Raw genomic sequence first — 57,671 nt, forward strand, 5'->3', positions numbered from 1 at the left:
CTGAGCCATGATCAAACTCTTCAATTAAAAGTTTTTTGTCTTTCGACAGCTCAATGAATTCTGAATTTATTTAATATCTTTCGATATTGAATTGACTGTGCCGAAGCAACTTATAAATAAGTTACTTCTGTTGGTCACTCAGTTTCAATTGAGACTCTAAATTTTTTGCCTTGCTTAGCTATCTAAAAGAAAGTTAAGCTCGGCTGTTAGAACTCAATCTGTACGAGTGCCCACACAGATGATTGCTTTATATTGTTAAAGAACGTTGCGACATTGTCGCTAGGGATGCGTATAATACATCCTTTATTTTTCGAGTCAACACTTAGTTTTAAACTTTCTTGCGAACATTTAAAACCGAAGTTTTATTTAACTCTCTGAGTTGTTCGTGCCTCGCTATGCGTTGGCGTTTCCCGTCTCAGTGGGGTCGCATTATAGGGAGATCCAAAAACAGATCAACACTTTTTTTGATCTTTTTTGATTTAATTGACTGTTCGAACAAATTTAGTGCATAAAGGTGGTTTTTAATACAATAAAAGGGCTTTTACAGCCCTTTTGTTACTTAACAATAAACTTCCAACCAGCTTTTGCTTGCTGTTTAGACTCTTGTTGGAGCTCACTTGCCATTAGCGGGTGCGCTTTTAGCCAATCATTTTCAAATATTAGTGTTAGAGCGTCATTATTAACAGTTAATACTAATTTTGGTAATACATCATCTTGGCGACGCATTGATAAGATCACTGCGATCCTAAGCAACCGTGTTACATACTGAGTAAGCTGAGCATGGCAGCCTAAATACTCAAAAACATTCTTTTGCAGATCTGAACGATGTGCATTCGCTACAGCCGCAATAATTTTATGCTCCGATTGTGAAAAGCCTGGCATATCGGTGTTTTCTAAAATATAAGCGGTGTGCTTTTGATATTGCTTATACTCAATTAACAAACCAATCTCATGCAATTGCGCAATCGCTTTTAGTAAAGGCAGGCCACTATTGTTGAATAGTGGCCACTGCTCGCTGACTTGAGCTGCGAGGTGACTGGCGAGTTCTGCAACTCGGTTCGCTTGTTTTTGATCGACATGATAACGGCTCATCAGGCCATCAACTGTGCGCTTTCGAATATCATGATTATGAAACTCAGGGAGCATGCTATAAAGCACACCTTCACGAAGTGCGCCTCCTGCTAATCCCATCTTATCAATTTCAAGCGCTTCGAATAAAGCAATTAAAATAGCGAGCCCTGACACAAAAACTAAACGTCTTTCTTCACTAAGCCCAGGTAAATCTAGCTCAGCGATGGTCTCATAGGCGATCGATTGCTTTTTAATTTTATTGAGTTTATCTAAACTCAGTGTTTCATCGAGTGATTGTGCCACCATAATTTCTTGGATAGCTTGTACAGTACCCGATGCACCTGATGCAATCTCCCAACCCGCCACTTTATAACTTGGCGCTATATCATCAATAACTACTCGTGCGGCTTTAATAGCAGCATTGAAATTAGCGTCATTGAGTTTACAGTCTTTAAAGTAACGTTCTAGGTAGGTAACACAGCCCATGTTTAGGCTTTTATAATGTAGTGCGTCGAATCCCTTACCTATAACTACCTCAGTACTGGCACCGCCAATATCTATTACTAGTTGGCGACCACTACATGAAGATGTATGCGCAACGCCTTTATAAATAGTGCGCGCTTCTAGTTCACCACTAATGACATTAATTTTATGCGCAAGGATTTGCTCGGCTTTGATTTTAAATTCATCAGCATTCGTTGCTAAGCGCAAAGTAGCGGTGGCAACAATAGTAATGTTGTTTTTAGGGATATCTTGAAGACGCTCTGCAAATAGTGCGAGACATTCCCAGCCTCGTTGCATTGCTTCTGTGCTCAGTAAATTATCATCATTTAGCCCAGCGGCTAATCTGACTTTGCGTTTAACTCGGCCTATTGTTTGTAAGCCGCCAGCAATTGACTTAGCGATCAACATGTGAAAACTGTTAGATCCTAAATCAATTACTGCATAAACATTTTTTTGCGGTTTAAGTTGCCCCACCGTTCAAAAACCTCTAGTTACTACTACGACTATAACGACGGTCGCAATTACGACCGTGCTTTTTGGTAACTATTGTTTGGTCTACGTCCGCTGTTGTTACTACGACTACGTGGGCCTGTTGAATAATTACGCTTTCTTTGAATAGTAGGCTTAGTTAAATCATCAAGCAATGCACTTTTATCATAATGTGATAAAGGAATGCTGTGCTCTATGTATTCTTCAATTTCATGAAGATTATATGCGTACTGCTCACATGCAAAACTAATTGCCTTACCTGATGCCCCAGCGCGTGCTGTACGGCCAATACGATGAACATAATCTTCACAATCATCTGGTAAGTCGAAGTTAAATACATGACTCACTTCAGGGATATGTAAGCCACGAGCAGCAACATCTGTTGCCACAAGGAAGTCTAAATCACCTTTAGAGAATTGCGCTAAAATTGATTGGCGTTTTTTCTGATTTACGTCACCAGTGAGCATTCCCACCCGGTGTCCATCAGACTTTAACCATGCATAAACCGTTTCACAGCTATGTTTAGTATTTGCAAACACAATGGCTTTCTCAGGCCATTCTTCTTCAATCAAAGTTAATAACAGCTTAACTTTATCTTCTTGAGAAGGATGAAATAACTCTTCAACAATGCGCTTGCCAGTTTTCACATCAGGTTCAATTTGTACATGCTCTGGGTTTGTCATGTGCTCAAACGCCAGTTCTTGTACGCGATACGATAACGTTGCTGAAAATAATAAATTAAGGCGTTGTGATGTATCCGGCATACGGCGGAACATATAGCGAATGTCTTTTATGAAACCCAAATCAAACATACGATCGGCTTCATCAAGTACCACTACTTCGATTTCATTGAGGGTGTAACACCCTTGTTTATATAAATCGATTAAGCGCCCTGTGGTGCCAATTAAAATATCAACGCCTTTTTCTAATTGTGCACGTTGTTTTTCGTAATCTTCGCCACCATATACTAAACCTAAGTTAAGATTACAGTGTGGCGCTAAAATTTTTGCATCTTTGTGGATCTGAATCGCAAGCTCCCGAGTAGGGGCCATGATCAGGGCTCTTGGATGTTTACTAGGTGCTTTGCTAGATTGTAATAACCGATGGCACGTGGCAGTTAAAAACGCCAACGTTTTGCCTGTACCTGTTTGTGCTTGACCCGCAATGTCGCGGCCATCACAAATAAAAGGTAGGCATTTAGCTTGTATGGGTGTGCAATATTCAAACCCACTTTCGGTTAACCCGGCAACCACTTCCGGTGCAATAGCAAAGTCTGAAAACTTTTTATCGGTCAAATGTGTCTTAGTCATAGCGTTTAAGCATAACGTTTAAACTTGCAATAAGAAACAAGAGTGTTTAAATACGCATTAAATAATTCGCCTAACTTATCGGAGAGCGCAATGAGCGAGAAAATTATTCAATTAACTGACGATGGCTTTGAAGCTGACGTTTTACAATCAGACAAGCCTGTATTAGTTGATTTTTGGGCAGAATGGTGTGGACCGTGTAAAATGATCGCGCCAATTCTTAATGAAGTGGCAGAAGAGTTTGATGGCCGTGTTGTAATCGGTAAATTAAACATCGACCAAAATGCGGGCACACCACCTAAATTTGGTATTCGTGGTATCCCTACGTTACTTCTTTTCAAAGAAGGCCAAGTTGCGGCAACTAAAGTGGGTGCACTTTCTAAAACTCAACTTGTTGAGTTTTTAGAAAACAACATCTAAAAATATGCCTAAAAAAAGGGCAACTGCCCTTTTTTTTAATTTTTTTTGTATAAAGACTGGACGCCTAGCGAATGACCTGCTAGTTTATAAAGCCAACTAATCCTTAGTTTACCAACAAACCTCTCTCACTAATCAATATCGATTATATGAGCATGATAACTGTAATAAAGAACCCACCAATATGCATTTACGCGAATTAAAAGACAAGTCGATCAAAGAACTTGTAGACTTAGCTGAGTCCATGGGGCTCGAAAACGTAGCCCGCTTAAGAAAGCAAGATATTATCTTTGCTATCCTTAAAGCCCACGCCAAAAGTGGAGAGAACATTTTTGGCGGTGGTGTATTAGAAATCTTACAGGATGGTTTTGGTTTCTTAAGATCATCAGAAGCCTCTTACCTTGCTGGTCCTGATGACATTTATATATCACCTAGCCAAATTCGTCGTTTTAGTATGCGTACTGGTGATTCTATAATGGGTCTCATACGTCCACCTAAAGACGGTGAACGTTACTTTGCATTACTAAAAGTAAACGAAGTAAATTTTGATAAACCTGAAAACTCTCGCACGAAAATTCTTTTTGAAAACCTTACCCCGCTACATGCAAACGAACGTTTACGTATGGAACGCGGTAATGGTAGCACCGAAGATATCACTGCTCGAGTACTTGATTTAGCCTCTCCAATTGGCCGTGGTCAACGTGGTTTATTAGTAGCACCGCCTAAAGCGGGTAAAACAATGCTACTACAAAATATTGCGCAATCGATTACCCATAACCACCCAGATGCGACATTGATGGTACTACTTATCGATGAGCGTCCAGAAGAAGTTACTGAGATGCAACGCCTAGTAAAAGGTGAAGTTATTGCATCAACGTTTGATGAACCAGCAAGCCGTCACGTACAAGTTGCTGAAATGGTAATTGAAAAAGCAAAACGTTTAGTTGAGCACAAAAAAGATGTAATCATCTTACTGGATTCAATCACACGTTTAGCACGTGCTTATAACACGGTAATTCCTTCATCAGGTAAAGTACTTACTGGTGGTGTTGATGCTAACGCCCTGCATAAACCAAAGCGTTTCTTTGGTGCTGCGCGTAACGTTGAAGAAGGCGGTAGTTTAACTATTATCGCAACTGCGCTTATCGATACTGGCTCTAAGATGGATGAAGTTATCTACGAAGAGTTTAAAGGTACTGGTAATATGGAATTACACTTAAATCGTAAGATTGCTGAAAAGCGTGTATTCCCTGCAATCGACTTTAACCGCTCAGGTACCCGTCGCGAAGAGCTACTGACTAAACCTGATGAACTACAAAAAATGTGGATTTTACGCAAAATAGTTCATGAAATGTCTGAAATTGATGCCATGGAGTTTTTAATTGATAAACTCTCTATGAGCAAAACCAATGATGAATTTTTTGATTCGATGAAGCGTCAATAATTCTCTTTACTAGATTCTAAAATGCCTGTTAATACAGGCATTTTTTTTGCCTATCCCTAAATCTCACTCCTATTATAAATTTGTTTTATTAATCTCTTTGCTCTGTTTCCTATAGACGAAAATCATCAGACTGCGCAGTATTGAGTAAATATTAAAACTGCGATTATTTAAATCTAGCACACAGTAATGCCACTCAATAAAACGCTCAACTCGCTTTATTGGTTAGTAGTAACTTATAGCCTTAATGTAACGACCCATTAAGCTTATATATCGCTCTTTTAAGTCAGCTGTTGTGATAGCTGCTTAATCAAATCATCTACTAATTCTTTTATGTCGGCATCACTGCTGGGGTTATGTTTTTGTGATAAGAGTGATTTATCTAAGCACATCGCTGCATTAGCTACATCAGTTAATGAAAATATCTGTGCGGCACCAAGGATACGATGGCTATCTTGCTGTAATGCAATATAGTCCTTTGCTGCAAGGTGCTGTGTAAGTGACGCTATTTCATCATCAAAGCTGGCAATAAAACTCGTCACTAAATCGCTAATATCAGGATTAGCTAAAGGTAGCGTGCTGGTGCTATTTAAATGCGCTGCGAGTGCCTGATAAAACGCTTCTTTTTCTATTGGCTTACTTAAATAGCCAGTAAATCCCATCGCTAAGTAATTATCTATTTCATGACTCATTGCATTAGCTGTTAAAGCAAAAATAGGTTTATTAAAACCACACTTATTTAACAGTTCAAATGCACTAAGGCCATCCATTACTGGCATCTGTATATCTAATAAAACAACATCTGGAAATTCACTGAGGCACTGTTCAACTGCTTGCTCACCATTACTTACTGAGATCACTTCAAGGCCAATCGACTTTAAAAAGCGCGTTATTAGTCTACGATTGTCGGGATGATCTTCTGCTAATAATACTCGCCCAACTAGACCTTTAGTTGCAGCTGGTTTTGAGTTGTCGGTAGCAAGAAGGGTTGGCGCATACTCTTTACATGGCACATTAAAAATAAACTCACTGCCATTACCATGCTCACTTTCAACACTAATATAACCCCCCATCATAATTGCTAATTGCTGGGAAAGACTCAAACCAAGTCCTGAACCACCGAACCTGCGAGTGATGGTATTATCGCCTTGTTGAAAACATTCAAAAATGTTTTTTATTTGCTCTGTATTCATACCAATCCCCGTATCAATCACTTTAAAGCATACGCCTTGTTCGGTGTGATTAATATCCAGAGTAACACTGCCGTGCTCGGTAAATTTGATCGCATTAGTCAGTAGGTTTATTAGTATTTGCTTGACGCGGATCATATCTAACTTAGTCCAATAACTCGAGCCTAAGTGATTTTCTAATAGCAGCGTTAAGCCTTTGCTTTTAGCCTGCATACTTGACATAGCATAAACATCATTTACAAGCTCCACGAGGTCAAACTCGCTAACATGTAAATCTAAACGGTTTGCTTCTATCTTACTAATATCGAGCACATCATTAATCAAATCTTTTAAATGATCGCTATGTTTTTTAATAACTAACAATTCTGTTTGTAATTGCTGGGGCTGATATAAACCATGCAATAAGTCGTCTGTTTGCCCTAAAATAGCGGTAAGTGGTGTGCGTATTTCATGGCTGATATTAGCCAAAAACTGGCTCTTAACTTGATTCGCGGCACGTAGCTCTTGTGCCACATATTGTAATTCTTGAGTACGTTGCTCAACTTTTTGCTCTAATTGGGTTTTGGCCTTTTTTTCGATTGCACGGCGATATAATACAACTGCACAGATCAATACCAACATCAGCACAATAGACAGTAAAATAGTTAACTGTGAGCGTTTTTCAATCTTTAATTCTTGTAGGCTACGCTCTTGTTTAAGCTGTTTAATTTCTTGGTTTAACTGGTTCGACTGAAACTGAGACTGAAATACATTTAACGCTTTCATAACCTCTTCACTGGTTATGCTACGTTGATAATCGACAAACTGTTGGTGCAGATGAATAGCCCGCTTATAGTCACCGGCACCAGCACTTAACAACGCCTCGATACCTAAGCCGTCTTTAATGCGCAATTCATCTTTATATTCTTTGGCTAGTGATATTGATTGTTGTAAATTTTGCTCCGCAATATCAATATCCCCCATCACTAATTGCACTTTAGCTAAAACATGTAAGGAGGCTAATCGTAAGGATTGATTATCTATTTGCTGGGCGTACTTTTGAGCTGCTTGTGCGTGATACAAAGCTGCATCCAACTCATCTATTTTTAAATTTATGTTAGCTAAGTTGGTATGCTGTACGGATAATTGATAGGCGTCATTAACACTTTGATAATAGCGTAAAGCGAGCTGGTAATAGTGCAACGCTAATTGATTTTGACCCGACTCAGTATAAGCAACCCCCATGTTGCCATAGGCACGAGCAATCCCCTCTTCATCACCCAATTGCTGAAATACATCGAGCACTTCACGATAAATTTCAAGTGCCGAATCATAGCTAGATAAACGAATATAGATGCCCGCAATATTATGAAGAATATCAGCTTTGTCTTGCGCGCTACCATCTATTTCATAAAGTGCTTTTGCCTGCTGGTAATGCTCTAAAGCAAGCTCCATGTTGTGCATATTAAAATATGCAAGGCCAATATTACTTAGCAAGTTGGCTTGTTTTAATGGACTCTTTAAACGTACCGCTAAGTTTAACGCACGGCTGTAATCAATAATGGCTTGTTGTAATAAACCTTGAAAATATTGCACCACGCCCTGCATTTTTATTGCTCGAAAATGTAACTCAGGCAGGTTTTCAAATGTACTATGCTGCTCAAGCAACTGATAATAATGCAATGCTTGGGGATAATTACTCAACTCAAACGCACGCTCAGCTAAACCAGAATAAATAGCAACTTGTTGCTGATTTGATAATTGTGTAGACAGTAACTGGGTTGCTAACAGCTGCTTTTCAGGCCATTCATCCGTAACTTTAAATTGTTCAAAAAGTGCTACTTGTTGTTGAGCATTACCTGATTGAGAAAAAACGCCAAGCACACTAATCGAGCAAATAAATAATAGGCGCTTAAACTGACCCAGCATAATTTTTTCCTTGGAATTTTGTTAGCAGTAGAAGCTATGATAGTTTAGTCAAGATACACCAATAACTAGACTGTAAACAATGCTTAACCCACTGATTGATGAGATTTTCGAGTTAATTTTAACGAAGCACATTTGGAAGGTTCACACTTTAGCATTGGAATTATCTGAGCGTGGTGTAATTAATGACTTAGATACAGATCCATACCGTGATCTGTTTAAGCGTAACTTTTTAATTATGAATGCACTTTATCAACTGCAGCAACAACTGTTGCCAAATCAATATTTATTGGTAGCCAGTTTACATATAGAGCTCACCGATAATCCAGATAAGATAACCATTGCAGCGCATGACTCATTACAAGCGTACTATCTAGATTGGCAAAATTACGATGCCTCGATAACAGAAGTTAAATCACTGTTAGATAACTTTTGGCGTACTTTTCGTGCATCACCAACAATAAATACGCTTGATCAACAACAACGCCAGACATTATTAAAGCACTGGGAATTACCTGACGATTTTTCTATGCAGGCATTGCAAAAGCGCTGGCGGCAGTTGGCAACACAATATCATCCAGATAAACAACATGGTAATGCAGAGCAGTTTAAACAGTTAAAAAATGAATATGAGCAGCTTAGGGCAAGCTGCTCAAAAGCATCATAAGCAATAATTAACGAGTTAAACGACGGGCACGAATTTTACGGCCTTTAATATTACCTTCCGTTAATTTTCGTAGCGCGGGCTTTGAGCTATTACGTTCGACAGCCACAAAAGCCACATTATCAAGCACATTAATTTTACCGACTTGACGCCCTGCTACGCCATCTTTACCGGTTAATGCACCTAAAATATCACCTGCGCGTACCTTTTGCTTTTTACCTGAATCGATCATTAGTGTCACCATTTGTGGTTTGTATGGTGGCTTTTCAAGTAGGCTAAACGGCGGTAATTGTTCTGGTAAAAAATCACATTCATAATGGTCACCAATTTGTGCCACTTTGAATTGTTCTGCATCGCCATAAATAGAGCATGCAATGCCTTTTTTACCAGCACGACCAGTTCGACCAATACGGTGTACGTGGGTTTGTGGGTCATGGGCAAGGTGGTAGTTAATCACCATATCCATATCATCGATGTCTAAACCACGAGCGGCTACATCAGTGGCCACTAAAATCGAGGCGCTTTTATTAGCAAAGTGGATCAAGGTGCGCTCACGATCTCGCTGCTCTAAATCACCATGCAATGACACGGCACTGAAGCCTTCATCAGCTAAATCATCACACACCTGTTGAGTTTCGACCTTGGTATTACAAAACACCACACAACTTTCTGGTTGAAACTTCAGCAGCAACAATTTTAATGTATTAAAACGTTGTTTGTTATTATCCATTTTATAAAAGTACTGTTTAATAGTACTTTTTTCTTGCTCTTCTTCAACCTTCACCATAACAGGATTGCTTAATACACGCTTGGCAATCGCTTCTATTGCGCGCGGAAAAGTGGCGCTAAATAATAAAGTTTGACGCTGTTTTGGAATACGCTCAATAATTGCATCCAAAGTGTCTTGAAAGCCCATATCAAGCATTTGATCGGCTTCATCAAGTACTAGCGTGTCTACATCATCTAAACGTAGCGTACCTTTGCGAATATGATCATCTACACGCCCAGGTGTGCCAACAATAATATGTGCACCATGCTCTAGTGAACCAATTTGTGGACCAATCGACACGCCACCACATAGAGTTAATATTTTTATATTGTGAATACCACGCGCTAATTTACGCATTTCCACAGCTACTTGCTCAGCCAACTCACGGGTTGGACAAAGCACTAAAGACTGTATACGAAAACGCTTAACATTAAGCTTGGCCAACACACCTAAACTAAATGCGGCAGTTTTACCTGAGCCAGTTTTAGCTTGTGCAATGATGTCTTTACCTTCAAGCACTGGCGGCAGGCTTTGCGCCTGTACAGCGGTCATTTGGGTGTAACCTAAAGTCGATAAGTTATCGACCAAACCTGATGGTAAAGCGAGTGATGAAAAAGCTGTAGCGGTCAAAGTAATTTCCAGTGCAATAATTAAACATGAAAAGCCGCTGCAGATGCCCGACTTAGTTATGCTGCATAATAGCAGAATATACAAATTGCTACCATTAAGCTGACCATATTCTCAATAAACATTCACCATAACATCGCCACCGATAGGCATTTATCTCATCTACTTTTGTTGCTCAGTATTAAATGCTTTAATAACTCTCACTTGAAAATATAACCAGGTCAATAATGAAAAAAATCATCACCGGATTACTGCTAGCCGGCAGCTTTTTAGCCAATGCCGCCGAGCCTGAATTTACCGCAAAGCAACTTCAGCAAGTCACCGAACTAAGAACTAATGCCAGTAACAGCGAGTTAAGCTATCAATTGCTTGAATCGCTTACTACTGAAATAGGACCTCGCTTACCTGGTACAGAAAATGATAAAAAAGCCGTTGCGTGGGCCCAAGCTAAATTTAAAGAGCTTGGTTTTGATAAAGTATGGCTAGAAGAGGCAACCTTCCCTGAGTGGCGTCGTTTTAGTGAAAGTGGCAAAATTTTAACGCCAAGCGAGCAACCTTTGCACCTAACAGCATTAGGCCACAGCGTTAGCACACCAAAAGATGGCATTACCGCTGAAGTTGTATTATTTGAAACGCTTGATGAACTTATCGCAGCACCAGCAAACAGCTTAAAAGGTAAAATAGCTTATATAAATTACCATATGAACCGCCATATTGATGGCAATGGTTATGGTCCTGCTGTTCGTGCTCGCTCAACAGGTTCAGTTGAGGCTGCAAAAAAAGGCGCGATTGGTTATATGATGCGTTCTGTTAGCACCGCACATCACCGCTTTGCTCATACCGGTGGCAGTCACTATCAAGAAGGTGTTACGAAAATCCCTAATGTGACCATTGCTAATCCTGATGCAGATCAGCTAGCTCGCTTAGTTGCACTAGGTAAAAATGTTACCGTAAATATCAATGTGCAAACTGAAGATCGCGGCCAAGGTACTGGCTATAACGTGATTGGTCAGTTCAATGGCACACAAAACCCTGAACAATACGTACTGATTGGCGGTCATTTAGATTCTTGGGATTTAGGCACTGGCGCACTTGATGATGGTGCAGGCGTTGCGTTAACCATGGCTGCTGCCAAACATATTAGTGAAATAAAACGCCCTAAACGCAGCATTCGTGTAGTGTTATTTGCCGCCGAAGAGCTAGGATTATGGGGCGCTAAAGCTTATTTTAAAAAGCATGCAAATGAACTTGATAAAATTGTTGCCGCCGCTGAATCTGACTTTGGTGCTGATGTAGTGTATGGCTTTGAATCGAATGTATCTGCAGCCTCGTTGCCAGTAGTGCGTGCAATAGCCAAGCAACTTGCGCCGTTAAATGTTGAATACATAGGTAAAAATAGCGCTAATGGTGGGCCTGATTTAATTCCATTTAAAAATGCCACCAGCGCGCCAATTTTTGAGCTGCACCAAGACGGTACTGATTACTTTGACTACCATCACACTGCTGATGATACGCTTGATAAGATCGATCCGGCTAAACTTAAGCAAAATACCGCAGCATATGCTGTATTTGCGTTAATGGCAGCTGATGCTAAAACTACAATTAAAGCAAAGCCTGTAGCAAGCAAATAAGCTAACCAAACATACTTTCTTACAGTTTTCTGCTTTGCATCTAACCTTCCTTGTTTTAATTTAACGTAAAACAAGGAAGGGAAAAAAGGTCATATGCTACTATTCAATACCAGCGATTCATTGTCGTTTTTCAGCCAAATAAAAACCTGCCCACACTGTCATCATGATGACTATCGACTACAAAACCACAGCCGCTTTTTGCGTTTTTCAATTGTCCCTATGCTGCCATTAGCATGGCATTATCAATACCAGTGTAGCCATTGCCAGCACAATGTACAGCTTTCAATTATGCAACTGCCATGGTTAGAAAAGCTTTCTTTGATCAAATATTTTATAGGCTCGATATTACTTATCTGGTTATCTATTTACTTTTATACACAACATCTTGATGAGCTAAAAGCCAAACAAGCAATACTCAGCCAGCCACAAGCATTCGATACTTACTTGGTACATGCTGATAAGTTTTCTAACGAACCATTGCGCCCTGAAAACCTAAAAGTAGCCCAAGTACTCGAGTTTGATGACCAAAATATCACCTTTCAAATCAGCAATTATCGCTATAAACGCGACAGCGGCATTACTATGGCTATGCGTACCAGCTTATTGGTACAAAAAGATTATTTTTCATCAAAAACAATTACTTTACCGCGCAGCGAAGTACAGCGTTTATATGATGAAGGTGCTATTTATGATGTACTGCGCCCTTACGCATATAGCTTATATGGTGGTTTTGTGATGTTCCCACCACGCCCTAAACCGCTATATGAAGGGGTGAAGCTTAATAAAAATAATCAGCAAGGCATCATCTATTACAAAGATGGGTTATTTCCTGAAGCGTTCGAAAGCTTTTTACTCGCCAGCAAAGAAGGCTCACAATGGGGTCAGCTTAATACTGCGCAAATGTATCGTGATGGTGAAGGGGTAGAAAAAGATATCAGCCAAGCTATTTATTGGTATCAACAAGCTGCAGGGCAAAATAACCACAAAGCCAAATTACAACTCAAAGAGCTGTGCCTTGAGTATTCCTGTTAATATAGCCAAACTACCTACAACAAGTGGATATAAATATGGCAAGCTTTTAGCTTGCCATTTAACACGTAAATACGACTGTTACATTGTTAAGTGTTAGTCTAAAAAGGTCAGCACTTGTTGATAATAACGAGTGCGATGTTCTTGCTTATAAAAACCATGCCCTTCATCTTCAAGCAGTTCATATATATAAGGATGTTTAGCTTTTTTAAGAGCCGCAATCAGTGATTCGGCCTGTTCAATCGGTGCACGCTGATCTTCACCACCATGCACTATCAGCACTGGAGCCTTTAACTTATCAATATTATAGCTAGGTGAAAAAGCCTTTAGTTGCGCTTCATCTGTACCCAATACATTCTGTAAATAACGTTGGCCACTATCGCGCTCTGCAACATCCCCTTCTTTAAACATTAAGGGCAAATCATAAACGCCAACAACGCCAATCGCACACTTAAACATATCAGGTTCTAAAATCGCACTTTGTAACGCTGAGTATCCACCAAAGCTCGCGCCCATAATGCAGATATTGTTTTTATTAACTGTACCCTGCTCAACTAAATACTTCACACCATCTATAATATCAAATTGAATTTCAGCTCCCCATTTTCGATGCCCAGCATGCTCAAAGTTACGGCCAAAACCACCTGAACCTCTAAAATTAACTTTTAGTACGGCCATACCACGGCTTGCAAGCAACTGTGCATCAAGGTCGAATCCCCACCAATCGCGCGGGCCATGTGGACCACCATGTGGCATAACCACTAAAGGTAAGTTTTTTTCTATGGTATTATTCGGTACTGTTAAGTAGCCATAAATAGTTAAACCATCTCGACTGGTATAACTTACAGGCTTGGTCTGCGCCATTTGTTCTGCATCAATCCAACGACGGGATGCAAACAAAAATCGTAAGTTATTACTTTTGGCATCGAATAAATAATATTGTCCAGGGTTACGATCATTAGAGGCATAAATAATATTAGTGTCGCCATCTTCAGTACTGCTAACGAGTTGCACTTGTTCACCAGGTAAAGCGGAGATTAATGATTTTAAACGCATGCTTTTATCTGATTGCCCATCGACAAAAGCATAAGTTGGATAACCTAGTTCGGTTTCAATCGCAAATAGCTCTTTTGATGCTTCATCGACCCATATTTGCTTTGGTGAGACTTTCTCTTCTTTATGAATTAAATCAACTGCTCTGGTTTTTAGATTCAATTTATATAAGCCTTGAGCTTCACCACTTATTGATGCTGTGATATAGACAGCATCACCACTACTATCAAAAGCGTGCAACTCCACATCACTGTAAGTCAAATCACCTAAATCAAGTGCTTGCCAATCTCCACCTGACTTTTCACGGGTATGTATTGTAGACTTAATATAATCATCACTGGAAACAGCCACTCTGACATTTCCTTCATGGTCGGTCAAAAAGTTGGCCATACGTGACGGGGAGCGCGTAACTTTACGACGCTTCCCTGAAAAAATATCAACCTCATAAACAACAGTGTGCGGTTCACTACTTGATGTCCACGGGTAAGTCACTATAAGCATTTTATCTTCATCGTGGATTAAAGGATCCAGCAAATAAGAGGTGCCATAAAGTGGTGTGGCTTTTTTGATATGAGAGCCAGTTTGCATTTCGCCAAGATAGCCAACTAAGTACTTAGCTTTTGAGCCATCAGCATTCACGCCATATAATTCACCATAATATTCAGGGTGATCTTGCCAGCCGTGTAAGTATTCTTTTGCAACTACAACCCGATCATCACTTACCCAATGATAAGCACCAACTTGGGCATTGCTCTCAAAATTAATAGCGTGGTGAATTGTAAATTTTTTAGCATCTAAAATAACCAGCACTTTTTTACCTTCAGGTTGCATAATTACTGCAAGGTAGCTCCCATTAGGAGAGATTTTAACTTGGCTATATTCACTGCTGCGGCTGAAGTCATCGACTGCTGGAGCTGATTGATTTGCATCACTCATGAAGCTGACAACACACAAAGTAATAACAACAATCAACTGCATCATTTTGCTCATACAACATTCTTTTAAATTTATATTTTTATAATTGCTACAATTGTACCCAATAAGGTTTTAAATAGATATCCATCCAAATACGTAAGTAAAGAACGAAGAGTACTTATTTACTTTGTTAAGGTTACATTATAACATTACCGATATATTATAACAAAACACCGGACTATTTATGATTTTACCTAACTTTAAAACTTGCTTAATTGCCTCTATGGTTGCTGTACTGTGTGCCTGTAACAGTGAAATTGATGATCTTGTAGATAAAAATGCTGAGCAGAAAGATGACCATGACCACACTGAAATCACTGCAAAAGGGCGATTAGCGATTAGCCATGCTGATATTACTAACGTATCTGTTTTTAACGCTGACAACAACTCGTTGCTGGAGACCTTTAATACCAGCAACGTAATAAGTGGTCTATATGCCAGTCCTAATTTCCGTTATGCAGTATTGATCCAGCGAGCAGAAAATTATGTTGAGTTCATTGACGGTGGATTATTTACAGAAGATCATGGTGATCACCAACATGGTTATGAACAGCAACCCGAGCTGCATGATTTAATCTTTAGCGATAGTAAACCAACCCACTTTGATGTCAGTGAACAGCAAGCTGCACTGTTTTTTGATGGCGATCTTGATGCAGGGATCCCTGCAAGCTTTGTGTTATTAAGTGATGAATCACTTGCTGCTGGGAAAACCTTAGCAGCACATAGCTTTAACAATGCCATGCATGGTACAGCGCAAATTCGCGGTGAATCGGTAATCACAACTTATCGCAGCGAAGATATAACTAGCGTGCTGCCAAATTATGTTGAACAACTGCATATTCATGGTGATCACTTTCATCAAGAACAGCGGTTTGCAGTGGATTGCCCTGCACTACATGGCAGTGCGCAAAATCACCAGCATATCGCTTTTGGCTGTAGCGATGGTGTATTAGTTATAACTGAAAAAGATAATGTGTTTAACGCAGCCAAAGTAGCTAATCTCAACAACTTTGCTGAAGGTACGCGTATTGGCACAATTAAAGCGAGTGAACACAGCGAACTATTTTTAGGTATTGCACAAAGTAAGCTTTTTTACACCATCGACCCAGCATCAGCTGAAATGACACAGCTTGCATGGCAACAAAATACTGAAAATACCGTATTAGCAAGTGCACTGGATAGGATTACCGGCGAGTTTTATGTACTTGAAAGTGATGGTTTCTTGTCAGTGCTACATGCTGAAGATGATTGGCAAGTCAGCGCACGCTTTAAAGTACTCGAAAACCCAGCTGGTAACTATGCACTCGCGGCCTCAGCGGCCGACGATACTTTATATATCAGTGATGCAAACAACCAAACAGTATTAAGTATCGACACCCATGAGCAAACGACTAAAACTATTCTTAACCTTGATTTTATCCCTAATCAAATTACCTGGTTAGGTATAGCTGCTGAATCAAAACATGAACACTAATTAATTCAAGCAAATAACTTTCATAGCATTCCCTTGCTAATTCATTGCCAGCAAATTTACTTTGCTGGCTTTTTTGCTTTCATGCTGACAATTCCATGATGAACTAACACAGCAATCGCACCGGCTAATACACCTAATAAACCATCGAACAGTAAAGGCGCAATAATCTCTCCCAGCGTACCTAAGTTTGCCAGTGCAAACTCAGCAACAGCGGTTTGCCAATGATGCAACACACTAATACCATGCACTAAAATTCCTCCACCCACTAAAAACATCGCTACCGTACCTGCAAATGCTAAAAACGCCATTAAACGTGGTGCTGCGGCTAATAAACCTTTACCTAATAATGCTTTAAAACGGTTTCCTGTTTGCTGTGCTTGGTTAAGCAAATACAAACCAGCATCATCGAGTTTTACAATCCCTGCCACTAACCCATAAACGCCTATGGTCATGATCACCGCAATAACACTTAAGACTAGCGCTTGATTTAGTAAACTTGCACCCGCCACGGTGCCTAGAGTGATAACTATTATTTCTGCCGATAAAATAAAGTCGGTTCGAATAGCCCCTTTTACTTTTTGTTTTTCGTACTCAACTAAATCTAAATTTTCGACAGCATCTACATCATCATTTTTCGTAGCTGGTAATAACTTTTCAACTAACTTTTCTGCACCTTCAAAACACAAAAATAATCCACCAACCATCAATAAAGGTGTAATAAGCCAAGGCAGCCAAACACTTATTAATAACGCTGCAGGAACTAAAATAGCTTTATTTAAAAATGAGCCTTTCGCTACCGCCCACACGACCGGTAGCTCACGATCGGCAGTGACTCCTGTCACTTGTTGCGCGTTTAAAGCTAAATCATCCCCTAATACACCCGCCGTTTTCTTCGTGGCGACTTTACTCATAGTGGCAATATCATCTAATAAAGTGGTGATATCGTCCAATAATGTCAATAGGTTAGTACCTGCCATCTCATTTCCTTTGCAGTTAAAAAATTTATAATAATCAACATAGCCTAAACGAGTATTTTCACCAAAGGTTAATTTTCGTTTGCTATGCTAGTTGCTCAACACATTTAGCCAAGGTACTTGTTAATGTATAAAACCCTATTAATTGCACTCGGTGTTATTAGCCTCAGTGCATGCACAGAACAATTAAATAGTCAGTCTTTCTCATGCGATAGCCAGCTAAGCGCCGTTATTACCAGTAATGATGAAGAAAGTGCCACGCTAAATTACAATCAAGTAGATCATTCGCTGACCAAACAAATCAGTGCCTCGGGCGTAAAATATACCAATGAAGATGTGCTGTTTTGGACCAAAGGGAATGAAGCAATGTTGATAATTGATGGCAACAAATATCATTGTAATTTAGAGTAATACAATCGCTCGCCAAACTTATAATTTATAAAAATACTGCTACACTCATAAATAATTAAGTATTTACGGGTTCACTATGCACGCTATTGCTATTAAAACGAAACTAATTTTTGCCTTTGCCACAATTGGTTTTTTAATGCTCGCCAGCAGTAGTTTTTTTTACTGGTCATTAGGACAAATTAATCACGCCACTTCGGATATAGAAACTTTAGCTGTACCGGTACAACAGCAAAGTCATGCCTTGCGGTTATCGCTGTTATCAATCACCAAATTTAATGCCGTTGCATACAGCCAAACAAGTAAAGCCAGTTTGCAACAGCAGCAACAGAGAACTCATGAAGAACAAGCTTTATTTAAAACCAAGCTAGAAGAATTAAGCTCTCAGCTACACGACCAACCGCAAATGCTGCAATTACTATCGAAAATAACACAACGCTATCAGCAATTTAGTACCACTAGCGCAACAATGTTTAACACCAAACAACAAGGCCTAACAGCAGCAACTCAGGTTACCTCATTAGCAAATGATTACGCTAATAATCTTGCTGACTTAAGTAGTGGCTTACTTGATTTAGAACTAATCGAAGTAACACCGGAGCAACAATCGTTATTAGCCGCTATTGTTGGTACCGCGACCCGCATTGACGACTTACTATTCACCTTAGGCAATAATGTTAAGAGCATCAACCACATTAGTTCCCTACAAACACTCACAGAACACCAACAAGATACCGCTTTTTTATTAGACAATATCCAATCTAATTTTACATACCTACAACAGCAAGCGAGTGAGTTAAAAAATCAAACAAATTTCAGCAACCTAAAAGACCTTCTCAGCTTAATTAATCAACAGTTGGCAACACTGTACCAGCAACAAAGTACTCTTTTGACCAGCAAAGTTGCGACCGAGCAAGCCTTTGCTGCATTCCAGCAACAGTTTCAACTTACCGAGCAGCTCATTATTGAGTTAAATCATTTAGCCGATAAACGCTTTGATACCTTGCAGGCGGATGCTCAGTCGGTGATCACTACAGGTTCGCGACTCGCGATTATTATAAGTTTAGTGCTTATTTCGTTTGCAGCCTTGATCTGCTTTTTAACCACCAAAGCAATGTTAAAACCACTCAATGCTGTAAATAAAGCACTATCACGTATCGCTTCTGGGGATTTATCGAAACGTACAAAGCCCCATAATGATGATGAATTTGGTGTACTTTTAAACAATATCAATCAATTAAGCGATGATCTAAGTACATTACTAAGTGCGATAAGTGATAACGCCCACACCTTAGATCAATCAGCAATTCAAACCAGTGCACAAGGCCAACATATGACCGAAGCAGCACAGCAGCAATTAGATCGTATTGCAGAGGCCGACTCGGTGGCGCATAGCATGCATAGTAATTCCCAAGCGGTCTGTGAACGAGCTGATAACACCTCTAATGAAGTTGCTAACGCTTCGCAGTTTGCCAATGATGTAAATCAGATTGCTGATCGTAACAGCCAGCGTATTGCAGCGTTACTGACTCGGCTTGATCAAGCTGTACAAAGTACTAATGAGCTAACCCAACACACACAATTAATTGGCGCAATCGTGGATACAATTAGCAGTATTGCTGAACAAACTAATTTACTTGCGCTAAACGCTGCTATTGAAGCTGCCCGTGCAGGAGAAAATGGCCGAGGCTTTGCTGTTGTGGCAGATGAAGTTCGCTCTTTAGCTGCACGAACGCAAAACTCGACTAGCGAAATACATACAATGATCCAAACACTGCAACATCAGGCCAATACTGCTCATCATGAAATTAACGATGGGCAACAACAAGCAAAAGAATGTGTAGCAAATAGTAGTGAATTAAACCAAGCGGTGGATAAAATAAAAAGTACTTTAGTGACAATTAACCAAATGAGTATGCAAATTGCTAGTTCATCACATCACCAGCTTGATAACAGCAATGAGATAAAACAGATTATGGCGCAAGTAACGGTGCAAGCACAAACGAATGCCGAACATGCAAAGTCACTCGCCAATCAAAGTGAAGACGTTAACCAACTCGCTCACTCATTAACCAGCACAGTAGAAAGATTTAAGTTCTAACTCTGAATATAAAACCCATCTGCAGCTATTGTGATAATGATAAATACACGCCACAGAAATAACGTTGCAGTGGCGTGTAGCAACTTATTTATTATTTTGCTCCGCGATAAACTCCCTAATGTATTTATCAAATAGTGCCGCTGGCAGTGGTTTGCTGTATAAAAAACCTTGAATATAATCACAATTTAGAGCGTTTAAAAAAGCCAGCTGTGCAAAGGTTTCAACTCCTTCGGCAACAACTTTGAGCTGTAGGTTACTAGCCATTGAAATTATTGCACTAACCATCGCACAATCTTCAAGATCATCCGGTAAGTCTTTTATAAACTCCCGATCTATTTTTAACTTACTCAGCGGAAAACGCTTTAAATAACTCAACGATGAGTAACCGGTGCCAAAGTCATCAATTGCTAAACCCACGCCGGTTGCGCGTAATGCTTGCAACTGCTGCAAAATATTTGAGCTATTATCAGCAAGTAGCGTTTCTGTAATTTCAAGGGTTAAACACTGAGCTGATAACTGCGTTTCCTGTAGAACACTTTTAACTAACGCTTCAATATCTTGGCGAATAAATTGCACGCTAGACATATTTACCGTAACAAAAAACTGATCACCGAAACAACCACACCACTTAGCAGCTTCGCGGCATGCTTCTCTGAGTACCCACTCACCTATTGGAATGATTAATCCTAACTCTTCACATACAGGAATGAATTGTGCCGGCGAAACATCGCCAAGCTCCGCACTATGCCATCGCAATAATGCTTCACAGCCGACCGTTTTTTTATCGTGGCTAATAATTGGCTGAAAATAAACGGTAAACTCGTTATTACTAAGCGCTTTATGAAGAGCATTTTCGAGCCTACTGCGAGCAGTCGCTTGTTCATGCAAGCCACTGGTAAAGAACTCAAAGCAGTTTCGCCCTTGCGCTTTAGCTTTGTACATAGCGCTATCAGCATTACGTAGTAATATTTTTCGATCGCTGCCATCGTCGGGGAAAATAGTGATCCCCATACTGCCGGATACAAATACATCTTGCTCACCAATTTTAAATGAAGAACTAAGCGCCAGCAGAGCTTTTGTAGCTAGTCGCTCAATATCTGCTAACTTATTGATCCCTGGCAGTAATAGCGCAAACTCATCGCCACCTAAACGGGCAACTACGTCAGAGCTGCGCATACATGCTTTAAGCCTTTTGGCAGCCTCAAGTAATAGTAAATCACCACTATTATGCCCTAAGGTATCGTTAACGCTTTTAAACCGATCTAAATCAATAAAACAAATTGCCAAACGCTTATTATCAGCTGTCGCACGGATCATTTCTTGATCTAGCTTGCTATTATAATGATAGCGATTTGCCAAACCCGTTAAGGTATCAAAATTAGTTTGTAGCCACATTTCCTGTTCATTTTCTTTGCGTAAAGAAATGTCATTAAATAAGGCAACATAAACTTCAATGTCTTTTTCCTCGTCAAATACTACCGAAATATTGACCCAGCTCGGGTAAATACTACCATCTTTGCGGCGGTTCCATATTTCACCTTCCCAGTGCCCAGCCTCATTTAAACGTCGATATAACACTTTAAAAAACGATGGTTTATGATGGCCCGAATTTAATATTGCAGGTGATTTACCAAGCACATCTTGTTCTTGATAACCGGTGATCTGTGTGAAGGCTTTATTTACAGCTTGAATTTCATTATCACGATTAGAAACTAAAATACCTTCATTAGTTGTTGAAAATACCGTGCTCGCGAGTCGTTGTTGTTGAAGTGCTTTTAATTTTAAAGTGATATCACGAATTAAATGTATTTCACCAATTTTGCTATTTTTTTCGTCGATAACTGCGGTTACTCGTGCCTCTCCCCAAAATACCTCTTTAGCTCCGTGAAATTGACACTCACTATCAACCCCAACTACTCCTTTCGAACACTCAGTAAATGAGTAAATATTTTTATCCTTCAGTGGCTCGCCTGCCGTTAACTTTTGCACAGCCGCAGTATTAGCTGTAATGACCCTATGCTCGGCATCCGTGTAAACGAGCAGATCATCAATACTATTGAAAATCGCTTTTAGCGTCGCACTGTCTTTTTGCGCCGATTTTTTAGCTCGGCGTAATCGCAAAACTAACCAAGTTAAAGTCGCTAGCAGTATTATCAGTACAGAAATAGATATTAGCGCTAACAGCAATTGATCGGTGCGTTTTTGTTCTATTTCATTAGTTTGAATGGCAACCAATTGTTCAAGATTTTCTTGATAATGCCAAAGCGCTTTTTCAAGGTTACGTTGAGATGAAATATCATGTATGACAGAAAATAAAAAATCTTTATTTTCAATTGTAAATGGGGCTGAATAAACGCTAACGGTACGTGTTTCACCGCTCGCTAATCGGTGTTTGAAAACAAAATAGTTTTGCCCTTTACTCAGAGCAGCTTGGCGTTCCTGTGCAACTTGTTGCTCAGTAAATATATTAATTTGCTGGATACGCATTGTTTGCAATTGCGCAATACTGTAACCATAAAATGCTGCCGCTGCTTTATTAGCAAATTTAATTTCACCCGTTTGCGGTTCTACCACTAACATCACGGCACTGTGCTCATTAAAAAGCGGCACATTGAGCGCGGAATTTAATGATTGCTTAGCACTTACTTGATCTACAAAGGTAATTACACAGCAAAGAAGAACAGCCTTGATAAATGTTTTTACGATAAGCCCACCCATTAATCAAAAACTCATTTCAAACATTTGTCCTAAACTATAGCTTACTCACCTTATAATGTAACAAAAATGATCGCTTAAATGCGCTCTAAAAACACCTCATTAATTCGCTTAACGTCTTTATTTAAGTATAATGCCAACAGTCTTTTAAGCTTTAAAGCGGCCCACAATGAAATACAAAGATCTACGTGATTTTATCGATTTATTAGAAAAAAAAGGTGAACTGAAGCGTATTCACCAAGAAGTTGATCCTTATCTTGAAATGACCGAAATTGCCGACCGCACACTACGTGCTAAGGGACCCGCTTTATTGTTTGAAAACCCTAAAGGTTATGATATCCCCGTACTAGCTAACTTATTTGGTACACCAGAGCGTGTTGCCATGGGAATGGGTAAAGAACACGTTAGCGAACTACGGGAAGTCGGTAAGTTGCTGGCATTTTTAAAAGAGCCAGAGCCACCAAAAGGCATTAGAGAAGCATTTAGCCAAATTCCAGTGTTTAAGCAAGTATTAAATATGCCTGCCAAAGAAGTTAAAAAAGCGCCTTGTCAGCAAGTTATTCTAGAAGGCGATGATGTTGATTTAACTAAGCTGCCAATTCAACACTGCTGGCCTGGTGATGTGGCTCCATTAATCACTTGGGGTTTAACCGTCACCAAAGGACCTTTCAAAAAACGCCAAAACTTAGGTATTTACCGCCAACAATTACTCGGTAAAAATAAAATCATTATGCGCTGGTTATCACACCGTGGCGGTGCTCTCGATTTTCAAGAATGGTGTAAAGAAAACCCAGGCCAACCTTATCCGGTATCGGTAGCATTGGGTGCTGATCCTGCGACAATCCTAGGTGCCGTCACGCCAGTGCCAGATACCTTGAGTGAATACGCCTTTGCCGGCTTGCTACGTGGTAGCAAAACAGAAGTAGTTAAGTCGATCTCCAATGATTTACAAGTTCCTGCCAGTGCTGAAATAGTTCTTGAAGGCTATATAATGCCGGGCGAAATGGCACCTGAAGGCCCTTATGGCGATCACACGGGTTATTACAATGAGGTTGATAACTTCCCTGTTATGACCGTGACCCACATGACACATCGTAAAGATCCTATTTATCACAGCACTTTTACTGGTCGTCCACCAGATGAGCCGGCAATTTTAGGGGTCGCACTCAATGAAGTCTTCGTACCTATTTTACAAAAGCAATTTCCTGAGATAGTCGATTTTTATCTACCGCCAGAAGGCTGTTCATATCGTATGGCGATAGTGACAATGAAAAAACAATATCCAGGTCATGCCAAGCGCGTGATGATGGGGGTATGGTCGTTCTTGCGTCAGTTTATGTACACAAAGTTTGTCATTGTCTGTGATGATGACGTTAACGCACGTGATTGGAATGACGTGATCTGGGCGATTACTACACGTATGGATCCCGCCCGCGACACTACTCTAATTGAAAACACTCCGATTGATTATTTAGACTTTGCATCACCGGTTTCAGGTCTTGGTTCAAAAATGGGTATGGATGCCACTAATAAATGGCCCGGCGAAACCACTCGTGAGTGGGGCGAACCCATTGTGATGGATCAAGCGACTAAAGATCGCGTCGATGAAATCTGGCAAAGCTTAGATATTCTTTAACAGCTCTTTTAGAGGCTATAAACTCACTATGCGGATATGTTATTATTGTTCAAATAAAGTGCGTATCCGCTAATTTAAGGTAAAACATGCAAACATTACACGCTGAAGTTGTCGCTATCAGCCCACTCACTGAATTTGTTCACAAAGTAATTTTAAAACCTGTTGAAAGCGTCACCTTTGAAGCTGGCCAATATTTGCAAGTAGTGCTTGGCGAAAAAGACAAGCGCGCGTTTTCAATTGCCAGCCGCCCTTCACAGTCTGATGAGCTAGAACTCCATATTGGCGCATCTGCAGTTGATTCATATGCAATGCAAACTTTAGAGCATCTTCGCCAAGCCCATGCTGAGAAAACTCAGGTGTTGATTGAAGCCGGCTTAGGCATTTCACAGTTGCGTCTCCAATGCGAACGCCCAATTATTTTACTCGCTGGCGGCACTGGGTTTTCATACGCAAAATCTATGGCTGATCATTTAAGTGAAATCGGTTGTGAGCGTCCGGTATTGTTCTATTGGGGTGTGCGTGAAGAGTCAGCCTTGTATGCGCATACTGAAATGCAAACATGGGCCGATAGCCGTGAAAACTTTACCTTTATACCAGTAGTTGAAAACCCAACAGCTAGCTGGACAGGCCACACAGGCTACGTACATAAAGCGGTGATGAACGATATCGTATCGCTTGCCCCATATGATATTTACATGGCAGGGCGTTTTGACATGATAGGTATTGTCCGCGATGATTTCCTAGCACATGGTGCAATTCGCGAAAACATGTACGCCGATGCATTTGCATTTATAAAATAGTATAACCAGAGTAACCAGCTTAATTTTTATCCGTAAGCTGGTTACTGACACTCCCTGACAGCCCGCTATGATTTACTTAGCTCTTCTTAAACAAGGAGAACTATGATGACCACAAATTTAATCGAAGTTGTAAATTTCAAACTAAAGACTGATACAAATTTAGCGCAGTTCCATATCGCTAATAATGATTTTCAGCGTTATATTGATAACCAATCAGGCGTACTTTACCGCTCCCTTGCTAAACAAGCCGATACCCAGCAATATAGTAGTATCATTTATTTTGCTACGGTTGCTGATGCCCAAAAACTGCGTGATACATTTTTTGATAATGCTATTTGCCAACAGTACACTTCTCTCATTGCAAAAGAATCGATAAAGCTGGAGCGTTTTGAAGTGCTTAGCCAAACAGCTTGCCAACAAAGCTAACACTGTATTTTTGAAAACAAGGATAACCAATGCACAAATCAGAGCGGCTATTTCAATTAGTAAACATACTTAAGAGTCGCCGCTTTGCGATCACTGCAAACGAACTTGCCAATAAATTACAGGTATCTCAGCGAACAATTTATCGCGATATTCAGCACTTACAGAGCTCGGGCGTGCCCGTTGAAGGTGAGGCAGGCACTGGCTATTTAATTACCGATTACGACCTACCACCGATGATGTTTACTCTTGAGGAGCTACAAGCACTGTTGTTAGGTAGTAAAATGGTCAGCGCTTGGACTGATCCACAGTTAGCGGCGAATGCCCAAGCTGCAATGACTAAAATTAATGCTGTGTTGCCTAACAAGTTAAAGCAACGCGTTGCAGAGCTGCCGTATTTAGTCTCTGCATTTCATCACGATAAAAGCCACCAAACGACCACTTTGATACTTCGTAAAGCCATCACTAATAAAACCTGCATTGAATTTCATTATCTAGATGTTAATCAACGACCAACTCAGCGTATTGTCGACCCTTTAGGACTGGTATATTGGGGCGCAAAGTGGACTCTTATCGCTTATTGTCAGTTGCGCAGTGACTACCGAGAGTTTCGCTTAGATCGTATTCAAAGCATTATTCCACTCGCCAAGGCATTTGATACTAATTCACAAAAAAGCTTAGCGCATTATATGGAGTTAGTGAAAGCCAAATACCAAACTCACTCTGATGGTCTGGCTCATAATTAAATTTAGCTGTGATTGTTGTTACCTATCAGCGCAATCAACATAAACAATTTCACAAACGGCCAATCCTTAACCATACTTTGAATAACTCATTAATTGGGAGAGACCCAAATGTTAAACACCAAAGTAAAAGATTTTATGCAGCGCAAGTTACCGCATATAACCCCTGAAACCGAGATGACCACAGCAATTGCAGAACTACAAAAATTCAAACTACTGGGAGCGCCAGTGTTTGATGATAATAAATGTTTAGTGGGCTTTATTTCTGAGCAAGAACTGCTAAAACCGTTAATGCAAAATAGTTATTTTTGTGACGGTGTGGTTAAGGTTTCACAACTGATGCAAACCGAGGTTGTAACCGTCAACGGCGACACCAACATAATGGAACTTGCAGAGCAAATGAAAACCGGTAAGCCGAAAAACTACCCTGTTGTAGAAGGCACTACGGTCATAGGCATGATAGGCCGTAGTGATATTCTTAAAGCCATGTTTGATAACTACCTAAGCTGCCAACGTGAGCATTAGGCGCATAATTTAATGGCTTGTGCATCGTAACTATCGAGCAGCGACTGCTTGCTTTAGTTGCTGTTTTTCAGCATCACTCAAGTATGCAATATCAAGTGCATTGGCTTGGGCTTTTTCCATATCAGCCTGAGTAAGGCCTGCAGCAGGTCCTGCAACCATGTATTCATGTTCAATTTCGATGCCTTCCACTGCGGGATCATCGGTATTAATACACGCTAAAATACCATGATCTAAGAAGCGCTTCAGTGGATGCACATCTAAACTGGCTACTGTGCTGGTTTGCACGTTACTAGTTAGGCACGATTCAATACCTATGCGTTTATCACGTAGGTAGTCCATTAGCTTGGCATCTTCAATAGCTTTGACACCATGGCCAATACGCTCAGCACCTAGCTCATTGATTGCTTGCCAAATACTGGCAGCTCCCAGAGCTTCACCGGCGTGAATCGTTGCGCTAAGGTAAGCATCACGTACTTGCTTAAAGTGATCGACAAATAACTCGCCCGGAAAGCCAATTTCATCACCAGCTAAGTCCACTGCAACTAAATCATTTTTAAACACGAGTAAGGCATCTAACTCTTGCTGGCAAACTTTAGTGCCATAAGTACGTGATAATATACCAATCAGGTTAGCTTTAACCGTGCTACTTTGAGTCGCACTTTTAATACCATCAACTACAGCTTCAACCACACCTTGTGGATGTAAGCCTTGGCTTTGTGCCATGTAGTAAGGGCTAAAACGCAGCTCTACATAATCAAGACCTTGTGCTTGCGCATCTTCAATATTTTCGATAGCAATACGCCGACACGCATCGTAATCACCCAATACCGTGACGCCCCAGTCAAGCTTTTGTAAAAAGGCCATTAAGTTAGGCTCAGGATCGATAACTTGCACATGCGGTATTAAGTCTGCAACATTATCAGCAGGCAGCTTAATATTGAACTGACGACCTAAATCAAGAATAGTTTGCGCGCGGACATTACCATCTAAATGGCGATGGATATCTAGCAAAGGGAGTTTTTTATTGATCATAATTAGCACTCAGTTCAGTTAATTTGCGCGGATCATACGCACTTAAATCGGTAATTCAAGTTTAGATCATTTTGTTTGTATTATTGAGGTCATTTGTCAGCCCCGATCGATAAAAGTACTAAAAATTAATCAGTACTCTGTTGTAGGTAATGCCATATGGTTTTAAATAGCTTTTCGGCATCGATTGGTTTTGTTAAATAGCCATCCATACCAGCTGCGAGAGCTTTTTTAACATCATCATCATGAGCATTTGCTGACAGAGCAATAATAGGAAGCTGATGTATAAATAGCTCATCACGAATCACTTTAGTGGCTTGCAAACCATCCATATTAGGCATTTGAATATCCATAAGCACTAAATCATAACGGGTTTCAGAGACCTTCTCAATGGCTTCAAAACCGTCACTGGCAACATCAGCAATACACCCTTTGGTTTTTAATATAGCGGTAGCAACATGTTGGTTTAGCGGATTATCTTCCACCAATAGGATCTTAAATTCAGCAAGCGATAAAGTACTCGTGTCAATCTCAGCAAAGAGAGGCTCTAATTGCTCGGCTTTAGTGAGAGGCGAGATACGTGGTAAGGTAAAAGTGAAAGTTGAACCTTGTCCTTCCTCACTTACTAAACTAATATTTCCTCCCATCAATTCAACCAACTTTTTGCAAATACTTAACCCCAAACCTGTACCGCCGAACTGTCGCGAGGTAGAGCTATCGGCTTGTGCAAATGGTTGAAAAAGTTGCTGTTGAGCTACTTGGCTAATACCAATACCAGTATCACTGACACTAAAGTAAGTGACGTCTTGCTGCTGCCATACTTTGAGTGTGATTGTGCCTGTAGCGGTAAACTTAATCGCATTATTTAATAAATTTAGCAAGACCTGCTTTAAACGTATTGGGTCGCTATCTAGCTGTAGATCTGCGCTGTTATCTAGTTCTAATATTAATTTCAGCGACTTAATGTCAACGTCGAATTGCACCAAATTAACTAATTCATCAATAAGCTGATTTAACTCGATAGGCTCTTGTATTAAATCGAGTTTGCCAGCTTCCATTTTAGAGAAATCGAGTACATCATTTAATACTCGCAGCAACACACTCAGCGCACCATCAGCTTGTTCAATATAATGGCGGGCTTGTTGCCAATCTTGCTGCTGCAACGCTAAATAATGCAGACCTTTAATGCCATTGATCGGAGTACGTACTTCGTGACTCATATTCGCTAAAAACTGGCTTTTGATTTGACTTGCTTCATCTGCTTTTTGTTTTTCTTGACGCAACACTCGTGTTTGTTGAGCAACTTGCTCGCGCACCTGAATATTGGTGCCGGTCACTGAGATTAAAAAAGTGATCAGTAACCAAACAAATAACATCCCTAATATTTGTGCAAACCAGTACATTATCCATGACGTTTGTGTTGTTGGTTCAAATAACTGAACTTGCCAAATTCGCTGCCCGATAACTAACTGGTATTCACTCAGCAGTTCGCTATCGGTGCGAGATGCGCGGTAGATTAGTTGTCGCTGCTGCGCATCAGTCACATCGTAGAAGTGCATACTTATTTGACTGCGATGATTAAACTGCAAAGTATCAGCCAAGCGCGCTAAGTTAATAACGCCAACCACAAAGCCCCTAAAATCACCTTGCATATCTAAGTCACCAAAAACCGGAAAGAAAAATAATACCCCAGTATCATCATTGTTGCTTTGTACAAGCTTCATCGGCTCGCTAATAATCAACTCATTCAATGCTTTTGACATCATCATCACATCACGGATTTGCGCATTTGAGGCTAAATCAAAACCTACTACCCCTTCATTACCCAACATCGGATGTACATACTGTACAGGGTAATAACTGTCCCGTTTCGTCACACTCTGCCATTGTTGCTGGGGTGATTGCTCTTTTATATAAAATTCATTAAAGCCTTCTAGACGAATTTGTTGTTGGTATTGAGCAACCGTTGATAAAGGTACATTTGGCACCCATTCTAGGGCAAGTACTTCATTGCTGTAATTAAGTTGAGTTGTAGTAAAACGCTTAAATTCAGCGTAACTGACTTCATCACTACTGGCAAAAAAAGTAGAAAGCAGAGCTAAATGCGCCGATACCTCATCTAATTTATGATTTATTTCCAACCGCACTTCAGCTACTTTTGCTTCTTGCTTTTGAATATCTTTGTCTTTTTTCACACTTGCCGCAGCATAAAAGCTAATACTTATAACGACATAAATAAGGATTGAAGGTAAAATTACTTGTAAGCGATGGCGCATCTGCTCGTAATTAAAAGCCGCCAATATTAACGGTGTAAAAATTAACACCCCAATACTGTCGCCAATCCACCACGCCACAAAGTTATCAAAAGCGGTATGTACCGGTATTATATTATTGGACACCAATAAGCTAGTGCCTATCGCTGCAGCAATCACACAGCAAGCAGGCCCTGCAATGATCAAGCTTTGTACACTGTGTTTTAAAGAGGATAAGTCTAGCGGAGCTTTAATTATTTTAACGATGCAATAGCAGCCTACCCAGGCCTGCAAAACGGCTGCAAAAGATACAGCTAAAGCTTGTAAGAAAACCTGCCAATGCAGAATATCAGCAACACGATCGAGATGAATCATATTGGTGAGTAAAGCACCGAGCAAAACCCCAACTAAGGCGCGTCGCCCGCACAATAAAAACCCTGCAAGGGCAATGCCTGATGGTGGCCACGAAGCCACAGCATAACCATCAATAGCGAGCAGCGAATTACTGAAAAACCCAGTAATAAAATAAGCAAAAGTTAAACCAAACGTCAGAGTAAATATATTTTGCAATGCTCTGGCGCTCCTATTCAGGCCTCAACTAACTGTAATTACAAATAAAGGTCGAGTGCTTTTTGGGGTTGTGCGCTTTTACTATAACTAAGCTGTGCTTGTACTAAATATTCTTTGCTGTTCTCTGTGTTTAACGCTTTATCGAACACCCGAGCAGCAAGCTCATACTCACCATGAGCATTAGCTAAGCATGCAAGTGCCAGTAACAATGCTTGATTATCCGGCTCTTTTTTTAAAGTATCTTGTAAACTCGCCTGTAACTTTAATGCGTCTCCAGGGGCGGACACTTTTAATATATGTGCAAGCTCAATATGCTGCTCTGGTTTTTTCAGCATTTTAAGTAAACTTAATTCAATCTCATTTAAACGCCCAGCTTTTGCCATCGCAGCTAAGTAACAGCTATGCGCTTTTACTTTTACGTTTTTAGATAGTTGCTGATACTTATCGGTTAATTGCGATTCTGGCTGTGCCATAAAGTAGGTGGTTAATAATATCGACCATTGGCTATCTGTTAACGCTTTTTTACTTAGTAAACGCGGCATAAACTGCTCAAGCGCAGTCCATTTTTGCTGTTGCACAAGTACTTCGGCATACAATTTCAGCTCCAGCGCGGTGGCTTTTTTAGCTTCCGCTAACGCTTTTAATTCACTGCTTACTGTGCTGCAATCACCACTGGCTAACCAGAGTTTAGCCGCTTTTAGTTGGTTTTCTGGTGAAATTTGGTCAAGTAATCCAATCGCTTTGCTTGTGTCATTATTTTGTAAAGCCGCTTTAGCTAATAACGCATAGCGCACATCTTGCCAATTATCAGCCACGCTATTGTTCCCCAATGCCAGTTCTAGCTGTTCGCTATCACCACTGATCAGACTCCATACAGCTTGTTCAATCGCCGCTTGTTTACGCTCTTCACTGCGGGCAAAAAAACGATGGCGAGTATTGCTGTATAAAGACAAAATATAACGAATAAGCTTATAAGTTAAATACAAACCCAGCGCGATAACCAAAATGGTCGCGCAAAAAGCAACGATAGACCCTTCAATAGTAGTTTTATTAAACGAAATTAATACATAACCCACTTCACCTATTAACATAGGCGATAAAGCAAGTAATACAGCAACTGCTAAAATAACCAATATTAAGCGGATCATTTTGCCCACTCCTTGATCTGCTCAGTACTTTGCAAAGTGATAGCTGGACTAAAGTTTAACTGCTCTTTGCTCAACTCCTGCAGCGCTTTAAGCGTACTTTTAGTTAGTGCTTCATCATGTTGGAAATAATCTTTTACTAATACTTCGGCTTGACTCAGAGCAGTAAAATAAATACTGGCTTGTTTAGTCAAAAGCGCATCTTGAGCTTGCGATAAATATAAACTTAATCGCTGTTGGATCAAATGACGCTCGTACTCTGTCAATAAAGGTTCAATAGCAATATCTTCACGTTGGCGAATTTTAATAAAGTTATCTTTAAATTGCTGCCACGAATTAGCTAAATTTTGCTGCCAATCACTAACGTTTTCGCTCAATACATGTTGCTCTTTTTGATCTACTTCTTGTGGTAATGCCACCGCATTGAAAACGAGCTTATCTACTTGCCCAAGTACACCGTGCAGCTTTAAATAAATTGCTTCTATTGCAACCGGCTCAACAGTGCTAAGCGCTTGCAAATCTTGATAAATTGCTTGGCGAATAGCGCCAGTTCCTGGATGCTCTGCTAATAACGTATCTAATCGAGTTAATACTGCCGCCGCTCCATTATAATCATGCTCAGCCCACAGTTTAAACTCAGCCATACGCTGCAAACTAGTCACCTCTTGTGGATTAAGACTATATGTTTGTTGCTCTGCACGCTGCAAGGCGGCTGCTAATTGTTTTGCCGTGTTATCTGCATTTTCAGCTAAGCTAGCAACAACTTTTTGCTCACTATTAAACAGCGCTTGTTGCAAGGTTTGCTGCGCAACTTTCACTGCTTGCAGCTCTTTACCGAGTAATTGGTTGTCAGCTGATAACTGATTAACTAACAGATTTGCTTGCTGTTGTGTATGAAGTTTTTGGTAAAACTGAAAACCAACACCAGAGGCCACAATCAACGAGATAAGTAATGCTAAGCTGCCAGTTTTACTTATTTTTTGTTTGTTTTTTTGGTTCGTTTCTTGTTTCATAGCAAAGTCTTTTTTTGTTGCCGAAGCAGAGTCTGCAACCTTAGCATTCGCCTTGGTTGAACTGCTTGGCGTTGCTTTAGGGTCAGCAAGCTGTGATGTTGGCTTTGTATCTTCACTCATAATGTTACCTTCGCTAATACAAGTAAACATAGCGCTATCGCTTGCACCTGCAGCAATGTGTATATTTGCCGAGTCAATCTGTTGCGCCGCAAGGTATTCACTAATGCGAGCACTGGCAACATAAAACTGGCACTGTCTGATCCACTCTAATTGTTTTGCGCCCAGTTCACGAAAAATCGCATCAACTGCCGCATTACTTGTTATGACTATACCTTTAACATCAAGGCTTTGCCAGTGGTCTAGCCAGTCAGTTGCATTACCTTCTACAGGGCCTCGTTGATAAACCACTAAATTATTTAAAAATGCCCCACGTTGCTTTAAGTTTTTTGCAATCGTTGCTCGGCCATCTTTACCTTTGACCAACACTATATTTAGACCATCAACTTGCTGTAATGATTTTAAAGCCAGTAATCCTTCAGAATCATGCAGTTTAGGCACGGCTGCTCGTACGCCAAATGCCTGCCAAATGGCTTCTGCCGTTTGTTCACCTACGGCATAAAATTGCGCTTTAGTATTGATATCGGGTTTAAGTGCCAACAATGCTTTGACAGCATCTTGGGAGATAAAAATAATTTTATCTGCATTCAGTAAAGGGGTCAGTTGAGTATTATCTGGGGTTAAGTAATCAATTTTCAAAACCGGAAATAAAGTCGCCTGATAACCCCCTTGCGACAGTTGCTCTGCAAGGTCGGCGCCTTTTCCATGTGGGCGAGTTATCAGGATCTGTGACATTTATGCGTCTCTATATACTTCAGCTAAAATTTTATCTGCGCCTAAAGCAAGTAACTGTTCAGCCAGTTGCACACCAAGCTGTTCAGCATCAATTGCTTTACCACTGATCTCAGCGCGTAAAATTTCGCTGCCATCAATTGCGCCCACTAAACCACGTAAATGTACTTGCTCGCCATCAACTAAAGCATAAGCGCCAATTGGCACTTGGCAACCACCTTCTAAACGGCGATTCATTGCACGTTCGGCATTAACACGAATACGTGTCTCGTTATGCTCAAGTGGTGCGAGTAACGCTTGGGTAACCTCGTCATCAATACGGCATTCAATACCTACAGCGCCCTGACCATTCGCTGGTAACGATTCTTCTGGTTCAATAAATGCTTTAATACGGTCATGCATCTGTAAACGAATTAAGCCAGCAGCAGCTAAAATAATCGCATCATATTGGCCATCATCAAGCTTAGCTAGGCGAGTATTGACGTTACCGCGTAAATCACGAATTTCTAAATCAGGACGCAGTTCACGAATTTGACACTGACGACGCAAACTCGATGTACCAACAATAGCACCTTGTGGTAGCTGTGCAATGTTAGCAAAGGTATTTGACACAAATGCATCGCGTGGATCTTCACGTTCACAAATTGTATGCAGTGCTAACCCTTCAGGAAAATCAACAGGTACATCTTTCATTGAATGCACAGCGATATCTGCACGGCCATCTAACATGGCCTGCTCAAGCTCTTTAACAAATAGTCCTTTGCCACCGATTTTTGCAAGTGGTGTATCAAGAATAATATCTCCTTGCGTCGACATTGGTACTAGCTCAACAGTAATGCCGGCATGGAAATGCTCTAGCTGTGCCTTTACAAATTCAGCCTGCCACAGTGCTAATGCACTTTTACGCGTGGCGATACGAATAAGTTGAGGTTTTTTTGTCACGTTTTCAGTCATAAAAGGAGTCCAATTAATTTTCTTTGCTGAGCCTAAAGGTGAATAAACACTTACTCAGCTAAAATGCGAAATTCTTTTTGTGCCAATAAATGGCCCTGTTCGTCAACAACATCAACACGCCAGTTGCCAACTTGTTCAGGTAAAATAGTTTTATTAGAGTAAGTGCGATACCGAGGAGACGTTACACCAAGCTCAATACTAGCTAGCACTTCATTTTCATAGCGCCAAACATGCTTGACCGTCTGCCCTTGCATATTTTTAAGCTCACTAAAAAATGCCATTGTTTCAGTAAATTCATTTAAACGCACATCCGCTTTAAAAACATTAACGGGTTCACGATCAACCACTTCACGGGTCAATACTGCGCGGCTTACTTTGTCGGTATCAATTTTTGCACCAAGAGCAACGCTGGCAATATGTGCGGATGTAGCAAAACTATCTGGTTGCTCCGCACTAACGTCACTTTCTACTGGCTCATTATTGGTATTTGTAGCAACAATAGTATTAGCTGCAAGTGCTTGGCTTTGTTCGGGCTGATTACTATCAACAATTTGCTGCTCTGGGCTATCAGTTATCATCGCCATTTTTAGCGATTCACTTTTATCATCCACTACACTAGCATCATTACCATCATCAGCAATATCAGTGAGTGTCGACGCTTCGCTGATTACCTCAAACTCTGTATTGTCTGCTACCGTTGTTGAAGATGCTAAAGGCGCGTCTTCTTCGCTTGTCTGTGCAACAGACTCGGCGGGGCTATCAAGGGGTTGTTGTTGATCATTTTGCTCAGCATTAACGGAGCTCAACAGGCTATAAGTAAAAATAACTAACGCAAATATCATCAGTAGCGTAACGGTAACAATGCGCTGCCAATGCCATTGATAGGTTACCTCAGGCGCGATAGGTGCAGCCTCTCGACTCATACTTGCAGTGATCACTATTTTTTGTTTCATTTTAGCCTCGGCTACTCAACACTATTTAACTTAAGCGCGCGATCAACCAGTGGCGAATAGCCATTAGTTCTTCCCCGCAGAGCTGATGGCCCATTGGGTAATCTTGCCAACTTACATCCATGTTATGCGTTGTAAGTATGTCAAACGCATGACGACCTGCATCATAAGGTACTACTTGATCTTGGCTACCATGAGCCATAAATACCGACAAATCTGTATGTTTAGCTTCAGCCGTTAACTTATCTGGCACGCACATATAAGTCGAAAGCGCCATTACACCTGCCAGTTTCTGAGTTAAACGCGGTGCTAAATGTAGCGCAATAACGCCACCTTGAGAAAAACCAGCCAATATTATTTTATCTGCAGGAATACCTTTACCAAGCTCTTGCTCAATCAACTGCTCAACCTTCGCCGCTGATTCGCGTACCCCAGTTTCATCAGCACGCTTGTCTAGATCCATAGATTTAATATCATACCAAGAACGCATTGCCATACCACCATTTATGGTGACCGGTTGTACCGGAGCATGCGGGAACACAAACCGCACACCTAATTCATCAGGCAATGCAAGTTGCGATGCGACAGGTAAAAATCCATCGCCTGAATCGCCTAAACCATGTAACCAAATAATCGTTGCTTGATGCTGGCCTTTTGCCGCGTATTCTACAAACTCTAAACTCATAGTGCTGATTGCCATTCTACCGTTTGGCCAGCTTGACGCGTTGTTGCTTCATTCATAAACTGCCAAAATTCTGCGCCCGAGCGATTATCAATCCACTTATCGCCACGCAATTCAAAATGGTGACCATTAAACTTAGTCGCAACCCATACTTGATGCAAAGGAGCTTGCTTATTAATCACAATTTTACTGCGATCAGCAAAAATAATCTCCAAAATACCTTGTGCAGATTCATAGTCTAAGTCAGCTTCACAGTCATCCACTTGTTCTTCAATGGTAAACATAAGAGCTTCGGCTAATTGGTGGTATTCATGATCAGTCATTATTGTTTCCTTTTACGGGCATTTAGCCAGATATTCGGTACGAATTGCATGCAGCTAGTGTAACAGGAATAAATTCATCCGCGAATAGCTGCATTTTTTAGATATTCTGTTAATCTGCGATTATAAAGCCAGCAACACGATTAATCTAATGAAAGAGATGCATCTTAAACAATTAAAACGACTTTCCCCACTTGGTGTACTACTCATCACTTTAGCTGGCTGCGGACAAAGCGGGCCACTGTATTTGCCAGAAGATAAAGCCGAGCCAAATAAACCACAACAAGTAACAACTCCAGTTACGCAAACACAGTCATCAACAACTGAATCGAAACAGGACCAATAATGGACTTTTTTGACTATAAAAATAATCAGCTGCATGCTGAAGACATCGCTGTCAAGGAGCTCGCCGCACAATACGGTACGCCTTGTTATATATATTCTCGCAAAACCTTTGAGCGTCATTACCTTGCCTTTGCACAGGCCGCAACCAATCATAAAAACTTAGTTTGCTATGCTGTAAAAGCCAATTCAAACATTGCTGTTTTAAATGTGCTGGCACGCTTGGGCTCAGGTTTTGATATTGTTTCTAAAGGTGAGCTTGCCCGCGTCATTGCGGCCGGAGGCGACGCTAGTAAAGTGGTTTTTTCAGGGGTTGCCAAAACAGCTGAAGAAATTGCCTACGCACTCAAGCTCGGGATTAAATGTTTTAATGTTGAGTCTGTCTCAGAGCTAGATCGTATTTCACACGTTGCCAGCGAACTTAATTTAGTCGCGCCAATTTCAATTCGTGTAAACCCTGATATCGATGCGAAAACCCATCCGTATATTTCAACGGGTTTAAAAGAAAATAAATTCGGTATCGATATTCTTACTGCAACAAGTGTTTATCAGTATGCTGCGTCATTGCCTGGCCTAAAAATCACCGGGGTTGATTGTCACATTGGCTCACAGCTGACTGAAATCAAACCATTTCTCGAAGCACTAGACAAAGTGCTGGCTCTAATTGACGATTTAAAAGCCAACGGTATTGAACTCAGCCACTTAGATATTGGCGGCGGTTTAGGCGTACCATACAATGGCGAAGCGCCACCGCATCCAAGTGAATATGTGGCACATATCACCGATCGTTTAACTGATTATCAACACTTAGAGCTTATTTTTGAACCGGGCCGTGCGATTGCTGCCAATGCGGGTATTTTGGTTACAAAAGTTGAGTTTATAAAACAAAACCAAGATAAGTTTTTTGCAATCGTTGATGCCGGTATGAACGATATGTTGCGCCCTGCTTTATATCAAGCATGGCAAAAAATTGTGCCGGTAACGCCTCGTAATGACGACACACCCACATACAACTTTGATATTGTCGGTCCGGTGTGTGAAACCGGTGACTTTTTAGGTAAAGATCGCCTGTTAGCCTTACAACAAGGTGATTTACTTGCCCAGCGCAGCGCTGGTGCCTACGGCTTTACCATGAGCTCAAATTATAACTCACGGCCACGTGTGGCAGAGATCATGGTCGATGGCGAGCAGAGTCATTTGATCCGCGCGCGTGAAACTCTGGAAAGTCTATGGCAAGGCGAGAAAATTTTACCATAAACTTTTTGTAACGAGGCTGCTCTGTGGCATGATTAGCGCAGAGCAACCCGAATTAGAGCGCTATGTTAGTTAATTTTTCCAAAATGCACGGCCTAGGCAACGATTTTGTTGTAATTGATAACATTACACAAAACGTTTTCTTGTCACGAGACCAAATAAAAAAACTGGCAGATCGCCATTTCGGCATCGGCTTTGACCAACTATTAATGGTTGAAGCGCCTTATTCTCCCGATCTTGATTTCCATTATCGTATTTTTAATGCTGACGGTAACGAAGTAGAACAATGCGGCAATGGTGCTCGGTGTTTTGCCCGTTTTGTACGGATGAAAGGCCTTACAAATAAACATAAAGTCACCGTATCTACCAAATCAGGTAATTTAACCTTATACATAGAAAAAGATGGCCAAGTCACCGTCAACATGGGTCACCCTAATTTCGAACCGAGCAAAATTCCACTCAAAGCGACTAAGCGTGAACTGACTTATATTATTCGAGCAGAAGAACACACCGTATTTAGTGGTGCAGTATCAATGGGTAACCCACATTGTGTACTTGAAGTTGATGATATAGAGACAGCTGACGTCAGCACTTTAGGCCCGCTACTTGAAAATCATGAACGTTTTCCACAGCGCGTTAACGTGGGGTTTATGCAAGTGATTAATTCTGAGCATATTAAATTGCGAGTTTGGGAACGTGGCGTTAACGAAACGCTCGCCTGCGGTACAGGCGCATGTGCAGCAATGGTAATTGGCCAAATTCAAAGTAAATTATCCACTACAGTACAGGTCGATTTACCGGGCGGTAGTTTGCAAATTCGCTGGCAAGGTGAAGGCCATCCAGTGCGAATGACCGGCCCTGCAGAGCATGTATTTGATGGGCAGGTCGCTTTATGAGTAACTCAAACGACCAAGTAACTAGTGAGCAAGTGAGTGAGTTTTTACAACAAAACCCATTGTTTTTAGCTCAAAATCCAGCACTATTAGCCCAACTTGAGCTGCAGCAAGTACAAGGCGCAACCTCATTGGTGCACATCCAACAGCGTCAATTGCGTGAACACAACACCATGTTGAAAAGCAAAATTGACAGCTTAATTAAGCACGCAAAAGAAAATGAGCTAATTTATAGCTTGTTCAGCGAGTGTCATCGCCAGCTTTGGACTAACTACGACTTTAAAACTTTAGCAATAAACTTACGCAATATTATTTGTACTAATCCGGCGATTAATGAATGCCACTTGCTTAAGTATGATAAAAAGTTTGCGCAACTAATTGAACACCGCTTAGAGCATAATGGCGTTTATCTGGGTCGCGTAAATCAGCAAGAGCGAGATTTACTGTTCAGCCCTGCTACACAATCAACTGCGCTCTATTTAATTGGTAACAGTCAGCACCCTATCGCTATTTTGGCCTTTGGCAGTGATGATGAAAACCACTTCGAACCGGCAAAAGATAGTTTATTTGTACTTGAGTTTGTTCGCTCACTGCAACTTAGACTGTTGGAATTGGAACTAGAGCAGGCATGAGCGAGCAGCAGCCGCCAAATGTTGAGCAATTATGTGACAAACTAAGCGATAAGTGGCGCACGCCAATCCTATTATTTAGTGATTATCTGCGCTTCGAAAGACAATACTCACCACACACTATCAGCCAGTACACCAGCCAACTTAACTTCGCTGCATTGTATTTCAGCAAACTGTGTAATGATTGGTCAAGCGTACAGGGTGAGCATATACGCCGTTACAGCATGCAACTTAGAAGCAAGCAACTAAGTGGCCGTACGATTAGTTTAAAGCTCAGCTGCATTCGCAGTTTGTATAAGTTTTTAAAAACCAAAGATATCAGTCAACAAAACCATTATCATAATCCGGCAGAAGCAATCAAAGGCCCCAAGTTTGCCAAACCCCTGCCTAAAAACCTTGATGTAGACCAAATGGCACGGTTACTTGATATTCACGATGATGATCCTCTTGCAGTTCGCGATCAGGCGATGATGGAGCTGATGTATTCATCTGGCTTACGCATTAGTGAGTTAGTTGGTGCCAATATACAAGATATAAATCGCAGTGCGGGGGAAATATTAGTCCGCGGTAAGGGCAACAAAGAACGCCTGTTACCAGTGGGAGGCAAGGCGCTAGAATCATTAAATAAATGGCTTAAACTACGCCCTCAATTTGCTCATCCAGAAGAAATTGCAGTATTTGTCAGTAGCAAAAAGTGCCGTATTTCAGCACGTCACGTTCGGCTTCGCATGCAAGAGTGGGGAATAAAACAAGGTATTAGCAGCCAAGTACACCCACATAAATTACGCCATTCATTTGCATCACATATTTTAGAATCATCGGGTGACTTGCGAGCAGTACAAGAGTTATTGGGTCACAGCAGTTTATCGGCCACCCAAGTGTATACCCATTTAGATTTTCAGCATTTAGCTAAAGTGTATGACAACACGCACCCTCGCGCTAAAAAACGTTCAAATACCGACTAGCCAGGAGCTTATATGATCCGCTTTAATCGTGCCATTTCACCTTTTACCGTATTGAGTTTTGACTTAGACGACACCTTATACAATAACCATCCGATAATTACAGCAGCCGTTCAAGCACAGATAAATTATCTAAATGCATTGCCAAACTGGCAAGCACAAGGTAAAGACTATTGGCAACAATGCCGTGAGCAGGCGCTACTTGATAACCCCGAGTTAGTCGACAATGTTACGCAGTGGCGCAAAAGCACTCTGCGTACAGCACTGGCAAAGCTTGGTTATCAAAACGCAGAGCTCGAACACCATGCTAATAATGCTTATCAAGCATTTGCTGATGCCCGCAGCCAAATTGTAGTGGATGATAAAGTGCTCGATTTACTTTCACAACTGAGTAAACGCTATCGCTTAATTGCTATTACCAATGGTAATGTAGAAATTGAACGTTTTAACTTAAATGGTGTATTTGAACTGGTTTTACAAGCAGGTATTCACGGTAAAGCTAAACCTCATACCACGATGTTTGAACAGGCCGCCGCCGCGCTTGGCGTCCCAACCCAGCACATTTTGCACATTGGTGATAGTTTAGACACCGATGTACAAGGTGCGCATAATGCGGGTTGTCAGTCACTTTGGTTAAATGACCAACCAGCTAAATATGCCTACAAAGGCTTAGCCGATATTGAAATAACTGATATTCAAGCGCTTAAACACTTTTTAAGCCAGCCATAATATTCTAGGAGCGAGCAATGAAAGGGACTGCTGTTACTAAATTTATCACGCTGCTGCTACTGCTATCAGTGGCACTTAATGGCTATTTATTGTGGCCACAACAGCAAGCAACAGCCCCACAAGCAGCCGTTAAATTGTCGCCATCAGTTATCGTTGAAAACAATCAGCAATCACTCTATCAGCAAGCTCTACAGCAATTTAATCAGCGACAGTTTACGGCTGCCTTAGCCAGCTACCAAGCATTAACTACAAGCCAGCCATTACAAGCTGAACAACTTTACTTTTTATGGTTAGATAAACTCGATAACTGGTTAAAAAATAATGAGCTCACAGCTGCTGAGACTTTTTTGCAATTATTTTTAAATAGCTATCCATACGATATACATATGTTGCAGCTTGATGCCGAACGTTTAGTGAAAAACCAGCAGCTACACCAAGCTATTGTTGCGTTATTCTCATTGCAATCACTTGCCAATGAAAGCCAGCAAGCAGCCATTAATATGCGTTTAATACAATTGACCATCGCACAAATAAAAACGCTTACAGAGCAGCACGCGTGGCAAAAAACCATTAATCAAACCTTAGTGTGGCTTGATTATGATAACGAAAATCCTAATTACTTATTCGCACTCGCTAATGCATATTACCATCTCGGTGACCTGCTAAGCGCGCAAGCAACATTAGATCGCTTTCCTTTGGAGCATCCATTACAAGCGAAAGTTGCTGAATTACAAACACGCATAGCACAAGCGCAAAGCGGTATTGATCTGGTGCCATTACGTCCATACGGCGCACACTATTTATTAGATATGCAAATCAACGATGCGCTCAACACCCAACTAATGATAGATACCGGGGCAAGCTTTACCGTATTACCAAATAACGTATTTCAAGCATTACGGCCAATACCCGACTATATTGATAGCTTAAGCATCAATACCGCCAACGGCCAAGTAATCGCAAAACGTTACCAACTTGATTCAATTTTAATTGGCCAGCAATATATTGAAAACTTTGAAGTGTTAGTAATTGATAACCATAGTGGGTATGGATTACTCGGCATGAATTTTTTACAGTTGTTTAAATTTAATATTAATCAACAAACTAATCAGCTAGAGTTAGCTAAATAAGGATGACTATGACACTCAACGATTTTTTAAGCCGTCTGGCTAATGAGCCACACACCATTGCATTTGCCGATACGATGGCAGTGATTGAAGCAAACTATACTTTTACAGCCTGCGCATTCAATAACCACGGCTTAAAAAGTGCCGTTGGTGAAAATAATGGCTCATGTAAAATTTTTGCTTTTGCTAAACTAAACCAACTAAGTAAACAAAATACTCTAGATTGCTTTGGCGCGTTTTATCGTGATGATGTACTTGGCAATCCTAATGAGCACGATCACATGAACATTCGCACATTTATGTTAGCACCAGAAGTAACCCCCTTCTTGGGCATTACTTTTGATGGCGAACCATTAACAGCTAACTAAGTGATTTTTCCATAAAGTAGCGGGTGCCAGAGCGAGGATAATTATCGAGTTGATATTTAACTTCATAACCACGATGTTCATAAAATGGTTTAGCTTGAAAATCTAAAGTATCAAGCTGAACTTGCAGCGCACCTAACTGCTTACCCTTTAATTCGATCGCGCTAAGTAACGTACTAGCTAGGCCTTGACCGCGTGCTTTTTCATCACACCAAAGCCAATTTATTTGTAACCAGTTACCAAATAATTGAGCAGCTACAGCCGCCACCACTTGCTGATTTTCATCAACAAATTTACACCCCAATGGCAGTCTTTGTGCATCAAAGTGAGCTTGATTATAAGCAACTATTTGCTCACGCAATAACTGTTCTAATACCTGTGAATCATCATTTTCAAACTGATACATGGTCGCTTTTTACCAAGTTAAAAGGTCAGTTTAAATGACTAACAAGTTAATATAAATGATTTTTACCGTAAGGCACCTCAAGCATATTACTGCCCACTTTTTCACTCTGGCCACACATTTCATCGTATGCGCTGGTATGACGCAATACCATTTGCGCATAACTAAGGTGGTCGAGTCGTTTTTGAATATGCAATGGGCTTAAGCCACGAATAAACTCCCCCTGCTCATCCGTTACATAATACTCAACATTGTTGATCATCACCGACACTTGGTATAAAGCCATTTCCAATGAGTGAACAATAACTTTTTGCAAAGGCTGATGGTTTTTAAGTTCTGATAATTTTATCGCCATGGTGAAACCCTTTTTACAGTGGATTAAGTTATCTGTACGTTGCTTTGATATACTTTGATCAATTTAAACCGAAGCGACTTAATTTATGAGCGAGAAAACTCGTCTAGCTAAATACCTTGCCCATGCTGGCGTTTGTTCTCGTAAACAAGCCTCGCGGCTGATTGATGAAGGTGTGGTGAGCGTAAATAAACGCCCAGCCAATCATATTGATCACGTTGATGATAACGACGATATACGCGTCAATAACACGCGCGTACAAGGTAAAGCAACGCGCATTTATTATGCCTATCACAAACCGGTAGGAATTGATTGTAAACTCAATCAACATGACCCTAGCAGCTTAATTCACCATCTACCAACAGAGACCCGCGTATACCCGATTGGCAGGCTAGATAAAGATTCTCGTGGTCTGTTAATACTGACTAATGATGGTGAATTTTGTAATCAGCTGATCCATCCTGACTTCCACCAACCAAAACGTTATTTAGTCACTGTTGATAAACCGCTTAATGATAGCTTTAGCCAAAAAATGGCAAATGGTGTGCCTGTTGATAAACATATCACACTGCCATGCACCGTGGAGAAAGTAGCCGACTGCCAATTTAGTATTATTTTAAAGCAAGGGCTGAATCGCCAAATCCGAAAAATGGCCCATTACTGTGGCTATAAAGTGATTGACCTTTACCGAGAACAAATTGCCGAGCTTAATTTGGCCACCCTAAGCCTGCCAGAAAATACCTATCGTAAAATAAATAAATCTGACATTTTAAAAAACTAATTATTTTTATATAAAATAGTTGCAAAGTTTGATTACAGGTGTAATCTTAAGTTAAAGATTACACCTGTAGGCAATATATATATGATTGAATTATCAAAAGCAGAATTTGAAGTGCTCGATGCACTTTGGCTGAACTACCCTGCTACAGCAAGCCAAATTATCGAGCGTTTAAGCGATGATAAACAATGGCACGAAAAAACCATTAAAACCTTACTCGGTCGGTTAGTAAAAAAAGGCGCACTCAGCTTTGAAAAAGATGGCCGCCAGTATATTTACACTCCTTGCATGGAACGCGCTGAATACACGCTAAAAGAAAGTCAAAATTTTATTGAGCGTTTTTTTAGTGGCCGTATCGCGCCGTTAGTCAGCGGTTTTGCTAAATCTGAGCAACTTTCTCAACAAGACATCAACGAACTTAAAAAGGTGATTGATGACTGGGAAAAACAGCAAAAGTAAGGGCTTAATATGTTAGAAAACACCTTTAACTGGCTTCTTGAGCAGCAACTATTAATCAGCTTACTGATACTCAGTTTGCTGGTTTTAGAACGCTATTCACTAAAATGGCTCAATGCTAACTTTGTCTATAAGTTATGGCTAATGTTACCAATCACATTACTGCTAGCAAATATGCCAGAGCATTTTAAGCCGCTGCCAAACAACGTCATTAGCACTATGCTGATCAGCCCCAAGCAAGGTTTTTCAACAACGATTAGTATTAGTTGGGTACTAGTTTATAGCGCTATATTTAGCGTACTGGCGTTAACTGCCATCGTGGTACACCTGCGGTTTATCAACCAATTACGATTAACCAATCTTGATGATAAAGTGCTGATTGACGCACATCCCGACATGCAACTATTACAAAGTAGCGCCGTTAGTACACCAATGGTTATAGGGCTATTCAGTAATCAGCTAGTCCTACCAACCGCCTATACACAACACATTGATAGCACTGCGTTAACGCTGATCATTGAACATGAAAAAGTACATATAAAACGCGCCGATAATTTATTTAATGCGCTGGCATTAATGGCCACATTGCTGATTTGGTTTAATCCACTGGCTTGGCTTGGCTACATGAACTTTAGACGCTTGCAAGAGCTGTCGTGCGACGAAAAAGTACTGACCAATAAAACTACTCAACAACGCATTTTATACAGTAAAGCTCTGATCAACTGTGCAGCAAATAGCCGTGCAGGGTTAATAGCTTACTCACACTATGGAGATAAAAACACGATGTTACAACGACTCAATCAAATCAAACACACCGGCAATAGCTCAATGATTGCCAAAGGCGCTTTACTTATTTTTGCAGCGGGTATGATCAGCAGCTTTGCTATCGCAAAACAACCAGAAGCAATAAGTAAGGTGCAAGCTATTTCACCCATCATGCGTATTGAGCCTCTTTACCCGATACAGGCAGCTGAACAAGGTATAAGCGGTTCAGTAGTATTAAAATACGATATTAGCCCAGCCGGAAAGACACAAAATGTGTCGGTTGTGAATGCCAAACCTGAAAGAGTATTCGATAAAGAGGCAAAAAAAGCGCTAATGCAATGGCAATATAAGCCTTCAAATTCAGGCTTTAAAGATGTATTGGTACAGTTAGACTTTGCAATTGACAGTAATTACAAATCAGAAGAACTGATTGAAAAGGTGACTGTTGCGGCTAAGTAAATTTTAACAACCAAGACCCTAAAGCAAGCGCCTTATTGAAGCCGCTTGCTTTAGCGTTTTAAAAAACAAAGCTTATACCAATCAACTTAAATATTTAAACATTCTAGCGAACTAAATAAAGCGCTAACTGCGTTATAATTTTTTCAAGTAGAACAACTACATGTCAAAATTTACGCCTTGTTATCACTGTATTTATCTGTCGCTGTAAATGGTCAGGAACTTAACATGATTGGTATTACAAGCACACAACAATCATAGCGACTGCAGCAGCTAAACCAACCAGCCATGATAAAGAACGCAGTACGTCTAAATTTAGATAGTAAAAAGCACAATATAGAACGCGGGCAATAATATGAGTAATGGCTAATAGCTCAGTAACTTGGTGGACATTATTGGTGCCCAGCACGGTGGCTAACGCTACAGCAAACACGGCCAATGATTCAAAACAATTTTGATGTGCTGCCAGCGCCCTTGCGCCAAATCCGGTGAGCTTAGACTGTTGCTCTCTTGGGTGCTTATTATCGTAGCCATCGAGCTTGTTCATTGCAAATGCCACGGGGGCCTTGGCAAAGTAAGGCATCAGTACAGCAAGTAGTGCGCAAATAAGTAATATCGTCATCGTTACTCCTAATCATAGTTTTCATTAACTTAGCACAGCTAAACTGATCGCGTAATTGACTTGAGTAATAAAAAAGCCGCAATGACTTATATGAAATAAATACAAGGCATTGCGACTAACAATAACATCGCGATAACTATAGCCCAAAAAGTTGGATTTGCAGCTGTGGCATATTGTCGCAGCAAAGATATTTTCATTTTATGGAATCTTAGTTCGCTTTAGAGCTCTGGCACTGGTAACTTATCCGCCTCTGTGAATTGCTGTTTTTTCATTATGACTTGGATCTTTTTAACTATTTTAGCCGCTTTTATGCAGTCGTGGCGCAACGCTTTACAAAGTAAACTAAGTGCGCATGTGAGTGTTGCAGGCGTCACCTTAGCGCGCTTTATACTTGCAAGCCCACTTGCTTTGGCATACCTCATTTCATTATATCTCTATCAAGATGCTCCCTTACCCACCTTCAACCTCGCTTTTATTAGCTACATTGTCGGCGCGAGCATAGTGCAAATTATTGCAACAGGATTAATGGTGACGTTATTTAAAATGAATAACTTTGCTGTTGGTGCTGGTCTTGCAAAAAGTGAAGCTCTTGTTGCGGCTATACTAGGAGTATTATTTTTTGGCGCGACGCTATCTTTATTAGGCTGGCTTGGCGTGTTTATTGGCTCAATTGCAGTATTACTATTAAGTGGAATTGCTAACATTAAGCACTTTAGCTTAAAAACAGCCTTACTAGGCTTGGCCTGTGGGACAGCATTTGCACTCTCCTCATCATGGATACGCGAAGCAAGCCTAAACTCAGGCCTGTCGTTTCCTTATTCCGCAGCATGGGTTTTACTGCTTATTATCAGCCTGCAAACTATCATGCTATGTGGTTATATTACAGTAAGGGAACGCTCAACATTTCGAGCTATGTGGAACCATAAAAAAACCACCAGTGCGGTGAGTTTTTTTAGCTGCATAGGCTCGATTGGTTGGTTTAGTGCGATGAGTTTACAGCATGTTGCCTATGTCAAAACCTTAGGGCAAGTAGAAGTATTTTTTACAATCTTGATCTCAGTTTTATGGCTCAAGCAGCCTTTAAAACGTCAAGATACCGCAGGGCTGGTGTTAATTGCTATAGCCGCAGTATTAGTCATGTTACCTTCGATATAAACAACAAAGGCGGCTCACTGCAACATGGCCGCCTTTCGATTTTTTAATTCACTGAATTAATGGCTGATTTTCAATGTGATAACGCCGCTAATAATCATTAATACACCGGCAATACGGCCGAATGTTGCTGCATCATTATAAAATAGTATCCCTACTAAAAATGTTCCTGCCGCGCCAATGCCTGTCCACACTGCGTAGGAAGTCCCCATCGAAATATCACGCTGTGCCAGCCATAACATAAAACCACTGGCGACCATAAACGCCACTGCAATGCCAATACCTAACCAGCGATGTTCACCCTCTTGCGACATTTTTAATCCTACAGGCCAGCCAATTTCCAGCAAGCCTGCAATAATTAAATAAATCCACGCCATTAATTTACTCTCTTTTTCAATATTACATCGTACAGATCTTCACGACGATCTTTTAAGTTACGCACCGTGCCTTCACTGTGCAGAACTTTTAATTTATCCATATCTAAATCACTAAATAACAGCATTTCAGTATTGGGGGTTGCTTCATTAAGCGTAGCATCATGAGGGAACGAAAAATCAGACGGTGTTAATACCGCTGATTGTGAATACTGCACATCAAGACTTTCAACTTCTGGTAAGTTACCTACCGATCCGGCAATAACCACGTAGCATTCGTTTTCAATGGCCCGCGCCTGCGCGCAGTGGCGTACTCGTAAATAACTATTTTTGGTGTCGGTCCAAAATGGCACAAACAGAATATCGAGACCTTGTTTTGCTAAAATACGTGACAATTCAGGAAATTCAACATCGTAACAAATTTGAATACCCACGCGTCCAGCATCAGTATCAAATACCGCAATTTTGTCACCACCTTGAATCACCCAGTCATTTTGTTCATGAGGCGTGATATGAATTTTACGTTGTTCGTCAATTTTACCACTGCGATGGCATAAATAACTGACATTATAGATTTTATCGCCTTCAGCAAGCGGCATTGAGCCGGTGATAATATTCGCATTATACTCAATCGCCATACGCGACATCGCATCACGAAAAGTCTCCGTGTATTCGGCTAAATAACGAATAGCCTCAGTCTGATTTCTTTGCTCTGTAAGCCCCATTAGTGGCGCATTAAAAAACTCCGGAAAAAGAATAAAATCACTTTTGTAATCAGACACTGTGTCTACAAAATATTCGACCTGCGTGAGCATTTCTTCAACCGACTCAACACTGCGCATTTGCCATTGCACTGCGCCTACTCGCACTATCGACTTCGTTGATTCAAGTACCGTGTCGGTCGGTTCAAACATAATGTTATTCCACTCAAGTAGCGTGGCATAACCCACCGAATTTTGATCTTCCGGTAAATACTTTTTAAGTAAGCGTTTAACCTGGAAATCATTCGACAATTGAAAACTTAAAATTGGATCATACAGCTCTTTATGATCGACTTTGGCAATATATTCTGTTGGACTCATGTCACTGCTATGATTGTAATAACGCGGAATACGTCCGCCCGCCAAAATAGCCCGCAGATTATACTGACGACATAATTCTTTACGCGCATCATAAAGCCTGCGCCCTAAACGCATACCACGATGAGTAGGCGAAATAACCACATCTAACCCATACAGCGCATCACCATCGGGGTCACTAAATACCCGGTCATGGCCGTCAACAATATCTTCATAGGTGTGCGGATTAGAAAAGCGCGTGTAATCAACTTGCACACTCAACGCAATCCCTACCAGCACGCCATCATCCACCATGCCCAACTGCCCTTCAGGGAACTGGTCAATCAGTCTAAATATAGTATGGCTTGGCCATGCACCACCTAAATCTGGATAAGCCTGATCCATCAAAGTTTTTACTTGTGGATACTGCTCTTTAGTTAAATTACAAATCTCAAGATGGGTTTTTTCTGCCGACATACACAACTCCTTTAGGCGTAGGACATTAAATTTGATAGTTCAATACGCGCATAATACGTGATCAGCTCTGAACGCTTGCTTAGTGCAGCATACCTAGCGCTGGTTTATTTTTAAGATAGCACCAACAACAGTGTTGAAGTAAGTATAAGTAGGTATAAATTTTTAGTTTTACACCTCTTTGCTCAGCTAACATTAACGCTGGTTTAGCGGTTTTCGACCTAAAGCTTAGGTTAATTGCACTTTATAAGAGTAAAAGTAATGGCCGAAATCAAGCGGCCACTACCTCAAAACAAGGTGGCTTTACTCATTTAAAGCTCATTTGCAGGTAATATTGTGATCTCATGCATTAGTGTTTGCGGTAATAGCGGCGTTGGTTTTGCAGCTACGTAGTCATCAAATCCTGCGCGATAAAATGGCGATAGTGGATGACCTGACTGGCCACCGGGAATGGCCATTATGGCGTTTTCTAAATGCCCAGGTTGAGCAATAAATCGCTGTGACGCACCAAAACTACGCCCCTGCACTGCTGGCATATAACTGTCGCCAAATCCTGGCGCTGTCGGCATATTTAATAATTTACTTAGTTGTGGTATTTGCTGTGCGAATGGATGCTCAATAACCAATTCATTAACTGTCCCCCACTGCCAACCTTTTAAGTTACTGCCAAACTCTTTACTTAAATTACTGACAACTTGACTAAATGAATCAGTTAATTGTGCATCCCAATCAGCAAATTGTGGATTTAACCAGCTATCTGGTTGCTGTTCAATAAGCTGCCATATTGCCGGCTCTAAATCACGTTTAACATACTTTAATGAACCGCCCTGAGCCTGTAAATTTGCTTGCATAGCCGTAAATACACTATTGATAACTTCATCACGATAACGCCTAACCAGCGTGTAGCCTATTGACGTTGCACAGGCGCAACCTTGCCAGTTCTCTAACTCTTTTATGTACTGCTGATTAGCCGAACTATTTCTATTAAGCTGTTGCAGCAATAAGCCATGCCACGGTTGTAAAAAGCGCGCCTGATTATCATGCTGCAACTGGTTAAAATTAGCTTCATTAAAATGTTGCTTTTCATACAATCTATCACGAATTTGACTAGATCGTGCTCCCAAGGCATAACCACCATTACCAAAACGCTGGTCATCCAAAGCCGATACAACGCGAGAGTTCCCAGTCCATAAACGGCCATCAACAGGATTTTTAACTTCCGGCCTTTGCTGTTCATTATGCTGCCAAAGTGTTGAGTAGTCATTTTCCTGAACAGCTAGTTCACTGGGCTTAATACGCCCTGGAATGGCTCCCATATTTTTCCAACCCGCATTGCCTTGGCTATCTACCACCATTAAGTTTTGTACTGGAATACCCACTTCACTGGCAATCAGCAGCGCGTCATCGACAGTTGTTGCTTGTTCTAATTTCAATAAATCCATATCGACTGCATAAGGTTGATGGCCAACCCAGCTAAGCGCATAAGGCTTGCCATTTATTTCTCGCACTGGACCATACTCACTCAATGTCAGCTTATATTCTTCAATTGACCCATCGGGTAGTGCTATTTGCTCAACTTCTTGCCATGTTTTACTGTTATCAGTTAATGCTACCCAATCGGCAGTATCGAGGTAACCATTAGTAAATCCCCAGGCAATATTGTTATTAGTTCCCACCACAATTGCTGGTGCGCCAGGCAAGGAAACCCCTGTCACTTGGCTCACTTTTCCTGACATTGCATAGTTAAGTTGCGCACGATACCAAATAACCGGCACCGCCATCGACAAGTGCATATCATCCGACAGCATCCCAGCACCTGTGGTAGTTAACTGCCCAGTCACCGCCCAGTTATTACTACCACGTTCTTGATTTGCATCAATCCTGAGTAAAGCTTGTAAGGTTTGCTTAGGAAATTCAGGAATAGTTAAATTATAAGGTGCGAGTGTGCTGCCATCTAAAGCCGCTTGATATTGACTGGGTTGAGTTAAAAAACTGACCATTTCTGGGCCATAAATATCGGCAATTTGAATTAACGCTTGGTCACGTTCGAAGGTCGCCGTTTGTAAATCTAAGTACATACTGTAAATCACTAACAAACTGTCTTCACTGCGCCAAGGCTTTTGCTCAGCGCCTGTTAGTAAATATTCAAAACTGCTAAAACCTACCTGTGCTAAGCCTTCGTTAACGCCAGCGGCATAACTTGTTAATAATGCTTGATCTGCTTGAGGCAATTGCTCAACAATCGCAGCGCTGCGTTTTCGTAACTGGTGGAAGCGCATTTTTTTATCCAAACCTAATGCTGCTTTGCCAAACAGTTCACTCAATTCACCTGCAGCATTACGGCGCAACAAATCCATTTGAAAAAATCGGTCTTGACCATGTGCGAAACCTAAACCATACGCAGCATCAAGGCGGTTCTCAGCTGAAATAACTGCTTGACCCAGTTGGTCTCGGGAGATTTTTACCGCTTGGCTGACGTGGTTACTACGCCCATTACCATCAAGCGCCGGTAAGCTAATTGACAGTACACCATAAATAACTGCTGTTGCAGCTAATCCTAAAATTACGATTGCTAACACCAACCACTTGATAATTTTAAACATGAACCAGTCCTTTTACTCTTGATTAGCTCTATCATAACCATAGTTTTATGAAAAAAGTGCGGTAATTTAAATAAAAAAACAAATAGCTCAATTGATCGGACTATTTTTATTTCCGTGATAAATTGACTATAGTTGAACAGCCAAATATAAAAGCACAAGTCGCTAATGCCATTGTTAAAAACAGATGATCACAAACAAGTCTACAAATTTAAACTGATATTTTGGTGCTCGCTCGTTTTTATTTTATTAATCAGTTTAGTGCTTGATCAGATCAGTTATAAACGTGCCCAAGAATCTCATCGACTATTAATTTTATCTGAAGTAAGTAGCTACCGTACTCAACTTGAATCAACATTAGTATCGAATATTCAATTGGTGCGTGGTTTAGCTGTTGCAGTTGCTGCAGAGCCTAATTTAGATCAACAACGTTTTGCCCAAATTGCCGCGCCATTATTCGACACCTTATCTGAATTACGCAATATCGGTGGTGCACCTAATATGGTGATCCGCATGACTTACCCATTGGCAGGCAATGAAAAAGCCATAGGGCTAAACTTTTTAGATAACAAAGCACAACGTGCAGATGCAATTCGTGCGCGTGATAACAATGAAATAGTTATGGCAGGCCCACTTACATTAGTGCAAGGTGGTGAGGCATTAATTGCCCGAGTCCCTGTTTACCTTCCCCCTGACAACCATTTTTGGGGACTGCTCTCGGTGGTACTCGACATAGACAAAATATATGAAAGAGCGGGTATTTTCGAACTAGAAGAAGACTATGATGTCGCCATCCAAGGACGCAATGGCTTGGGTCTAAAAGGAGAGTTTTTCCGTGGTAAAGCGGATATTTTAGAGCGTAACCCTCTGGAATTTACTTTAACCTTTCAAGGTGGCGAGTGGGAAATTTTTGTTACTCCTAAAGTTGGTTGGGCACCTCCGAACTCTGCGATTTGGCCGCTGAGATTAGCAATATTTACTATTTGCGGGTTACTAATTTTAGCTTTCTTATTATTCTTAAAAATGCTCAATCGCCAGCTAAGAAATGAAAAAATGCTAGTGACAATGAGTAGTCTTGCAAAAATTGGCGCTTGGTCATTTAACCTTGAAACACAACAAGTATATTGGTCAGATATGACCAAAAACATTTTCAAATATCCGCTAGACGAACAACCTGATTGGCCAACGAACTTTTCTTACTTTAAAGAAGGCGAAAGCCGTGACACGATAAAAAAGCTCGTTGAGCGAGCGATTAAATATGGTGAAAGTTACGAAGTTGAGCTCGAAGTCATCGATTCTAAAGGTAATGCTTTATGGGTGTTAGTGCATGGTGAAGCAGAAATCCGTAATGGCCGCTGTATTAAGATTTTTGGCTCTTTACAAGATATAAACGTCCGTAAATGCATTGAATTAGAAAGCAGTAAAACTGCTTTGCACAATGAGGTACTCGCCTCACTTACCGTTAATAACGCAGTGCTAACTGGTAATTTAAAACAAGCAAAAGATATCATTACACAATCAATTTGCGATGCATTTAATGTTGAACGTGCCAGTATATGGCTGTTCAATGATGCAAGAGATCAACTGCAATCATTTGCCCATCATGGTAAACACACCCCAAATAACACTGCGTTACCAGCATGGCAGCAAACTGAGTTAAATGATTTTTTTACAGCGATTGATAATCAAGCTGTGATCCGCGCCTCAAATGCACTGAGCAATAAATTTACAGCCCCGCTTACAGCGCACTATTTAGCTCCTTTCGATATAAAATCAATGCTTTGTGTATCTATTCCTACTGGAAGCGGGGCGATTGGTATTGTTTGTGCTGAGCATTGTCAGTATCCGCGGGCATGGTCGCGTAACGAAGAAAGCTTTTTAATTGCCGTTGCCGCTTTAATTGGCAGTTTATATTCTAGCGAGCAACGTATAGAAACCGAGCAACAATTAGTCACAGCAAAAGAAGCAGCGGAACAAGCTGTAACCGCTAAAGGTGAGTTTTTAGCGAGCATGAGCCACGAAATTCGCACCCCCATGAACGGTGTGCTCGGGATGCTTAATATTGTGCAACAAACTAAGTTAGATCCTCAGCAAACGCACCATATTGAATTAGCACAATCATCAGCGCAATCGCTGCTTAATATAATTAACGATATTCTGGATTTCTCAAAAATTGAAGCTGGTAAATTAGATATCGAAGAGATTGCCTTTAATTTACCGAAATTACTCGGTGAAGTGGTCGAGTCATTTGCCCTTAAAGTAGAGCAACATAATACTAAACTGATTTTAGATGCCACTAAAATTAATGTAAATAAGATTGTTAGTGACCCAAATAGGCTTCGCCAAATTATTAATAATTTACTCGGTAATGCCGTTAAATTTACTCATAATGGTGAAATTATCGTGAGCGCAAACTTAAAAAATACCACTAACGGGACTTTTTTAGATTGCTCAATTATTGATACCGGTATTGGTATTAAAGCCGACAAACAAGCTTCGTTATTTGATTCTTTCACTCAAGCCGATACCTCAACTACTCGCCAATATGGCGGCACAGGCTTGGGCCTGGCGATTGTTAAGCAGCTGTGTAATTTGATGGATGGAGAAATCAATGTCACGAGTGTTTATGGCCAAGGCAGTACCTTTACTTTTTCCATTAAAGTACAGCCGCTACTGGGTAAAGAACAAGACTTGCCGAGTCATTTAATTAAAAACAAACATATTTTAATTGTCGATACTTGCCCGTTAAATAGCTCAATTGCGCAAAAACAGCTAAACGTGTGGGGAGCGCGTGCGCATATCCTCAAAAACTACCTAGCCTTGAGTTATTATCTCAATTCGAGCGATGAATTGATTGATGCTGTGCTGCTTGATTATAGCTTTTTTCAGCAAGCCGACGCTGCTGCAATTAATGCATTGAAAATTTACCTAAGTGAGCATCACGTAAAACTGATCCTTATGGCGCCAATGAGTTTCTCACAAGAAGCACATGCAAACTTGCCAATCGAAGCCGATTGCATGATTTTTAAACCACTAACGCCTTCGGACTTGTTTGATTCTTTGGCGAATGAAAAATTTATCGAGCAACAACAAAATAACAATGCACTACCAGCAAGTATTGCAATCAACAATACACACTTTGTAAATCAAGACAAAATCCTGCTGGTAGAAGACAATAAAGTAAATCAAGTCGTTGCCTGTGCATTACTAAAACAAGCAGGCATTAATTTTGATATCGCTGAAAATGGTCTGGAAGCTATTGAAAAACTAAAAAGCAAAACCACAGAACCATACAAGCTATTGTTAATGGACTGCCAGATGCCAGAAATGGATGGTTACCAAGCAACTAAGGCAATCCGTAATGGGGATGCGGGTGAATACTACAAAAACGTAACTATTATTGCGTTAACCGCAAATGCTATGCAAGGCGATAGAGATAAATGCCTCAGTGCAGGAATGACTGATTACCTAACCAAACCACTCGATTTTGATGCGCTTAATCCGAAACTGCAACAATGGCTTGGCAAACAATAAAGGTGTAAGCTAAGGCATAACAAAAAGAAGGATTTATTATGCAACTCACTGCTATTGAACAACGTGTGATCGGCTGCCTACTTGAAAAACAAAGCACCACACCAGAGCATTACCCGCTGTCACTAAATGCATTGACCAATGCGTGCAATCAAAAATCGAACCGAGAGCCAGTGCTCACGCTCAGCGAAACTGAAGTACAAGAGGCGCTAGACTCGTTAGTTTCCCAGCGGTTAGTTACATTAGACGAAGGGTTATCTGGACGCGTAACTAAGTTCGCACATCGCTTTTGCAATACTGAATTTGGTAATTTACAGTTAACGGAGCAACAGCGCGCTATTATTTGTTTAATGCTGCTACGTGGCCCACAAACCCCTGGTGAATTAAGAACCCGCAGTAATCGGCTCGCTGAGTTTAATAATGTTGCTGAAGTTGAGTCGGCATTAAATGCCTTGATGACTGCCGAACATGTGACTAAACACCCACGAGAACCCGGCAAACGTGAAAGCCGTTACAGCCATTTATTTGCTGATCCACAAAGTGCTGTTGCAGTAGAACCACCTGAATTGCCAGCACTCAAAGCTGACGAGTTGAATGAGTTACTTGCTGAAATTGATGAGCTAAAAGCTGAATTACAAAAAATTAAGCTACATTTAGGGCTTTAAATTAAACCCTTTGAATTAGATAATAATTCCAATTGCATTAAATAGAGATCATGCTTTTAAGCTAATTGGTATAACCATGACAACCAGTAATATTATTAGGAGAGCTCAGCATGCGCGCTGAAATAGTGGCAGAAATGAAAGTCCAGCCAAATATAGACGTCAACAACGAGATCACACGCCGCGTAAACTTTATAAAAAACCGTTTAGTGGCAGCACATTCACGCTCTTTAGTGCTGGGGATTAGTGGCGGTGTAGATTCCTCTACCTGTGGTCGCTTATGCCAACTCGCCGTTAACGAATTAAATGCGCAGCAACAAACCGACAAGTATCAATTTATTGCGGTTCGCTTACCGTATGGTGTGCAAGCTGATGAAGCTGAAGCGCAATTGGCTGTTGATTTTATTCAACCAAATAAACGCCTAACAGTGAATATTAAACCCGCAGCAGACGGCATGCATGAGCAAGCATTAGCTGCAGTGGTAGGTTGCGGTGATGCACTGCCTGAACAAGCACAAATTGATTTTATCAAAGGTAATGTGAAAGCCCGCCAACGCATGGTCGCGCAATATGAAATTGCCGGACTGTGCCAAGGCCTCGTTGTTGGTACTGATCATAGCGCCGAGAACATTACTGGCTTTTATACTAAATTTGGTGATGGCGCATGCGACTTAGCGCCATTATTTGGCTTATCAAAACGCCAAGTACGCGCATTAGCCAAGCAGTTAGGTGCACCCGATTTACTCGTTAATAAAGCCCCAACCGCCGACCTAGAGTGTGATCGCCCAGGCCTTACTGATGAAGAAGCCCTTGGTTTAAGCTATGAACAAATTGATGACTTTTTAGAAGGCAAAGAAGTCAGTGACGAGGTAAGTGAAAAACTCATCGCAATTTATCTACGCACTCAACATAAACGCCAAGCTATTCCAACCATTTACGACGATCTTTAGGCTGTCATAAGCTCATAAGCTCATAAGCTCATAAACCGTAAATGACACTTCTAGGGCAATTAACAATAAGAAAAATGTGATTAATTGCCCGCTTTTCACTTT

Annotated in this window: 50 protein-coding genes (1 of these 50 running past the window's edge); 28 read left to right on the forward strand and 22 right to left on the reverse strand. The window is 40.8% G+C overall.

Translation table 11 applies throughout. The features are described 5' to 3' along the window. Positions 1–555: 555 nt before the first annotated feature. A complete protein-coding gene (gene gppA, locus H5186_RS07905) occupies positions 556–2,049 on the reverse strand; it encodes a guanosine-5'-triphosphate,3'-diphosphate diphosphatase (RefSeq protein WP_182794311.1) in 1,494 nt (497 codons plus the stop codon). Between the two features lie 47 nt (positions 2,050–2,096). Further along, a complete protein-coding gene (rhlB, locus tag H5186_RS07910; RefSeq protein WP_145239899.1) occupies positions 2,097–3,374 on the reverse strand; it encodes an ATP-dependent RNA helicase RhlB in 1,278 nt (425 codons plus the stop codon). 90 nt (positions 3,375–3,464) lie between these two features. On the opposite strand from rhlB, the gene trxA reads away from it, so the two are divergent. Both trxA and rho read left to right on the forward strand, forming a co-directional pair. Beyond that, a complete protein-coding gene (gene trxA / locus H5186_RS07915; RefSeq protein ID WP_145239901.1) occupies positions 3,465–3,791 on the forward strand; it encodes a thioredoxin TrxA in 327 nt (108 codons plus the stop codon). Positions 3,792–3,972: 181 nt separating this feature from the next. Further along, a complete protein-coding gene (gene rho / locus H5186_RS07920) occupies positions 3,973–5,232 on the forward strand; it encodes a transcription termination factor Rho (protein WP_064666866.1) in 1,260 nt (419 codons plus the stop codon). Positions 5,233–5,510: 278 nt separating this feature from the next. Here the strand turns inward: rho and H5186_RS07925 are convergent, their stop codons facing one another. Further along, positions 5,511–8,327: an ATP-binding protein gene (locus H5186_RS07925; protein ID WP_182794312.1), complete on the reverse strand. Its 2,817-nt coding sequence runs from the start codon at positions 8,325–8,327 to the stop codon at positions 5,511–5,513. 79 nt (positions 8,328–8,406) lie between these two features. On the opposite strand from H5186_RS07925, the gene H5186_RS07930 reads away from it, so the two are divergent. Continuing rightward, positions 8,407–8,991 (forward strand): DNA-J related domain-containing protein, encoded by a 585-nt coding sequence (locus H5186_RS07930; protein WP_182717462.1) that lies wholly within the window; start codon positions 8,407–8,409, stop codon positions 8,989–8,991. Positions 8,992–8,998: 7 nt separating this feature from the next. Here the strand turns inward: H5186_RS07930 and dbpA are convergent, their stop codons facing one another. Next, positions 8,999–10,387 (reverse strand): ATP-dependent RNA helicase DbpA, encoded by a 1,389-nt coding sequence (gene dbpA / locus H5186_RS07935; RefSeq protein WP_145239907.1) that lies wholly within the window; start codon positions 10,385–10,387, stop codon positions 8,999–9,001. 224 nt (positions 10,388–10,611) lie between these two features. Here dbpA and H5186_RS07940 point away from each other — a divergent pair, with 224 nt between their 5' ends. Both H5186_RS07940 and H5186_RS07945 read left to right on the forward strand, forming a co-directional pair. Continuing rightward, positions 10,612–12,015, forward strand: coding sequence for a M20/M25/M40 family metallo-hydrolase (locus H5186_RS07940; RefSeq protein WP_182717463.1), 1,404 nt, complete (start codon positions 10,612–10,614; stop codon positions 12,013–12,015). Between the two features lie 93 nt (positions 12,016–12,108). Then, entirely contained in the window at positions 12,109–13,047 is a 939-nt protein-coding gene (locus H5186_RS07945) for a tetratricopeptide repeat protein (protein ID WP_182717464.1), read from the forward strand. Between the two features lie 93 nt (positions 13,048–13,140). Here H5186_RS07945 and H5186_RS07950 read toward each other — a convergent pair whose 3' ends face one another. Further along, positions 13,141–15,087 (reverse strand): S9 family peptidase, encoded by a 1,947-nt coding sequence (locus tag H5186_RS07950; protein ID WP_259400295.1) that lies wholly within the window; start codon positions 15,085–15,087, stop codon positions 13,141–13,143. A gap of 169 nt (positions 15,088–15,256) precedes the next feature. On the opposite strand from H5186_RS07950, the gene H5186_RS07955 reads away from it, so the two are divergent. Then, complete coding sequence (locus H5186_RS07955; protein WP_182794313.1) at positions 15,257–16,546, forward strand: hypothetical protein; 1,290 nt, start codon at positions 15,257–15,259, stop codon at positions 16,544–16,546. Between the two features lie 56 nt (positions 16,547–16,602). On the opposite strand, the gene H5186_RS07960 is transcribed toward H5186_RS07955, so the two are convergent. Beyond that, positions 16,603–17,523 carry a DUF808 domain-containing protein gene (locus H5186_RS07960; protein WP_149982169.1) on the reverse strand — a complete coding sequence of 307 codons (921 nt, stop codon included), beginning with the start codon at positions 17,521–17,523 and terminating at the stop codon, positions 16,603–16,605. Between the two features lie 123 nt (positions 17,524–17,646). Here H5186_RS07960 and H5186_RS07965 point away from each other — a divergent pair, with 123 nt between their 5' ends. Beyond that, positions 17,647–17,931, forward strand: a complete 285-nt coding sequence (locus H5186_RS07965; protein WP_182717466.1) for an MliC family protein — start codon at positions 17,647–17,649, stop codon at positions 17,929–17,931. Positions 17,932–18,007: 76 nt separating this feature from the next. Further along, positions 18,008–20,029 carry a methyl-accepting chemotaxis protein gene (locus tag H5186_RS07970; protein WP_182794314.1) on the forward strand — a complete coding sequence of 674 codons (2,022 nt, stop codon included), beginning with the start codon at positions 18,008–18,010 and terminating at the stop codon, positions 20,027–20,029. 84 nt (positions 20,030–20,113) lie between these two features. Here H5186_RS07970 and H5186_RS07975 read toward each other — a convergent pair whose 3' ends face one another. Continuing rightward, positions 20,114–22,747, reverse strand: a complete 2,634-nt coding sequence (locus tag H5186_RS07975; protein ID WP_182794315.1) for an EAL domain-containing protein — start codon at positions 22,745–22,747, stop codon at positions 20,114–20,116. Between the two features lie 166 nt (positions 22,748–22,913). Between H5186_RS07975 and ubiD the strand changes: the two genes are divergently transcribed. The 5 genes from ubiD (at position 22,914) to H5186_RS08000 (ending at position 26,871) form a co-directional block, all read left to right on the forward strand. After that, positions 22,914–24,380, forward strand: coding sequence for a 4-hydroxy-3-polyprenylbenzoate decarboxylase (ubiD, locus tag H5186_RS07980; RefSeq protein WP_145239922.1), 1,467 nt, complete (start codon positions 22,914–22,916; stop codon positions 24,378–24,380). An 86-nt stretch (positions 24,381–24,466) separates the two neighbouring features. Further along, on the forward strand, positions 24,467–25,180 hold the full coding sequence (gene fre / locus H5186_RS07985) for an NAD(P)H-flavin reductase (RefSeq protein ID WP_149982174.1): 714 nt from the start codon (positions 24,467–24,469) through the stop codon (positions 25,178–25,180). Between the two features lie 102 nt (positions 25,181–25,282). After that, positions 25,283–25,606: a hypothetical protein gene (locus H5186_RS07990; protein WP_259398747.1), complete on the forward strand. Its 324-nt coding sequence runs from the start codon at positions 25,283–25,285 to the stop codon at positions 25,604–25,606. Positions 25,607–25,635: 29 nt separating this feature from the next. Then, positions 25,636–26,349, forward strand: a complete 714-nt coding sequence (locus H5186_RS07995) for a YafY family protein (RefSeq protein ID WP_145239926.1) — start codon at positions 25,636–25,638, stop codon at positions 26,347–26,349. A gap of 108 nt (positions 26,350–26,457) precedes the next feature. Beyond that, positions 26,458–26,871, forward strand: coding sequence for a CBS domain-containing protein (locus H5186_RS08000; protein ID WP_149982176.1), 414 nt, complete (start codon positions 26,458–26,460; stop codon positions 26,869–26,871). A 30-nt stretch (positions 26,872–26,901) separates the two neighbouring features. Here H5186_RS08000 and add read toward each other — a convergent pair whose 3' ends face one another. The 8 genes from add to cyaY form a co-directional block, all read right to left on the reverse strand. After that, entirely contained in the window at positions 26,902–27,903 is a 1,002-nt protein-coding gene (add, locus tag H5186_RS08005) for an adenosine deaminase (protein WP_182717469.1), read from the reverse strand. A 125-nt stretch (positions 27,904–28,028) separates the two neighbouring features. Continuing rightward, complete coding sequence (locus tag H5186_RS08010; protein ID WP_182739434.1) at positions 28,029–30,722, reverse strand: CHASE domain-containing protein; 2,694 nt, start codon at positions 30,720–30,722, stop codon at positions 28,029–28,031. A 38-nt stretch (positions 30,723–30,760) separates the two neighbouring features. Next, positions 30,761–31,870 (reverse strand): heme biosynthesis HemY N-terminal domain-containing protein, encoded by a 1,110-nt coding sequence (locus H5186_RS08015; protein WP_182717471.1) that lies wholly within the window; start codon positions 31,868–31,870, stop codon positions 30,761–30,763. Continuing rightward, positions 31,867–33,732 carry a uroporphyrinogen-III C-methyltransferase gene (locus H5186_RS08020; RefSeq protein ID WP_182794316.1) on the reverse strand — a complete coding sequence of 622 codons (1,866 nt, stop codon included), beginning with the start codon at positions 33,730–33,732 and terminating at the stop codon, positions 31,867–31,869. Before H5186_RS08020 ends, H5186_RS08015 begins: the two co-directional genes overlap by 4 nt. Next, entirely contained in the window at positions 33,733–34,671 is a 939-nt protein-coding gene (gene hemC / locus H5186_RS08025) for a hydroxymethylbilane synthase (protein WP_149982317.1), read from the reverse strand. A gap of 62 nt (positions 34,672–34,733) precedes the next feature. After that, a complete protein-coding gene (locus H5186_RS08030) occupies positions 34,734–35,636 on the reverse strand; it encodes a DUF2914 domain-containing protein (RefSeq protein WP_182739436.1) in 903 nt (300 codons plus the stop codon). A 25-nt stretch (positions 35,637–35,661) separates the two neighbouring features. Further along, complete coding sequence (locus H5186_RS08035) at positions 35,662–36,318, reverse strand: alpha/beta hydrolase (RefSeq protein WP_149982182.1); 657 nt, start codon at positions 36,316–36,318, stop codon at positions 35,662–35,664. Further along, complete coding sequence (gene cyaY, locus H5186_RS08040) at positions 36,315–36,638, reverse strand: iron donor protein CyaY (RefSeq protein WP_145239944.1); 324 nt, start codon at positions 36,636–36,638, stop codon at positions 36,315–36,317. Before cyaY ends, H5186_RS08035 begins: the two co-directional genes overlap by 4 nt. A 148-nt stretch (positions 36,639–36,786) precedes the next feature. Here cyaY and H5186_RS08045 point away from each other — a divergent pair, with 148 nt between their 5' ends. The 8 genes from H5186_RS08045 (at position 36,787) to H5186_RS08080 (ending at position 42,939) form a co-directional block, all read left to right on the forward strand. Further along, positions 36,787–36,981, forward strand: coding sequence for an LPS translocon maturation chaperone LptM (locus H5186_RS08045; RefSeq protein WP_149982183.1), 195 nt, complete (start codon positions 36,787–36,789; stop codon positions 36,979–36,981). Continuing rightward, complete coding sequence (gene lysA / locus H5186_RS08050; RefSeq protein WP_182717474.1) at positions 36,981–38,234, forward strand: diaminopimelate decarboxylase; 1,254 nt, start codon at positions 36,981–36,983, stop codon at positions 38,232–38,234. Before H5186_RS08045 ends, lysA begins: the two co-directional genes overlap by 1 nt. Positions 38,235–38,296: 62 nt before the next feature. Continuing rightward, complete coding sequence (dapF, locus tag H5186_RS08055; protein ID WP_145239950.1) at positions 38,297–39,127, forward strand: diaminopimelate epimerase; 831 nt, start codon at positions 38,297–38,299, stop codon at positions 39,125–39,127. After that, positions 39,124–39,756 carry a DUF484 family protein gene (locus H5186_RS08060; protein ID WP_182794317.1) on the forward strand — a complete coding sequence of 211 codons (633 nt, stop codon included), beginning with the start codon at positions 39,124–39,126 and terminating at the stop codon, positions 39,754–39,756. Before dapF ends, H5186_RS08060 begins: the two co-directional genes overlap by 4 nt. Beyond that, the gene (locus H5186_RS08065) at positions 39,753–40,718 is read left to right on the forward strand and encodes a tyrosine recombinase XerC (RefSeq protein WP_182717476.1); all 966 of its coding nucleotides are present in this window, start codon (positions 39,753–39,755) and stop codon (positions 40,716–40,718) included. The genes H5186_RS08060 and H5186_RS08065 overlap by 4 nt, the downstream gene beginning before the upstream one ends. Positions 40,719–40,730: 12 nt before the next feature. Then, positions 40,731–41,444, forward strand: a complete 714-nt coding sequence (locus H5186_RS08070; protein WP_149982187.1) for an HAD-IA family hydrolase — start codon at positions 40,731–40,733, stop codon at positions 41,442–41,444. A gap of 17 nt (positions 41,445–41,461) precedes the next feature. Further along, positions 41,462–42,574 carry a retroviral-like aspartic protease family protein gene (locus tag H5186_RS08075; RefSeq protein ID WP_182739438.1) on the forward strand — a complete coding sequence of 371 codons (1,113 nt, stop codon included), beginning with the start codon at positions 41,462–41,464 and terminating at the stop codon, positions 42,572–42,574. Between the two features lie 8 nt (positions 42,575–42,582). Further along, complete coding sequence (locus H5186_RS08080) at positions 42,583–42,939, forward strand: HopJ type III effector protein (RefSeq protein WP_145239960.1); 357 nt, start codon at positions 42,583–42,585, stop codon at positions 42,937–42,939. Here H5186_RS08080 and H5186_RS08085 read toward each other — a convergent pair. Both H5186_RS08085 and H5186_RS08090 read right to left on the reverse strand, forming a co-directional pair. Then, positions 42,932–43,342, reverse strand: coding sequence for an N-acetyltransferase (locus H5186_RS08085; protein ID WP_182739439.1), 411 nt, complete (start codon positions 43,340–43,342; stop codon positions 42,932–42,934). The two genes, H5186_RS08080 and H5186_RS08085, sit on opposite strands and share 8 nt — an antisense overlap. Before the next feature lie 46 nt (positions 43,343–43,388). After that, positions 43,389–43,694, reverse strand: coding sequence for a DUF6482 family protein (locus H5186_RS08090; protein ID WP_145239964.1), 306 nt, complete (start codon positions 43,692–43,694; stop codon positions 43,389–43,391). Between the two features lie 85 nt (positions 43,695–43,779). On the opposite strand from H5186_RS08090, the gene H5186_RS08095 reads away from it, so the two are divergent. From H5186_RS08095 to H5186_RS08105, 3 genes are all read left to right on the forward strand, one after another. Next, on the forward strand, positions 43,780–44,472 hold the full coding sequence (locus H5186_RS08095) for a pseudouridine synthase (protein WP_182794318.1): 693 nt from the start codon (positions 43,780–43,782) through the stop codon (positions 44,470–44,472). Positions 44,473–44,553: 81 nt separating this feature from the next. After that, the gene (locus tag H5186_RS08100) at positions 44,554–44,928 is read left to right on the forward strand and encodes a BlaI/MecI/CopY family transcriptional regulator (RefSeq protein ID WP_145239968.1); all 375 of its coding nucleotides are present in this window, start codon (positions 44,554–44,556) and stop codon (positions 44,926–44,928) included. 9 nt (positions 44,929–44,937) lie between these two features. Next, complete coding sequence (locus H5186_RS08105; RefSeq protein WP_182794319.1) at positions 44,938–46,149, forward strand: TonB family protein; 1,212 nt, start codon at positions 44,938–44,940, stop codon at positions 46,147–46,149. Positions 46,150–46,384: 235 nt separating this feature from the next. Here the strand turns inward: H5186_RS08105 and H5186_RS08110 are convergent, their stop codons facing one another. Beyond that, entirely contained in the window at positions 46,385–46,768 is a 384-nt protein-coding gene (locus H5186_RS08110) for an MAPEG family protein (RefSeq protein ID WP_182730742.1), read from the reverse strand. Positions 46,769–47,041: 273 nt separating this feature from the next. Between H5186_RS08110 and H5186_RS08115 the strand changes: the two genes are divergently transcribed. After that, positions 47,042–47,923: a DMT family transporter gene (locus H5186_RS08115; RefSeq protein ID WP_145239974.1), complete on the forward strand. Its 882-nt coding sequence runs from the start codon at positions 47,042–47,044 to the stop codon at positions 47,921–47,923. A 56-nt stretch (positions 47,924–47,979) separates the two neighbouring features. Here H5186_RS08115 and H5186_RS08120 read toward each other — a convergent pair whose 3' ends face one another. The 3 genes from H5186_RS08120 to H5186_RS08130 form a co-directional block, all read right to left on the reverse strand. Continuing rightward, positions 47,980–48,297, reverse strand: coding sequence for a multidrug efflux SMR transporter (locus tag H5186_RS08120; RefSeq protein WP_149982191.1), 318 nt, complete (start codon positions 48,295–48,297; stop codon positions 47,980–47,982). Beyond that, entirely contained in the window at positions 48,297–49,829 is a 1,533-nt protein-coding gene (locus tag H5186_RS08125) for a bifunctional GNAT family N-acetyltransferase/carbon-nitrogen hydrolase family protein (protein WP_182794320.1), read from the reverse strand. The genes H5186_RS08120 and H5186_RS08125 overlap by 1 nt, the downstream gene beginning before the upstream one ends. A 308-nt stretch (positions 49,830–50,137) precedes the next feature. Then, positions 50,138–52,429: a penicillin acylase family protein gene (locus H5186_RS08130; RefSeq protein ID WP_182794321.1), complete on the reverse strand. Its 2,292-nt coding sequence runs from the start codon at positions 52,427–52,429 to the stop codon at positions 50,138–50,140. Between the two features lie 165 nt (positions 52,430–52,594). Here H5186_RS08130 and H5186_RS08135 point away from each other — a divergent pair, with 165 nt between their 5' ends. The 3 genes from H5186_RS08135 to nadE all read left to right on the forward strand — a co-directional run bounded on the left by H5186_RS08135 (position 52,595) and on the right by nadE (position 57,569). Beyond that, entirely contained in the window at positions 52,595–55,960 is a 3,366-nt protein-coding gene (locus H5186_RS08135; protein ID WP_182794322.1) for an ATP-binding protein, read from the forward strand. 38 nt (positions 55,961–55,998) lie between these two features. After that, positions 55,999–56,622 (forward strand): YceH family protein, encoded by a 624-nt coding sequence (locus H5186_RS08140; protein ID WP_145239982.1) that lies wholly within the window; start codon positions 55,999–56,001, stop codon positions 56,620–56,622. Positions 56,623–56,732: 110 nt separating this feature from the next. After that, on the forward strand, positions 56,733–57,569 hold the full coding sequence (gene nadE / locus H5186_RS08145) for an ammonia-dependent NAD(+) synthetase (RefSeq protein WP_149982194.1): 837 nt from the start codon (positions 56,733–56,735) through the stop codon (positions 57,567–57,569). A gap of 12 nt (positions 57,570–57,581) precedes the next feature. Here the strand turns inward: nadE and H5186_RS08150 are convergent, their stop codons facing one another. After that, positions 57,582–57,671 carry the final stretch of a sulfite exporter TauE/SafE family protein gene (locus tag H5186_RS08150; protein ID WP_182794323.1) on the reverse strand. 807 nt of this gene lie beyond the right edge of the window, so only the last 90 of its 897 coding nucleotides appear in the window; the start codon falls outside the window, past its right edge; its stop codon occupies positions 57,582–57,584.

This window comes from Pseudoalteromonas sp. SG41-2, assembly GCF_014164535.1.
Taxonomy (GTDB): domain Bacteria; phylum Pseudomonadota; class Gammaproteobacteria; order Enterobacterales; family Alteromonadaceae; genus Pseudoalteromonas; species Pseudoalteromonas rhizosphaerae.

Excerpts from the sequence above, each read along its gene's own strand:
- H5186_RS07990 (WP_259398747.1), top strand. The coding sequence starts at position 25,283 with ATGATGACCACAAATTTAATCGAAGTTGTAAATTTCAAACTAAAGACT.
- H5186_RS08110 (WP_182730742.1), bottom strand. The coding sequence starts at position 46,768 with ATGACGATATTACTTATTTGCGCACTACTTGCTGTACTGATGCCTTAC.
- H5186_RS08135 (WP_182794322.1), top strand. The coding sequence starts at position 52,595 with ATGCCATTGTTAAAAACAGATGATCACAAACAAGTCTACAAATTTAAA.
- H5186_RS08140 (WP_145239982.1), top strand. The coding sequence starts at position 55,999 with ATGCAACTCACTGCTATTGAACAACGTGTGATCGGCTGCCTACTTGAA.
- dapF (WP_145239950.1), top strand. The coding sequence starts at position 38,297 with ATGTTAGTTAATTTTTCCAAAATGCACGGCCTAGGCAACGATTTTGTT.
- H5186_RS08125 (WP_182794320.1), bottom strand. The coding sequence starts at position 49,829 with ATGTCGGCAGAAAAAACCCATCTTGAGATTTGTAATTTAACTAAAGAG.
- H5186_RS08095 (WP_182794318.1), top strand. The coding sequence starts at position 43,780 with ATGAGCGAGAAAACTCGTCTAGCTAAATACCTTGCCCATGCTGGCGTT.
- cyaY (WP_145239944.1), bottom strand. The coding sequence starts at position 36,638 with ATGACTGATCATGAATACCACCAATTAGCCGAAGCTCTTATGTTTACC.
- H5186_RS07965 (WP_182717466.1), top strand. The coding sequence starts at position 17,647 with ATGTATAAAACCCTATTAATTGCACTCGGTGTTATTAGCCTCAGTGCA.
- H5186_RS08000 (WP_149982176.1), top strand. The coding sequence starts at position 26,458 with ATGTTAAACACCAAAGTAAAAGATTTTATGCAGCGCAAGTTACCGCAT.
- H5186_RS08100 (WP_145239968.1), top strand. The coding sequence starts at position 44,554 with ATGATTGAATTATCAAAAGCAGAATTTGAAGTGCTCGATGCACTTTGG.
- H5186_RS08035 (WP_149982182.1), bottom strand. The coding sequence starts at position 36,318 with ATGAGTTTAGAGTTTGTAGAATACGCGGCAAAAGGCCAGCATCAAGCA.
- H5186_RS07970 (WP_182794314.1), top strand. The coding sequence starts at position 18,008 with ATGCACGCTATTGCTATTAAAACGAAACTAATTTTTGCCTTTGCCACA.
- H5186_RS07940 (WP_182717463.1), top strand. The coding sequence starts at position 10,612 with ATGAAAAAAATCATCACCGGATTACTGCTAGCCGGCAGCTTTTTAGCC.
- add (WP_182717469.1), bottom strand. The coding sequence starts at position 27,903 with ATGATCAATAAAAAACTCCCTTTGCTAGATATCCATCGCCATTTAGAT.
- H5186_RS08080 (WP_145239960.1), top strand. The coding sequence starts at position 42,583 with ATGACACTCAACGATTTTTTAAGCCGTCTGGCTAATGAGCCACACACC.
- H5186_RS08045 (WP_149982183.1), top strand. The coding sequence starts at position 36,787 with ATGAAAGAGATGCATCTTAAACAATTAAAACGACTTTCCCCACTTGGT.
- H5186_RS08015 (WP_182717471.1), bottom strand. The coding sequence starts at position 31,870 with ATGATCCGCTTAATATTGGTTATTTTAGCAGTTGCTGTATTACTTGCT.
- rhlB (WP_145239899.1), bottom strand. The coding sequence starts at position 3,374 with ATGACTAAGACACATTTGACCGATAAAAAGTTTTCAGACTTTGCTATT.
- rho (WP_064666866.1), top strand. The coding sequence starts at position 3,973 with ATGCATTTACGCGAATTAAAAGACAAGTCGATCAAAGAACTTGTAGAC.
- H5186_RS08085 (WP_182739439.1), bottom strand. The coding sequence starts at position 43,342 with ATGTATCAGTTTGAAAATGATGATTCACAGGTATTAGAACAGTTATTG.
- H5186_RS08115 (WP_145239974.1), top strand. The coding sequence starts at position 47,042 with ATGACTTGGATCTTTTTAACTATTTTAGCCGCTTTTATGCAGTCGTGG.
- fre (WP_149982174.1), top strand. The coding sequence starts at position 24,467 with ATGCAAACATTACACGCTGAAGTTGTCGCTATCAGCCCACTCACTGAA.
- H5186_RS08065 (WP_182717476.1), top strand. The coding sequence starts at position 39,753 with ATGAGCGAGCAGCAGCCGCCAAATGTTGAGCAATTATGTGACAAACTA.
- H5186_RS08120 (WP_149982191.1), bottom strand. The coding sequence starts at position 48,297 with ATGGCGTGGATTTATTTAATTATTGCAGGCTTGCTGGAAATTGGCTGG.
- H5186_RS08020 (WP_182794316.1), bottom strand. The coding sequence starts at position 33,732 with ATGTCACAGATCCTGATAACTCGCCCACATGGAAAAGGCGCCGACCTT.
- ubiD (WP_145239922.1), top strand. The coding sequence starts at position 22,914 with ATGAAATACAAAGATCTACGTGATTTTATCGATTTATTAGAAAAAAAA.
- H5186_RS08030 (WP_182739436.1), bottom strand. The coding sequence starts at position 35,636 with ATGAAACAAAAAATAGTGATCACTGCAAGTATGAGTCGAGAGGCTGCA.
- H5186_RS07960 (WP_149982169.1), bottom strand. The coding sequence starts at position 17,523 with ATGGCAGGTACTAACCTATTGACATTATTGGACGATATCACCACTTTA.
- H5186_RS07975 (WP_182794315.1), bottom strand. The coding sequence starts at position 22,747 with ATGGGTGGGCTTATCGTAAAAACATTTATCAAGGCTGTTCTTCTTTGC.
- H5186_RS07950 (WP_259400295.1), bottom strand. The coding sequence starts at position 15,087 with ATGAGCAAAATGATGCAGTTGATTGTTGTTATTACTTTGTGTGTTGTC.
- H5186_RS08130 (WP_182794321.1), bottom strand. The coding sequence starts at position 52,429 with ATGTTTAAAATTATCAAGTGGTTGGTGTTAGCAATCGTAATTTTAGGA.
- H5186_RS07930 (WP_182717462.1), top strand. The coding sequence starts at position 8,407 with ATGCTTAACCCACTGATTGATGAGATTTTCGAGTTAATTTTAACGAAG.
- H5186_RS07925 (WP_182794312.1), bottom strand. The coding sequence starts at position 8,327 with ATGCTGGGTCAGTTTAAGCGCCTATTATTTATTTGCTCGATTAGTGTG.
- H5186_RS08105 (WP_182794319.1), top strand. The coding sequence starts at position 44,938 with ATGTTAGAAAACACCTTTAACTGGCTTCTTGAGCAGCAACTATTAATC.
- H5186_RS07955 (WP_182794313.1), top strand. The coding sequence starts at position 15,257 with ATGATTTTACCTAACTTTAAAACTTGCTTAATTGCCTCTATGGTTGCT.
- H5186_RS08075 (WP_182739438.1), top strand. The coding sequence starts at position 41,462 with ATGAAAGGGACTGCTGTTACTAAATTTATCACGCTGCTGCTACTGCTA.
- H5186_RS07995 (WP_145239926.1), top strand. The coding sequence starts at position 25,636 with ATGCACAAATCAGAGCGGCTATTTCAATTAGTAAACATACTTAAGAGT.
- H5186_RS08090 (WP_145239964.1), bottom strand. The coding sequence starts at position 43,694 with ATGGCGATAAAATTATCAGAACTTAAAAACCATCAGCCTTTGCAAAAA.
- trxA (WP_145239901.1), top strand. The coding sequence starts at position 3,465 with ATGAGCGAGAAAATTATTCAATTAACTGACGATGGCTTTGAAGCTGAC.
- H5186_RS07945 (WP_182717464.1), top strand. The coding sequence starts at position 12,109 with ATGCTACTATTCAATACCAGCGATTCATTGTCGTTTTTCAGCCAAATA.
- H5186_RS08060 (WP_182794317.1), top strand. The coding sequence starts at position 39,124 with ATGAGTAACTCAAACGACCAAGTAACTAGTGAGCAAGTGAGTGAGTTT.
- lysA (WP_182717474.1), top strand. The coding sequence starts at position 36,981 with ATGGACTTTTTTGACTATAAAAATAATCAGCTGCATGCTGAAGACATC.
- H5186_RS08070 (WP_149982187.1), top strand. The coding sequence starts at position 40,731 with ATGATCCGCTTTAATCGTGCCATTTCACCTTTTACCGTATTGAGTTTT.
- nadE (WP_149982194.1), top strand. The coding sequence starts at position 56,733 with ATGCGCGCTGAAATAGTGGCAGAAATGAAAGTCCAGCCAAATATAGAC.